At 69.9% G+C, this 51,026-nt stretch carries 78 protein-coding genes, 1 tRNA gene and 1 pseudogene (1 of these 80 running past the window's edge); 30 read left to right on the top strand and 50 right to left on the bottom strand.

The window, feature by feature from the left end; genetic code table 11:
- The 40 genes and pseudogenes from ACX9MN_RS21980 to ACX9MN_RS21785 all read right to left on the bottom strand — a co-directional run.
- A protein-coding gene (locus tag ACX9MN_RS21980; RefSeq protein WP_489725450.1) for a N4-gp56 family major capsid protein crosses the window boundary here: on the bottom strand, positions 1–245 show its beginning. Its footprint begins 853 nt before the window's first position; the window shows 245 of its 1,098 coding nt (coding positions 1–245); it begins with the start codon at positions 243–245; the stop codon falls past the left edge of the window.
- 332 nt (positions 246–577) lie between these two features.
- A complete protein-coding gene (locus ACX9MN_RS21975; RefSeq protein WP_489725449.1) occupies positions 578–1,075 on the bottom strand; it encodes a hypothetical protein in 498 nt (165 codons plus the stop codon).
- A gap of 8 nt (positions 1,076–1,083) precedes the next feature.
- Entirely contained in the window at positions 1,084–1,497 is a 414-nt protein-coding gene (locus tag ACX9MN_RS21970) for a hypothetical protein (RefSeq protein ID WP_489725448.1), read from the bottom strand.
- A 4-nt stretch (positions 1,498–1,501) separates the two neighbouring features.
- Positions 1,502–2,515 (bottom strand): hypothetical protein, encoded by a 1,014-nt coding sequence (locus tag ACX9MN_RS21965; protein WP_489725447.1) that lies wholly within the window; start codon positions 2,513–2,515, stop codon positions 1,502–1,504.
- Positions 2,516–2,575: 60 nt separating this feature from the next.
- On the bottom strand, positions 2,576–2,860 hold the full coding sequence (locus tag ACX9MN_RS21960; protein ID WP_489725446.1) for a hypothetical protein: 285 nt from the start codon (positions 2,858–2,860) through the stop codon (positions 2,576–2,578).
- A gap of 15 nt (positions 2,861–2,875) precedes the next feature.
- Positions 2,876–4,954 carry a portal protein gene (locus ACX9MN_RS21955; protein ID WP_489725445.1) on the bottom strand — a complete coding sequence of 693 codons (2,079 nt, stop codon included), beginning with the start codon at positions 4,952–4,954 and terminating at the stop codon, positions 2,876–2,878.
- Positions 4,951–6,258 carry a PBSX family phage terminase large subunit gene (locus ACX9MN_RS21950; RefSeq protein ID WP_489725444.1) on the bottom strand — a complete coding sequence of 436 codons (1,308 nt, stop codon included), beginning with the start codon at positions 6,256–6,258 and terminating at the stop codon, positions 4,951–4,953. Before ACX9MN_RS21950 ends, ACX9MN_RS21955 begins: the two co-directional genes overlap by 4 nt.
- Complete coding sequence (locus ACX9MN_RS21945; RefSeq protein WP_489725443.1) at positions 6,248–6,712, bottom strand: DUF2280 domain-containing protein; 465 nt, start codon at positions 6,710–6,712, stop codon at positions 6,248–6,250. The genes ACX9MN_RS21950 and ACX9MN_RS21945 overlap by 11 nt, the downstream gene beginning before the upstream one ends.
- 24 nt (positions 6,713–6,736) lie before the next feature.
- Entirely contained in the window at positions 6,737–7,369 is a 633-nt protein-coding gene (locus ACX9MN_RS21940; RefSeq protein ID WP_489725442.1) for a putative metallopeptidase, read from the bottom strand.
- Positions 7,369–7,644 carry a hypothetical protein gene (locus tag ACX9MN_RS21935; protein WP_489725441.1) on the bottom strand — a complete coding sequence of 92 codons (276 nt, stop codon included), beginning with the start codon at positions 7,642–7,644 and terminating at the stop codon, positions 7,369–7,371. The genes ACX9MN_RS21940 and ACX9MN_RS21935 overlap by 1 nt, the downstream gene beginning before the upstream one ends.
- Positions 7,644–7,940, bottom strand: a complete 297-nt coding sequence (locus ACX9MN_RS21930; RefSeq protein WP_489725440.1) for a hypothetical protein — start codon at positions 7,938–7,940, stop codon at positions 7,644–7,646. The genes ACX9MN_RS21935 and ACX9MN_RS21930 overlap by 1 nt, the downstream gene beginning before the upstream one ends.
- Positions 7,940–8,113 carry a hypothetical protein gene (locus ACX9MN_RS21925; RefSeq protein ID WP_489725439.1) on the bottom strand — a complete coding sequence of 58 codons (174 nt, stop codon included), beginning with the start codon at positions 8,111–8,113 and terminating at the stop codon, positions 7,940–7,942. Before ACX9MN_RS21925 ends, ACX9MN_RS21930 begins: the two co-directional genes overlap by 1 nt.
- Positions 8,113–8,238 carry a hypothetical protein gene (locus ACX9MN_RS21920; protein WP_489725438.1) on the bottom strand — a complete coding sequence of 42 codons (126 nt, stop codon included), beginning with the start codon at positions 8,236–8,238 and terminating at the stop codon, positions 8,113–8,115. The genes ACX9MN_RS21925 and ACX9MN_RS21920 overlap by 1 nt, the downstream gene beginning before the upstream one ends.
- Positions 8,238–8,510: a hypothetical protein gene (locus tag ACX9MN_RS21915; RefSeq protein WP_489725437.1), complete on the bottom strand. Its 273-nt coding sequence runs from the start codon at positions 8,508–8,510 to the stop codon at positions 8,238–8,240. Before ACX9MN_RS21915 ends, ACX9MN_RS21920 begins: the two co-directional genes overlap by 1 nt.
- Positions 8,504–8,737, bottom strand: a complete 234-nt coding sequence (locus ACX9MN_RS21910) for a hypothetical protein (RefSeq protein WP_489725436.1) — start codon at positions 8,735–8,737, stop codon at positions 8,504–8,506. The genes ACX9MN_RS21915 and ACX9MN_RS21910 overlap by 7 nt, the downstream gene beginning before the upstream one ends.
- Entirely contained in the window at positions 8,734–8,904 is a 171-nt protein-coding gene (locus ACX9MN_RS21905; RefSeq protein WP_489725435.1) for a hypothetical protein, read from the bottom strand. The genes ACX9MN_RS21910 and ACX9MN_RS21905 overlap by 4 nt, the downstream gene beginning before the upstream one ends.
- Before the next feature lie 14 nt (positions 8,905–8,918).
- Positions 8,919–9,692, bottom strand: a complete 774-nt coding sequence (locus tag ACX9MN_RS21900; protein WP_489725434.1) for a recombinase family protein — start codon at positions 9,690–9,692, stop codon at positions 8,919–8,921.
- Between the two features lie 174 nt (positions 9,693–9,866).
- On the bottom strand, positions 9,867–10,109 hold the full coding sequence (locus ACX9MN_RS21895) for a hypothetical protein (RefSeq protein WP_489725433.1): 243 nt from the start codon (positions 10,107–10,109) through the stop codon (positions 9,867–9,869).
- A gap of 4 nt (positions 10,110–10,113) precedes the next feature.
- On the bottom strand, positions 10,114–10,257 hold the full coding sequence (locus tag ACX9MN_RS21890; protein ID WP_489725432.1) for a hypothetical protein: 144 nt from the start codon (positions 10,255–10,257) through the stop codon (positions 10,114–10,116).
- Positions 10,258–10,364: 107 nt separating this feature from the next.
- Positions 10,365–10,440: transfer RNA gene (locus ACX9MN_RS21885), tRNA-Asn, on the bottom strand.
- Between the two features lie 85 nt (positions 10,441–10,525).
- Complete coding sequence (locus ACX9MN_RS21880) at positions 10,526–10,828, bottom strand: hypothetical protein (protein ID WP_489725431.1); 303 nt, start codon at positions 10,826–10,828, stop codon at positions 10,526–10,528.
- Positions 10,829–11,026: 198 nt separating this feature from the next.
- Entirely contained in the window at positions 11,027–11,266 is a 240-nt protein-coding gene (locus ACX9MN_RS21875) for a hypothetical protein (protein ID WP_489725430.1), read from the bottom strand.
- A gap of 32 nt (positions 11,267–11,298) precedes the next feature.
- Positions 11,299–12,165, bottom strand: a complete 867-nt coding sequence (locus ACX9MN_RS21870; RefSeq protein ID WP_489725429.1) for a hypothetical protein — start codon at positions 12,163–12,165, stop codon at positions 11,299–11,301.
- 95 nt (positions 12,166–12,260) lie between these two features.
- The gene (locus ACX9MN_RS21865) at positions 12,261–12,650 is read right to left on the bottom strand and encodes a hypothetical protein (RefSeq protein ID WP_447715184.1); all 390 of its coding nucleotides are present in this window, start codon (positions 12,648–12,650) and stop codon (positions 12,261–12,263) included.
- 63 nt (positions 12,651–12,713) lie between these two features.
- A complete protein-coding gene (locus ACX9MN_RS21860; RefSeq protein WP_489725428.1) occupies positions 12,714–12,923 on the bottom strand; it encodes a hypothetical protein in 210 nt (69 codons plus the stop codon).
- 5 nt (positions 12,924–12,928) lie between these two features.
- Positions 12,929–13,132: a hypothetical protein gene (locus ACX9MN_RS21855; RefSeq protein ID WP_489725427.1), complete on the bottom strand. Its 204-nt coding sequence runs from the start codon at positions 13,130–13,132 to the stop codon at positions 12,929–12,931.
- A gap of 26 nt (positions 13,133–13,158) precedes the next feature.
- A complete protein-coding gene (locus ACX9MN_RS21850; RefSeq protein WP_489725426.1) occupies positions 13,159–13,452 on the bottom strand; it encodes a hypothetical protein in 294 nt (97 codons plus the stop codon).
- Positions 13,449–13,985, bottom strand: coding sequence for a hypothetical protein (locus ACX9MN_RS21845; RefSeq protein WP_489725425.1), 537 nt, complete (start codon positions 13,983–13,985; stop codon positions 13,449–13,451). Before ACX9MN_RS21845 ends, ACX9MN_RS21850 begins: the two co-directional genes overlap by 4 nt.
- Before the next feature lie 55 nt (positions 13,986–14,040).
- Complete coding sequence (locus ACX9MN_RS21840) at positions 14,041–15,048, bottom strand: helix-turn-helix domain-containing protein (RefSeq protein WP_489725424.1); 1,008 nt, start codon at positions 15,046–15,048, stop codon at positions 14,041–14,043.
- Positions 15,049–15,053: 5 nt separating this feature from the next.
- Entirely contained in the window at positions 15,054–15,671 is a 618-nt protein-coding gene (locus tag ACX9MN_RS21835; RefSeq protein ID WP_489725423.1) for a TRM11 family methyltransferase, read from the bottom strand.
- A gap of 100 nt (positions 15,672–15,771) precedes the next feature.
- Positions 15,772–16,230 (bottom strand): RusA family crossover junction endodeoxyribonuclease, encoded by a 459-nt coding sequence (locus ACX9MN_RS21830; protein ID WP_489725422.1) that lies wholly within the window; start codon positions 16,228–16,230, stop codon positions 15,772–15,774.
- A 227-nt stretch (positions 16,231–16,457) separates the two neighbouring features.
- A pseudogene (locus tag ACX9MN_RS21825) lies at positions 16,458–16,727 on the bottom strand (DUF2312 domain-containing protein); the annotation flags it as partial.
- A gap of 68 nt (positions 16,728–16,795) precedes the next feature.
- Entirely contained in the window at positions 16,796–17,464 is a 669-nt protein-coding gene (locus ACX9MN_RS21820) for a Gp49 family protein (protein WP_489725421.1), read from the bottom strand.
- 48 nt (positions 17,465–17,512) lie between these two features.
- Positions 17,513–18,181 (bottom strand): DUF2829 domain-containing protein, encoded by a 669-nt coding sequence (locus ACX9MN_RS21815; RefSeq protein ID WP_489725420.1) that lies wholly within the window; start codon positions 18,179–18,181, stop codon positions 17,513–17,515.
- A gap of 54 nt (positions 18,182–18,235) precedes the next feature.
- Positions 18,236–18,532 carry a hypothetical protein gene (locus tag ACX9MN_RS21810; protein ID WP_489725419.1) on the bottom strand — a complete coding sequence of 99 codons (297 nt, stop codon included), beginning with the start codon at positions 18,530–18,532 and terminating at the stop codon, positions 18,236–18,238.
- Positions 18,529–18,993: a hypothetical protein gene (locus tag ACX9MN_RS21805; protein WP_489725418.1), complete on the bottom strand. Its 465-nt coding sequence runs from the start codon at positions 18,991–18,993 to the stop codon at positions 18,529–18,531. The genes ACX9MN_RS21810 and ACX9MN_RS21805 overlap by 4 nt, the downstream gene beginning before the upstream one ends.
- A 446-nt stretch (positions 18,994–19,439) precedes the next feature.
- Positions 19,440–19,814 carry a hypothetical protein gene (locus ACX9MN_RS21800; RefSeq protein WP_489725417.1) on the bottom strand — a complete coding sequence of 125 codons (375 nt, stop codon included), beginning with the start codon at positions 19,812–19,814 and terminating at the stop codon, positions 19,440–19,442.
- 89 nt (positions 19,815–19,903) lie between these two features.
- Positions 19,904–20,059: a hypothetical protein gene (locus tag ACX9MN_RS21795; RefSeq protein WP_489725416.1), complete on the bottom strand. Its 156-nt coding sequence runs from the start codon at positions 20,057–20,059 to the stop codon at positions 19,904–19,906.
- On the bottom strand, positions 20,056–20,361 hold the full coding sequence (locus ACX9MN_RS21790; protein ID WP_489725415.1) for a hypothetical protein: 306 nt from the start codon (positions 20,359–20,361) through the stop codon (positions 20,056–20,058). Before ACX9MN_RS21790 ends, ACX9MN_RS21795 begins: the two co-directional genes overlap by 4 nt.
- Positions 20,358–20,600 (bottom strand): hypothetical protein, encoded by a 243-nt coding sequence (locus ACX9MN_RS21785; RefSeq protein ID WP_489725414.1) that lies wholly within the window; start codon positions 20,598–20,600, stop codon positions 20,358–20,360. Before ACX9MN_RS21785 ends, ACX9MN_RS21790 begins: the two co-directional genes overlap by 4 nt.
- Positions 20,601–20,688: 88 nt before the next feature.
- Between ACX9MN_RS21785 and ACX9MN_RS21780 the strand changes: the two genes are divergently transcribed.
- The 21 genes from ACX9MN_RS21780 to ACX9MN_RS21680 all read left to right on the top strand — a co-directional run bounded on the left by ACX9MN_RS21780 (position 20,689) and on the right by ACX9MN_RS21680 (position 34,167).
- Positions 20,689–21,369: a helix-turn-helix domain-containing protein gene (locus ACX9MN_RS21780; protein ID WP_489725413.1), complete on the top strand. Its 681-nt coding sequence runs from the start codon at positions 20,689–20,691 to the stop codon at positions 21,367–21,369.
- A gap of 450 nt (positions 21,370–21,819) precedes the next feature.
- A complete protein-coding gene (locus ACX9MN_RS21775; protein ID WP_489725412.1) occupies positions 21,820–21,969 on the top strand; it encodes a hypothetical protein in 150 nt (49 codons plus the stop codon).
- Positions 21,970–21,971: 2 nt separating this feature from the next.
- Positions 21,972–22,256, top strand: a complete 285-nt coding sequence (locus ACX9MN_RS21770) for a hypothetical protein (RefSeq protein WP_489725411.1) — start codon at positions 21,972–21,974, stop codon at positions 22,254–22,256.
- A complete protein-coding gene (locus tag ACX9MN_RS21765) occupies positions 22,253–22,576 on the top strand; it encodes a hypothetical protein (RefSeq protein ID WP_489725410.1) in 324 nt (107 codons plus the stop codon). The genes ACX9MN_RS21770 and ACX9MN_RS21765 overlap by 4 nt, the downstream gene beginning before the upstream one ends.
- Entirely contained in the window at positions 22,573–22,968 is a 396-nt protein-coding gene (locus ACX9MN_RS21760) for a hypothetical protein (RefSeq protein WP_489725409.1), read from the top strand. The genes ACX9MN_RS21765 and ACX9MN_RS21760 overlap by 4 nt, the downstream gene beginning before the upstream one ends.
- A gap of 107 nt (positions 22,969–23,075) precedes the next feature.
- Positions 23,076–23,393 (top strand): helix-turn-helix domain-containing protein, encoded by a 318-nt coding sequence (locus ACX9MN_RS21755; RefSeq protein WP_489725408.1) that lies wholly within the window; start codon positions 23,076–23,078, stop codon positions 23,391–23,393.
- Positions 23,390–23,758 (top strand): hypothetical protein, encoded by a 369-nt coding sequence (locus tag ACX9MN_RS21750; protein ID WP_489725407.1) that lies wholly within the window; start codon positions 23,390–23,392, stop codon positions 23,756–23,758. The genes ACX9MN_RS21755 and ACX9MN_RS21750 overlap by 4 nt, the downstream gene beginning before the upstream one ends.
- 42 nt (positions 23,759–23,800) lie before the next feature.
- A complete protein-coding gene (locus ACX9MN_RS21745; protein ID WP_489725406.1) occupies positions 23,801–24,598 on the top strand; it encodes an ERF family protein in 798 nt (265 codons plus the stop codon).
- Position 24,599: 1 nt separating this feature from the next.
- Positions 24,600–25,235 carry a lambda exonuclease family protein gene (locus ACX9MN_RS21740; RefSeq protein ID WP_489725405.1) on the top strand — a complete coding sequence of 212 codons (636 nt, stop codon included), beginning with the start codon at positions 24,600–24,602 and terminating at the stop codon, positions 25,233–25,235.
- Entirely contained in the window at positions 25,235–26,293 is a 1,059-nt protein-coding gene (locus ACX9MN_RS21735; protein ID WP_489725404.1) for a hypothetical protein, read from the top strand. The genes ACX9MN_RS21740 and ACX9MN_RS21735 overlap by 1 nt, the downstream gene beginning before the upstream one ends.
- Positions 26,293–26,421 (top strand): hypothetical protein, encoded by a 129-nt coding sequence (locus ACX9MN_RS21730; RefSeq protein WP_489725403.1) that lies wholly within the window; start codon positions 26,293–26,295, stop codon positions 26,419–26,421. The genes ACX9MN_RS21735 and ACX9MN_RS21730 overlap by 1 nt, the downstream gene beginning before the upstream one ends.
- Positions 26,421–26,687 (top strand): hypothetical protein, encoded by a 267-nt coding sequence (locus ACX9MN_RS21725; protein ID WP_489725402.1) that lies wholly within the window; start codon positions 26,421–26,423, stop codon positions 26,685–26,687. Before ACX9MN_RS21730 ends, ACX9MN_RS21725 begins: the two co-directional genes overlap by 1 nt.
- On the top strand, positions 26,680–27,048 hold the full coding sequence (locus ACX9MN_RS21720) for a helix-turn-helix domain-containing protein (RefSeq protein WP_489725401.1): 369 nt from the start codon (positions 26,680–26,682) through the stop codon (positions 27,046–27,048). The genes ACX9MN_RS21725 and ACX9MN_RS21720 overlap by 8 nt, the downstream gene beginning before the upstream one ends.
- The gene (locus tag ACX9MN_RS21715) at positions 27,045–29,630 is read left to right on the top strand and encodes a DNA methyltransferase (protein WP_489725400.1); all 2,586 of its coding nucleotides are present in this window, start codon (positions 27,045–27,047) and stop codon (positions 29,628–29,630) included. The genes ACX9MN_RS21720 and ACX9MN_RS21715 overlap by 4 nt, the downstream gene beginning before the upstream one ends.
- 4 nt (positions 29,631–29,634) lie before the next feature.
- Positions 29,635–30,294 (top strand): hypothetical protein, encoded by a 660-nt coding sequence (locus tag ACX9MN_RS21710; protein WP_489725399.1) that lies wholly within the window; start codon positions 29,635–29,637, stop codon positions 30,292–30,294.
- Positions 30,287–31,255 carry a DUF5131 family protein gene (locus ACX9MN_RS21705; protein WP_489725398.1) on the top strand — a complete coding sequence of 323 codons (969 nt, stop codon included), beginning with the start codon at positions 30,287–30,289 and terminating at the stop codon, positions 31,253–31,255. Before ACX9MN_RS21710 ends, ACX9MN_RS21705 begins: the two co-directional genes overlap by 8 nt.
- Complete coding sequence (locus ACX9MN_RS21700) at positions 31,255–31,686, top strand: ASCH domain-containing protein (RefSeq protein ID WP_489725397.1); 432 nt, start codon at positions 31,255–31,257, stop codon at positions 31,684–31,686. Before ACX9MN_RS21705 ends, ACX9MN_RS21700 begins: the two co-directional genes overlap by 1 nt.
- Positions 31,683–32,066 (top strand): DUF4031 domain-containing protein, encoded by a 384-nt coding sequence (locus ACX9MN_RS21695; RefSeq protein ID WP_489725396.1) that lies wholly within the window; start codon positions 31,683–31,685, stop codon positions 32,064–32,066. The genes ACX9MN_RS21700 and ACX9MN_RS21695 overlap by 4 nt, the downstream gene beginning before the upstream one ends.
- A complete protein-coding gene (locus ACX9MN_RS21690) occupies positions 32,063–32,272 on the top strand; it encodes a hypothetical protein (RefSeq protein ID WP_489725395.1) in 210 nt (69 codons plus the stop codon). Before ACX9MN_RS21695 ends, ACX9MN_RS21690 begins: the two co-directional genes overlap by 4 nt.
- On the top strand, positions 32,269–32,751 hold the full coding sequence (locus ACX9MN_RS21685) for a hypothetical protein (protein WP_489725394.1): 483 nt from the start codon (positions 32,269–32,271) through the stop codon (positions 32,749–32,751). Before ACX9MN_RS21690 ends, ACX9MN_RS21685 begins: the two co-directional genes overlap by 4 nt.
- A gap of 207 nt (positions 32,752–32,958) precedes the next feature.
- Complete coding sequence (locus tag ACX9MN_RS21680) at positions 32,959–34,167, top strand: site-specific integrase (RefSeq protein WP_489725393.1); 1,209 nt, start codon at positions 32,959–32,961, stop codon at positions 34,165–34,167.
- Positions 34,168–34,187: 20 nt separating this feature from the next.
- On the opposite strand, the gene ACX9MN_RS21675 is transcribed toward ACX9MN_RS21680, so the two are convergent.
- Complete coding sequence (locus ACX9MN_RS21675) at positions 34,188–34,721, bottom strand: hypothetical protein (RefSeq protein ID WP_489725392.1); 534 nt, start codon at positions 34,719–34,721, stop codon at positions 34,188–34,190.
- A gap of 137 nt (positions 34,722–34,858) precedes the next feature.
- On the opposite strand from ACX9MN_RS21675, the gene ACX9MN_RS21670 reads away from it, so the two are divergent.
- Together ACX9MN_RS21670 and ACX9MN_RS21665 are read left to right on the top strand one after the other, a co-directional pair.
- On the top strand, positions 34,859–35,089 hold the full coding sequence (locus ACX9MN_RS21670; RefSeq protein WP_489725391.1) for a ribbon-helix-helix domain-containing protein: 231 nt from the start codon (positions 34,859–34,861) through the stop codon (positions 35,087–35,089).
- A gap of 10 nt (positions 35,090–35,099) precedes the next feature.
- Positions 35,100–35,441: a hypothetical protein gene (locus ACX9MN_RS21665; RefSeq protein WP_489725390.1), complete on the top strand. Its 342-nt coding sequence runs from the start codon at positions 35,100–35,102 to the stop codon at positions 35,439–35,441.
- A gap of 256 nt (positions 35,442–35,697) precedes the next feature.
- Here ACX9MN_RS21665 and ACX9MN_RS21660 read toward each other — a convergent pair whose 3' ends face one another.
- On the bottom strand, positions 35,698–35,823 hold the full coding sequence (locus ACX9MN_RS21660) for a hypothetical protein (RefSeq protein WP_489725389.1): 126 nt from the start codon (positions 35,821–35,823) through the stop codon (positions 35,698–35,700).
- Between the two features lie 159 nt (positions 35,824–35,982).
- Here ACX9MN_RS21660 and ACX9MN_RS21655 point away from each other — a divergent pair, with 159 nt between their 5' ends.
- From ACX9MN_RS21655 to ACX9MN_RS21640, 4 genes are all read left to right on the top strand, one after another.
- Positions 35,983–36,204, top strand: coding sequence for a hypothetical protein (locus tag ACX9MN_RS21655; RefSeq protein ID WP_489725388.1), 222 nt, complete (start codon positions 35,983–35,985; stop codon positions 36,202–36,204).
- A gap of 77 nt (positions 36,205–36,281) precedes the next feature.
- Entirely contained in the window at positions 36,282–36,590 is a 309-nt protein-coding gene (locus tag ACX9MN_RS21650) for a hypothetical protein (protein WP_489725387.1), read from the top strand.
- A 92-nt stretch (positions 36,591–36,682) separates the two neighbouring features.
- Positions 36,683–37,626, top strand: a protein-coding gene (locus ACX9MN_RS21645; protein WP_100250497.1) for an IS630 family transposase whose coding sequence is annotated in 2 segments (ribosomal slippage) — positions 36,683–37,019 and positions 37,019–37,626 — 945 coding nt in all. Because the reading frame shifts where the segments join, the coding sequence is not laid out codon by codon here.
- Positions 37,627–37,790: 164 nt separating this feature from the next.
- On the top strand, positions 37,791–38,036 hold the full coding sequence (locus ACX9MN_RS21640) for a hypothetical protein (protein WP_489725386.1): 246 nt from the start codon (positions 37,791–37,793) through the stop codon (positions 38,034–38,036).
- 9 nt (positions 38,037–38,045) lie between these two features.
- Here the strand turns inward: ACX9MN_RS21640 and ACX9MN_RS21635 are convergent, their stop codons facing one another.
- The 3 genes from ACX9MN_RS21635 to ACX9MN_RS21625 form a co-directional block, all read right to left on the bottom strand.
- Positions 38,046–38,279, bottom strand: a complete 234-nt coding sequence (locus ACX9MN_RS21635; RefSeq protein ID WP_489725385.1) for a hypothetical protein — start codon at positions 38,277–38,279, stop codon at positions 38,046–38,048.
- A gap of 63 nt (positions 38,280–38,342) precedes the next feature.
- The gene (locus tag ACX9MN_RS21630; RefSeq protein ID WP_489725384.1) at positions 38,343–39,083 is read right to left on the bottom strand and encodes a class I SAM-dependent methyltransferase; all 741 of its coding nucleotides are present in this window, start codon (positions 39,081–39,083) and stop codon (positions 38,343–38,345) included.
- Positions 39,084–39,752: 669 nt separating this feature from the next.
- Positions 39,753–40,070: a GCG_CRPN prefix-to-repeats domain-containing protein gene (locus tag ACX9MN_RS21625; RefSeq protein WP_170855074.1), complete on the bottom strand. Its 318-nt coding sequence runs from the start codon at positions 40,068–40,070 to the stop codon at positions 39,753–39,755.
- 364 nt (positions 40,071–40,434) lie between these two features.
- Here ACX9MN_RS21625 and ACX9MN_RS21620 point away from each other — a divergent pair, with 364 nt between their 5' ends.
- The gene (locus ACX9MN_RS21620) at positions 40,435–41,397 is read left to right on the top strand and encodes a phytanoyl-CoA dioxygenase family protein (RefSeq protein WP_489725383.1); all 963 of its coding nucleotides are present in this window, start codon (positions 40,435–40,437) and stop codon (positions 41,395–41,397) included.
- Positions 41,398–41,433: 36 nt separating this feature from the next.
- On the opposite strand, the gene ACX9MN_RS21615 is transcribed toward ACX9MN_RS21620, so the two are convergent.
- The 3 genes from ACX9MN_RS21615 to ACX9MN_RS21605 form a co-directional block, all read right to left on the bottom strand.
- On the bottom strand, positions 41,434–42,357 hold the full coding sequence (locus ACX9MN_RS21615) for an alpha/beta fold hydrolase (protein ID WP_489725382.1): 924 nt from the start codon (positions 42,355–42,357) through the stop codon (positions 41,434–41,436).
- Complete coding sequence (locus ACX9MN_RS21610; protein ID WP_056531553.1) at positions 42,358–43,371, bottom strand: SDR family oxidoreductase; 1,014 nt, start codon at positions 43,369–43,371, stop codon at positions 42,358–42,360.
- 125 nt (positions 43,372–43,496) lie between these two features.
- On the bottom strand, positions 43,497–44,927 hold the full coding sequence (locus tag ACX9MN_RS21605) for a mannose-1-phosphate guanylyltransferase/mannose-6-phosphate isomerase (RefSeq protein WP_100250603.1): 1,431 nt from the start codon (positions 44,925–44,927) through the stop codon (positions 43,497–43,499).
- Between the two features lie 190 nt (positions 44,928–45,117).
- Between ACX9MN_RS21605 and selA the strand changes: the two genes are divergently transcribed.
- Both selA and ACX9MN_RS21595 read left to right on the top strand, forming a co-directional pair.
- Complete coding sequence (gene selA, locus ACX9MN_RS21600) at positions 45,118–46,572, top strand: L-seryl-tRNA(Sec) selenium transferase (RefSeq protein ID WP_489725381.1); 1,455 nt, start codon at positions 45,118–45,120, stop codon at positions 46,570–46,572.
- A 123-nt stretch (positions 46,573–46,695) separates the two neighbouring features.
- Complete coding sequence (locus ACX9MN_RS21595; protein WP_020090750.1) at positions 46,696–47,166, top strand: MarR family winged helix-turn-helix transcriptional regulator; 471 nt, start codon at positions 46,696–46,698, stop codon at positions 47,164–47,166.
- Between the two features lie 21 nt (positions 47,167–47,187).
- Here ACX9MN_RS21595 and ACX9MN_RS21590 read toward each other — a convergent pair whose 3' ends face one another.
- Positions 47,188–48,558: a pentapeptide repeat-containing protein gene (locus ACX9MN_RS21590; RefSeq protein WP_489725380.1), complete on the bottom strand. Its 1,371-nt coding sequence runs from the start codon at positions 48,556–48,558 to the stop codon at positions 47,188–47,190.
- Positions 48,559–48,603: 45 nt separating this feature from the next.
- Entirely contained in the window at positions 48,604–50,922 is a 2,319-nt protein-coding gene (locus ACX9MN_RS21585; protein WP_489725379.1) for an FdhF/YdeP family oxidoreductase, read from the bottom strand.
- Between the last annotated feature and the right edge of the window lie 104 nt (positions 50,923–51,026).

Below are 51,026 nucleotides of genomic sequence, written 5' to 3'. Positions count from 1 at the left end.
AGCTGCTCGCCGTTACCCTCGGCGACGTCGTCGGAGGTGAAGCCGTCGCCCTTGAGCTGCATGCGCAGGCCGAAGGTGACCTGGTCACCGTTGCCCTTCTTGGTCTCGGTCTTCTCCTGGATGATGGATCCGTCGGAGGTGCCGACCAGCGGGTCGATGTCGATGGACTTGTTGGCCTCCACTGCGAGCTTCTTGCTCCACAGCTTCTGGGCCATCGGATCGCCGATGCCGAAGTTCGTGAACATGGGGGTGCCTCTGAAGGCTGGATTCCGTGGGGAGGGGTGCGTGCGGGCCGTGTCGTCGCCGCGCGGACGGAAGCCGGGCCCCAGGTGACCGTTGGGGACGGTGATCGGACGGGCGCCGTGACGTGGCGCGGACGAAGGCTGTGACGCGGCCAGGCGAGCCCTGTGACGGGGGCCAATCGGACGACCGGACACGCGAAAGCGCCCCGCTGGGAACAGCAGGGTGCGGCGCGCGGGCCGGTCGGAAACTGATGGGATGCGGGACGGGGCCTCAGGCCCGCACGTCACGCGACCATGGCGATATCCGGTGTTTCGCCCGTCGGGTCAAGCGGATCCTACTGCGTCGGCTCACGGCCGACGATCATCACCGCCGCGCTGGCGGCAGGCGAGCCGAAGGGGTTCACGAGGAGCCCGATCAGCGTGCCACTGAGCGTCGTCGTCGTCGACTGCCAGCACTTCCCGGTCGCGGCCGTGGCGGAGCGCGAGATCACGTTGCAGACCAGCGGCAGCGAGCCGGCATTGATCGGGATCGGCAGCACCACGGGCGCGGCCGAGGTGAAGGGCCGGGCCCATGTGACCGACCAGGATCCGTCGCTGGCGTTCGTGACCACGTTCGCCGCCTGGACCGACGTCGGGCGCGAGGCATCCTTCGGCACGTAGCAGCCGGCCGAGCCGGTCGAGCCCAGCAGCGTGTCGGCGGTCGGGACCGCGCCGCAGGGTGCCGGGACCTGGGCCGTAGTCGCGTAGGCCGACAGATCGGGCGGGCTGGCGCCGGGCCCCGCCGCGAGGGCCGGGGCGGACGCGAGCAGAAGGAACAGCAGGAGCGCGCGCACGGCCGGACTCAGTAGCTCATCACGGCGACGGAGCCGCCCGAGGCAGAGCAGGCCGCGTAGATCGCCGCCGTGGTCCGCCCGGCAGCGTCGAAGGTGAACGAGCCGCCCGGGGCGATCGGGTAGCCGGTCCCGTAAGCCGCGGCGCCCGGCATGATCTCGCACGCCACGGAGCCGGTGTTCGTCACGGTGCGGCGGCTGACCGGGTCGGCGGCCGACACCAGCACGCCGGCCGTGCCGATCCCCGACACCCGGGCGACGCTGAAGGCGCCGGTCGCGGGCGGGTTGGCCGCCAGCGGGTTCGAGCCGACGCCGATCGGCGCGCCCGTGCCGTCCACGAGCTGGTTGGTCTCCATCGGAGGCGCCGCGCGGGCTGCCCCCGTCAGGAGGGCCGCCAGCGCGACGACGAGGCAGGCGCGCCGCATCGGATCAGGCCTCCGCGCCCATCAGACGGGCCAGCTTGTCCGGGTTCTTCGTGGCGAACGCCTCGAAGTCCTTCTCGCTCATCGCGGCCAGCATCTCGAACGTGACCTCGCCGGCCGGCGCGCCGCCGGCGGCCGACAGCGACTTGCCCGGACCGGCCTGGCCGGCGGCGACGCGCTCGACCTTCTGCGCCGGGGTCTCGACCGGCGCGGGGGCGGGCGCGGGCTCCGGGGCCTTCGGGGTGAACCCGCGGGCCTTGGCGATCTGGAAGATGCGCTCCGCCGGCGAGACGCCCGCCTTCCGGGCTTCGAGGGCGATCTGGAACTCGTCCTGCTGGAGCGCCTGCTGGATCTGCGCCTCCGGCACGCCCAGCGCGGCATACTCGGCCGTCCGGCTCTGCATGACGTGGCGGAACGCGTCGGCGAAGGTCGGCTCGGCTGAGGCGAAGCGGTTGAGGTCGGACTGGTAGTCCCGGATGACCTCGCCGACCTCGCGCTCCTGGCGCTGGCGGGTGGTCTCCTGCGTGAAGCCGTTCTTCAGCTCCTCGATCTGCTTCTCCAGGTGCTTGGCGTACCCGAAGATGTCCTCGTCGGGGTTCGGCGGCGCTGGCGGGGTCTCCGGCTGGGCGGCGGCCGCGGGCCGAGCCTGCATCGCCTCGTTCAGCAGCTTCAGGCGCTCGTCGCCGCGCGCGTACTTCTCGCGGAGGTCGTTCAGCTCCTTCTCGACCGCCTTCCGGCGCTCGCGCTCCTGGTGGAACGCGCCGTGGCGGACGAATTTGCCCTTGTTCTCGTCGGCCGTGGCGGCGTCGGTCTCGGGGTCGACGACCTCGCCCGGGGCGGCCTCGGGGACAGCGGCGGCCGAGGCAACATCACCACCGGCCGGGGCGCCCTCGGCGGCCGGCGCCGCGGCAGCGCTCGACGGCGCATCCTCGCCGCGCTCGTAGGCGTCGAAGGCGGCCTGCTCCTCGGGGGTGAAGCCCTCGGCGTTGTCGCTGGTGGTGGCGAGATCGTTGTCGAACATGCTGTCCTCGTGACGTGAAGGGTACGGAAGCCGACCTGCGCCGCCGGCGGGCGGAAGGGGTCAGGCGCGCCAGGAGACGCCGTCGGCGCGGTGGCGCGGGGGCTCGGAAAGCGGGCGGGGCGGCGGCGGCGTGCGGCGGATGCCGTCCTCGGCGATCAGCGCCGCGACGGTCTCAGGCGAGCCCTCGACCAGCAGCATCGGCACGCCGACCTTGAGCCACACCTGGGAGGCGGGCGGATCGGCCATGCCGTTCTCCACCATGCCGACGTTGTCCGGGGCGACGTAGACCGCCTCGCCGGGCGTCTCGGGATCGCCGGAGTAGATCCGGAGCTGGACGAGCTTCATCGGCAGGCCTGCGGGTTAGAAGCCGACCTGGGTCGGGTACTGCTCGGGCCCGGCGGCGGGCGGCGGCAGCATCGCGAAGGGCGCCCGGTCCACGGGGAGCGGCGTCGGGGCCGGTGAGGCGTGCCGGTGCTGCTCGGACGAGGGCGCCGCCCCCTGCGACGTCTGCTGGGTGCCGTGCGCGATCTCCAGGGTGCGCCCGACCGTGTCGACCTTGTCGTACGTGCTGAGCGAGCGCTGGTGCTCGGCCTGGGCGCGCTTCAGATCGGCGCCGGCGGCCTTCTCCTCGATCGCCGTGAGCGCCTGCTGCATGGCGATCTGCTTCTGCTGCTGCGCCTGCGGGTCCTGCTGCTGGGTCGCGAGCAGCTCGCGCATCTTCGAGACGAAGCTGTCCGGGAACGGCGAGTAGGGCAGGACCTCGAGGAGCACCTGCGGGGTGATCATGTCCCGGATGATCGGCAGCACCGACACGAAGGTCTGCCAAACGACCTGCTGCTGGTTCGGCGAGGAGGGGGCCTCGTCGATGATCACGTCGAAGTCGCCCGCGGTCTGGTCGCGCAGGAGCGGGATGACCTTCTGGCCGGCCGGCCCGGTGATCCGCACGAGGCGACCGTCGGAGAGGTAGCGCTGGATGAAGTAGAGCCGCACTCGGCCGATGTGCTTCCGGGCCCGCCGCAGCGCGTTGAACGCGGTGGCGAGGATGTTCATCGCCGCCTGCTTGCGGTGGTACTCCAGGATCCCGGCCTGGTCGTTCTGCTGCTGGCCGAGCAGCTCCAGGTTCACGCCCGAGGAATCGCGGATGGAGCCGATCGCGAACTCCATCATCTGCCAGTGCCCGGCGGGCAGGACCGGCAGGGGCTTCTCCTTGATCGCGCCCGAGCGCAGCGCGCCCGGGTTCACCCAGGTTGTGGCGCCGGGCTTGGCCGCGGAGGTCTCGAACTGCCGGACGTCCTTCACCGCCGAGGTCTCGGCGAAGTGGCCGCCCTTGGACTGCCGGTTGAGCATGTCCATGGTCTGGCTCAGCCACTTGTTGGCGAAGCGCTGCGGGTCGCGCATCGGACGCACGATCCCGAACCACGAGCCCTTGTTCTGGTCCCGGTCACCCGTGAGGAAGGCGTAGGAGAAGCGGTCGCCGGCCGGGGCCGGGCCCTCCTCCAGCACGGTCGCGCCGAGGAACGCGCGCCGGTAGACGCGCTTCATCTGGTGGAACACCTGCACGGGCGGCATGCCCATGGCGGCGGCGCGCTGCATCAGCACCTTCGCCTGGGCCGGGTCCATGTCCATCGGCTCGCCGGTCTGCGGGTCGATGACGATCGCGACCTTCTTCCGCTCCCACCACTGCACCTCGACGATGGTGACACGGTCCGTGCCGGCGTCGGCCGCCTCGCGACGGTCCATGCGGTGCTCGCCCGGCTGGAGTTGGTGGTGCGGCTCGGCGCCGTCGCGATCCTCCGCCCAGGCGGCGTCGAGGTCGGACGGGTCGGCGTCGGGGAACAGGCCCTCGGCCTCGGCCCGATCCATCGTCTTCGCCCGAAACACACGGCGCGCGTCGGAGAGCCCGCGCTTCGTCGCGGTGTGGTCCCAGAACATCTCGAGCGGGTTGACCCGGTCCTCGACGTAGGCGCCGTCCGGGTTGATCTCGTAGTCCAGCCGCTGCTCGATCACGCCGACGCCGCAGATCACGGCATCCACGAAGGCGTCGCTCTCCTCGTCCTCCGCGTCGGCCTCGTCCGCGAGGTAGCGGGAGGCCTCGGTGAGCACCTCGTTCAGCGCCGCGTCGCCGACCTCGCGCGGCAGGTACTGGATGTCCTGGCGGGTCGAGACCTCGGAGCCCGCGACCGCCTTGATGACCGGCAGGACGCGGTTGAACGTGATCGGCGGCCGGCCCTGCTCCTTCAGCACGGCCTCGTCGGCGGCCGACCACTGGTGGCCCGCAACGAAGTCGAAGTCCTCGCGCGCGTCGGCCCGCCACTTCGACGAGGCGTCCCGGTCCGCGCGGAACCACGCTCGCAGCTTGCGGAACAGGGCGTCCCGGTCGAGCTGCTCCTGCTCCTCGGGCGAGACGGCCTCGTCGGCCGGCGCGTCGGTCTCGGTCATGCCGCCCATCCGGTGCCTTGCGTGGTCTCAGCGCGCTCGCGGCGACGGCGCCGGTCGTAGCGATCGTTCGGGGTGTTCACCGGCGGATCGTCCGGGCGGGGCTCGGCGATGGCGACGGCGAAGTAGCGGAAGGCGTCGGCCGCGTGGCTCGCCCAATCGTGCAGCGGGTTCTTCGAGAAGGCCTGCGTGTTTGGGTCGACGTCGTACCGGTAGTTCCGGAGCGCCTGCAGGCCGTCCGCGCACCGCTCCTCATCGAACCAGCACCGCGCGAAGAGCTGGCGGGCCGCGTCGATGCCGGCCGCCACGGTCAGGCGCGGCGTGATCCGCACCTCGTGCCCGGCGGCCCACATCTGCTGCTCGATCGTGCGCTCGGAGGCGAGGAGCTCGTTCTGCGCGTCGTGCGGGAGCCAGTGCTCCCCGTAGACGTAGCCCTGCTCGGCGGTCCGGGCCGCCAGCACGTCGAGGTAGTGCTGAAGCGCGAAGCCGCGGTTCTCGTAGAAGTCGATCAGCCGGAACTCGAAGCCGACCTGCTGGGCGAACCAGATGCTCGTCTTGTCGGCCCGGCCCAGATCCCAGAACGTGTGCACCGGCTTGGTCGGGTCGAACTCGACCTTCCGGAACCGGCCCGCCCGCGTCGCGGCCAGGATCTCGTGGGTGTAGATCGCCCCGTCGAGGACCTGCTTGCAGTTGCCGCCCCAGACCGTCTCATAGGCGACCGGGTCGCGCTCCTTCAGGTCCAACGCCTCCTGCCGGAGCACGTCGGGGAACCACGGGTTGTCCTCCCAGCCGATCTTCACGACCCGCGCGCCGGTCGGCGGCTTCTTCACGAAGCGCTGGTAGGTCTCGTCCTCCTCCAGCTCGGTGTTGAAGCTGATCCAGATCTCCGAGCCTTCCTTGCGGATGGTCGGGATCAGCACGTCCCAGGACGTCTTCGAGACCGTGCGGGCCTCCTCGACCCAGCATACGTCCACGCCCTCGGTCGACTTCACCGAGGCGACGTTGTGCCGGAGGCCCTTGAAGATGAACTCGGTCCCGTTGGTCCCGAGGATCCGCTTCTCCTGCGTGTCGTAGAGGTGCGACAGCCCGAGGAGGTCGATCTGCTGCACGAGGAGCGCGTGCGCCGATTCCGCGATGCTGTTCTGGAACTCGCGGGCGCAGAGCACGCGGAGCTTGCGCTGGGCGCCGAGGATCACGAGCGCCCGGCCGAACCCCCAGGATTTCGCCCCGCCGCGGCCACCGTACGCGACCTTGTAGCGGGCCGGCTCGAACAGGAAGTCGAGCTTCTCCGGGAACTCAACCCGCATCGACGGGCGCCGCCCGGACGAACGCGACGGTGATCCCGCCGTCGACCAGCGGCGCGCCGTCCTTGCCGGTCAGCTCGTTCTCCCGCTTGTTGGTGAAGACGCCCCCGACCTCCTTCGCGGCCTGGGCCAGGAGCTGGGCGGCGAGCGCGATGTTGCCTTGCGTCTCGGCCCGCTCGGCGAGGCGCTGCAGCGCGCGCAGCCGGGTCACACGGTGCGAGATGCCGATCGCCGCCGCGTTGTCCAGGAACTGCTCCCGGGTGACGCGGAACACCTCGCGGTACTGCTCGCTCAGGCCCTGCCCGGCGCGCCGCTCCGGATTGTACGCCTCGACCTGCTGCGGCGAGACCGTCTCGGCGAACTCAGCCTTGACCGCCTTCACCACCACGGAGGGCGGGTCGAAGCACGCAAGCTGCTGAACGATGAAGGTTTTCACCTCGTCGGAGAGCGTCGACACAGTCGCGAATCCGTCAATTCAGGATCAAACCCGGCGCCCGCAGGTGCCGCAGGCGCCGACGATGTCCGCCTCGCACACGATCGGGGGCCGGTTGGCCGCCTCGACCAGCGCCGCGGTCTGGCCCGCCGCCGCACCGACGCCGTAGCGGGCGACGACGCCGACGAACTCCTCGACGTCGTGGCCACGCATCGTGAAGATCGGACGCCCCGTCTGCTTCGAGAACCGCGGGGCGCCATAGGCGTCCTTCGCCTGCGCGCAGTGGTAGAGCTCGTGCTCGACGAGGGAGCAGAACGTGGCGTCGTCGGCCTGGTCCGCGAAGCCGGCGTCGAGCGTGATCATGAAATCCGGAACGAGGCCGAACCACGCTTCGACCTGCTGGAAGAACCGCGCCCGGGCCCACTTCCCGCCCTGGATGGAGGGGATCTCGGCCTGCCCGACGACGCCGTTTCCGCCGCGCGCGTTCGGCACCGACGTCCACATGAAGCCGAGCGTCGCCTCGCGGAGGTGCGCGTGCTCCTCGTTCAGCAGCACCGCGTCCTCGCTGACGAAGGCGGCGCGCGCCCAGGTGTCCAGCTCGGGCGCCGGCTCGAACGGTACCGCCGTGAGGGCGCCTTCCTGGCCGAGGAGGCGCTCCGGCGGGCGAGGGCGGGCGAGCATCAGAGGGCCCGCACGAACGGCAGCATCTCTTCCGGGACGGACCAGACGCCATCGGCGCCGGGCTGAAGGTCGACCACCTCGATGCCGTCGAAGCGCGAGGGCTGCCGGGCCTCGGCGGGCCGCATGGTGCGGAATTCGAAGGCGTCGGATGTCTGCGAGGTGGTGTGGCCGAACAGCGTGCTCGCGAGGTTGTCCTCGCGCAGGCGCCGGAGCCGATCGCCCATCTCGGCCTGAGAGCGGAGCAGCTCCTCGGTCGTGAAGAACGTCTTCGCCATCAGGCCCCCGTCATTCCCTCGACCGCCACGCAGCGCACCGACAACGTGCGGCCGCGCGGGGCCTCGCCGAACTGCTCGATGGTGGAGGCGTGGCCCTCGCAGGCGAACCGGCCGATCCAGCGCCGGCCGGAGACCGGGAGCAGGCGGCAGTCGGAGCCGCGGCAGGCACGGACCTTGATGCGGTAGCCGAGCGTCGCGGCCTGCGCGGGGCGATCGAACACCCACACCCAGCCCCAGCCGAGCGCCAGGACCAGGAGGATGCCGGCGGCGTGCCGGAGACCGACGACGCCGCGCATCAGTGCTTCGCCCGAGACGGCATGTCGCCGAAGAGCAGCGTCAGGCGCTCGGCCATGACGCGCACGTCGGCGGGGGCGGCCGGGCGGACCATCATGAAGGCGGCGGACCGACGCGGGCGGAGGGCCGCCGCGGCGATGCCGGCCAGCAAGATCGCGGCGCAGAGGCGGGGCATCAGCACGCGCTCCACTTCATCATGAACGCCACGAAGACGACCAGGAACACAATCGGGCCGAGGCCGATGTCGATGCCGACGATGCGGCCTTCGCGGTCCCGACAGACGTCGAACAGCTCGAACATCAGGCGCTGGCCCGCATGGCGACGGGCGAACCGCCGAGATCATCGGTCGGCAGCCCGAAGGACGGCGCAACGCCGACCTCGAACTCGGTGTGGCCAAGATGCTTCTGCGCGAAGGCGCGGGCGCTCTCGGCCGAGGAGAACTTCTCGGCCCGGGCCAGATCCTTCGTCCACACGAACGGTCGGTGGCCGTTCTCATGGGCACCGACCGTGTCGGCCTGTGCGAGGTAGCGGCGGAAGCGGCCGGCGCCGAACCGAACGACATGCATCAGCATGGGCGGGCGTTCCTCATCGCCATGGAGCGGCGGACCTCGAACTCGCCGGCCCGGGCCTCGTCGTACGGGGTCTCGACCGGGAGCGGTGTCGCGTCCGGGTGGCCGATGATGCCCTGCCGGCGCAGCTGGTCGCCGTAGGCCTGGGCCGCCGGGTCGCGCTGGAGGCGCTGCGCATGGCGAAGCGCCCGGTCCGCGTCGGCCGGGGTGAAGTCGGGGCGTGCGGTCACGCGATGCCGAGGCGCTTGTGCGAGATCCGGCGCCAGCCCTTGGTCGGGTGCAGCACGTGGATGGCATCGGCGCCGTACCGGATCGCGGCGATGCGCTTGGGCGCGATCGCGTTCCAGGCAGCAGAGATCGACGCCCGGTGGAGGGCGGCCTGGTAGTGCTTGTCCATGTGGGGGTCTCGCGTCAGCCGATGATGGCTTCGTGGGTCCCGGGCTGGAGCACGTGTTGCTCGGCGCCGGTCCAGGTGAAGAGGTACTCGACCGCCCCGCGGTACTTCGGGTTGTCGAGGACGTAGCCGACCGTGTCGTGCCGCCACCGGCGGCCGGTCGGGGAAGGGATGCCGTCGCGGTTCAGCCCCTCGGCGATGGCCTGGAGAGTCGCCCGCGGGCGCCTGCCGCGGCCCCGCTCCCGGAAGATCCGCCGGACGACCGCCGCCTGCTCTGGAACGATGACGAGGCCGCCGGCGCGGTCGGTGGCGTAGCCATAGGGGACCCGGCCCCCGGCGAAGCCGCCGCGGCCGGCCTTGGCCAGCTTCCCGCCCGCGGTCCGGTCCCGGATCGTGAACCGCTCCGATTCCGCCATGCCGGCGAGGATCGCGAACACGGTGCGCCCCATCGGCGTCGCCGTGTCGATCGGCTCGGTGACAGACCGGATGCCGACCTCGTGCGTCTCGGCCAGATCCGCCACGGTGGTGACGGCGTACCGGATCTCGCGGGCGAGCCGGTCGAACCGGTAGACCAGCAGCACCGAGAACTTCCCGTCGGCCGCGAGCTGCAGGACCTCCCCGAAGCCAGCGCGGTCGGCGGGCCGGGTTGCGCCGGACACGCCCGCGTCGGTGATGACCGCGACGAGCTCGTAGGCCTGGCTCTCGGCGAAGGCGCGGAGGGCTCGCTCCTGCGTCTCAAGCCCGAAACCGTGAGCGGCCTGCTCGTCGGTCGAGACCCGGAGGTAGGCCACCGCCCGGGTGGCCAGAACCGCCTTCGCGGCCTCTTGGGTTTTTATTCTGCCCCGGGCGCGAGCGGTTCGCCGCGACCCTGAAATCGCGGGTAAGTCACTCATTTTAGTGCGCTATTTACGCTGACGGGGCGGTTCTTGCGGAAATGTCTTGGTAATTCCGCATCGACCTACAAATCAGGCCGCCCGACGCCGCCTCGCGACGGTGAACGGCTTGCCCTTCTCGCTCCGCCCGGACAGGCCGAAGGTGCGCTTTTCCACGGTCCCGATCAGCGGCCGAAGCTGGCGGATCAGCGACCGGATGCGCCGGCAGTGATGGTCGCGCGCGGCGAGGTCGACGTCCTGCCGCCCGGTCGCGCGCAGGCGGCAGAGCGCGAGGCTCTCCTCCTCGATCGCGGTGACGATAGCGTGGGCGCTCATGGGTCTACCGCCAACTGCCGGTAACGCAGGCCACCGCGTAGCCCTGCCGGATTGCGATCTGCCCGTCCGGGCACTCGGAGGCTTTCCCGGCGATCCAGCACAGCCCAGAGATGACCGCCATGAGCGGCCAGACCATCCAGGGCTTCATCGTGCCCCCGAGGGCGCGGTCGGCAGGATCATGGGAGCCACGATAGTACGGAACACCGCCCGCGTCTGCCGGAGCAACGCCTAAGCTGTTGAGCGGGTTCGAAGAGATGGCTGGAACGGCAGGGTTCGAACCTGCGACCCTCGCCTTAACAGGGCGGTGCTCTACCAGCTGAGCTACATTCCACCGTCGGACACAAGAATGCCCGGCACCTTGCGGCCCGGGCATGTGTCTCGCGACGTTGGCGTTTTGCCGGGTTTCGCCCGACGGGTCAAGGCATCGGCTGGACCAACTCGGCACCGGTTCCCTGGATCAGACGCATCACCTCATCCAAGCTTTCCCGAACCGCGATATACGACGTGCCCTTCTCGTCGGTTGCCGTCGTGTAGATCATCGCGCCGCCCTGACCAGAAGAGCCAACTCTAATGATGTGATCAATATTAACCCAGGTTGGGCCCGGTGCCCGTGTGACCTTAATCCAGCCCATGTCTGCCTCCGTTCCGACGCGCCCATGCTGGCGCATCGGCCGGCCGGTGTCACGCGGCTGGCGGGTACGGTCCACGCCAAGCGGCATAGAAAGCCTCGTCGCGAACCCAAGTCTCCTCGATCGTCACCGTGGAATCGGAGACGTGCTTCCAGAAGCGGTGAGCTGCTGGCGACCGCGCGGCGAGCATCCGGTCGGCCGCGAACCGGTTGAGGCGCTCGTACCGGACACGCGGCCGCTCAACCCGGCGCCAGCCGAGCGGCGAATGGCTGATGAGGCTGCCGCACATCAGGCCGCGACCGGGAACAGGTGAGGGGCGGCGTCGAGGCACCCGAAGACGAACATCTTGAGGGCATTCGTGCGCGCCTCGCCAGGGTGGGCCAGCGAGTGCTCGCTGGAGATGATGAACATCCTCGACCAGTCCCCGACCGTGCAGCGGGCGAACATCTGATAGGGGCGCCCGGCCCCCTGGCCGGCGGCGAAGCAAGGGGCCAACTCGACGTGAGCCGCCCCGAGACGCTCCGCCAAGACTGCCCGCTCCTCGCCGGTGAGCGCCACGCTCACTCGCCACCGACCCGGCAGCGCGCCGCCACAATGTCCCGCACCCGCCCGCGCCCGGCGACGGCGCGCTGGACCTCCGGCTTGGCCTGCGGGGCGTAGCGGGCCTCCTCGCTGCCCCAGTACTGACCCTGGCCGGTCGGGACGGCCCGCCCGCGCGCGTCGGTCTCCTCGCCGGTCTTCTGGCCCTGGAAGAACCGCTCCTGAACATTCGCGACGCCCTCGGCCGCGAAGTCCTCGTCGAGGTTCTCCATCAGGATCCGGAAGTGCTCGGCGATGTAGGCCGTGCCGCGGTCGCCACCCTTGCCGCGGGCCTCGGCGAACTGGGCGAAGGTCTGGCGGCCGGTCAGCACCTCGTGGAGGAATCGGGCCCCGGGCACGCCGACCGCGCGGACGACCTTGTCCTTCAGCTTCGCCACCAGCCGGGCGTCGTCGATCGCGTAGATGACCGACAGCTCGTGCGCGATGGTCATGTCCTTCGAGCCGCGGACGCCGAAGTCCATGGAGCCGAGCCGGGCGCCGGAGGCGCGCTCGAAGATCGCCTGGACCTGGCGCCCGACCTCGTACTGCGAGACCGTGAGCCGCCCGTGCGAGCGCTCCATCTCCAGCACGTCGACGCGGCGGTTGACCGAGGCGAGCGTGCGGCCGCCGGGCGTCCACGGATCGTCGACCGCGACGGCCGCCGTCTGGATCGGGCCGCGCCTGCCCCGGACCGGCTTCGACAGGTCGGTGCGCGGGTCGAAGGCTCCAGCGTGGTCGTACCGGTCGCCGCGCGGATCCCGGCGCCGCTCCGGCTGAGCGAAGCGCACATGGGTGTGGGTTGCCGGCGAGCCGGCAAGGGAGATGGCCTTGGTCCTGGACGCTGCCACGGTTGTGCCCCTTGAGGCGGTCGACCTTCCGTCGATCCGTGACACCTGATCTGCGTCCCGTTTTTGGACACACGCAAGCGTGATCTATGCCTGCGTCACTCCGGCGTGCCCGTGACCTTTGCGTTCCATGCATCAGCGAGGCGGTGGCAGGCGCGCTTCCGGCGCCGGTCGAAGGTGCGCCGCTGAACCCCGACCTCGGCGCAGTAATCGGTCACGGTGCCGCCCGGGACCTCCCGCAGCAACCGCAGCCGCCGGTGCCGCCGGATCCGCCGCCGAGCCTTCGACCGGGCCCAGGTAAGGAGCGCGATCCGCTCCGGGCTTCCGACGCCCAGGACCTCGGCGGAGAACACGATCCAGTCGAAGGTTGCCCGCATCTCCTGCGGGTCGTTCGGCTGGAGCCGGTTCAGCCGGACGCTGAAGATGCCCGAGCTGGTGAAGGCCATGAACGCCGCCACCAGCCACCGCTCCACGTCCGCGCACGTCATGGCCGGCGGGTCCGGACCTTCGATCCTCAGCGGGTTCGCCATCAGCACCGGGTCAGCAATCCCCTACCGACCGTTCGATTCCGTCTCGGCCTCGAAGGAGGCCTGCGCGCGGTCCACGAGGTCGCGGATCACCGCGGCCAGCCGGCCGGCCTCCGTATGCATGGGCTGCTCCCGAACCATCGTTCGAAGATCCTTCCACCGAGACAGCGGCATCGTGATCGCCACGGTGACCTCGACGTCCTCGGGCTTCGTCAGAGCGATGCGAGCCTTCATGGCGATCACCGGGCCTGAGGCGCCGCCGGGCCAGCGTCGCCCTTCGGAGAGCAGGACCAGCGCACCGTCGTGTACCAGCCGCCCAGGCGCTTCTCAGCCTGTTTCCCGGCCTCCTCGCACGCCGAGGTCGTGGCGTACTCTGCGGTCGCCATCGTCATGCCGGTCGAAGCGGACGCGGTCGCGAGGTAGATGATCAGGATCGCCGACATGAGCATGTGTCCTCAGACGATAGGGATCAGGCAGCCGAGCGGCTGAACAGGTCGGGCGTCGGCGGATCGGCCCGAACGGGCTCGGCCGGCATCGGCGGCACCGCCACGCGCGCCTCGACGATCGCGCGGCACTCCGGGTCGCCGCAGGACCACATGCCGTCGCTGCGATTCCGGAAGACACCGAAGCCGAATGAGGCGCCGAAGATGCCGCACTCGGCGCAGACGTGCTCGGCCGGCGGCTCGCGGGCAGCGTCTGCCGCCTTCCGCGCGGCCTCGCGGTCGCGCAGCTCGGCCTTCCAGAGATCAGGGCGCCGGCTCACCGCGCGCCTCCCGCCTGGCCCTGGCGCTGGTCGAGGTGGGCCATCAGCCGGCCGATGTCGGGCCCGTGCCCCGTCGCGCGGAGCCGGGCGAGGTCCTCGTCCAGCTTCGCCCGCTGCGCCCGCGCGATCTCGGCCGGCGTCTCGGCGCGCCGGCGCTCGGGCTCGGTCTGGCGCATGCGCTGGAGATGCGCCTCGGCCACCTTCGCGACCTCCGCGCGCTGCTCCGCCGTCGGCACGTCGTAGACCTCAGCCTCGAGCACGCGCCGGATGTGCAGGAGCTGCGTTCGGAGCGGGATCAGGCCCTCGCGCACCTCCGCGGCGAACTCGGCCGGCGAGGGGCGAAAGCGCTTCGACCAGGGCTGAAGCGTCTCACCCGAGCGGAAGCGCTCGGCCGCCGCGTGAATCGCCGCCAGCGGGAGCCCTTTCACCGCGGAGATGTACTCCGCGATGAGCTTGTCGTTCTCCTCGTCGTCGCGTCCGCGCCCCTGCTCGAATCCGAGCAGCACCCGGGTCACGATCGCGTCGACAGCCACACGGTCCGGCGAGATTGCCTCGCGTCCACGCGCTTCCTCCCGCCAGGGGGCCAGCTCAGCCACCAGCCGCTCGGAGACGTCGCAGAGCGCTCGACGCTCGGCTGTCGTGACCGCCCTGTCCCGCCGCACGCAGTATCGCGTCGGATGGACGGGATGCCCCTCCAGACAGCCATGCCACGCCTCGATCCTGGCCACGGCTTGGCTCGGCAGCGGGGCTGTTAGCGTCGACGGAAGGCGGCTCGACATCGAAAGCTCCCTGCTGGGACTGTTGGTGGAGGCGGATCAGACGGCCGGCGAGGCCGGTCGGACGGTCAGCGGGGCGGCCAAGAGCCGGGAGGCGGTCCTGATCCTCGCGGCGCTTCCGCAGGCGGATCTCGACCCAGCTCGAGAAGTCAGCGAGCTCGCGACCGTCAGCGTCCTCGATGACGCTCAGCACGAAGACCGCTTCGTCCCGGGCGATCGACAGCCAGTGGCCCATGAGCTTGCGGGCGAGGTCGACCGGCCTGGAGGTGTTCGAGCAGATCAGCGCCACGCCGCGCTCGACAGCGGCGAAGCGGTCAGCCTTGCCCTTCGCGATCAGGTCGGCGTTCGAGCCAGCTGGCTCGCCACCACCGTCCAGCGCTCGCGCACCGCGGGCAGCATCACTGACCTGGCGGTTCCCTTGGTGGTTCAGTGACGGTTCAAACGTAGTGAGCCCGGCACCTCGTGCCGCTTGCTTGGAACGACGTGCCGGTTGATCGGAACGACGTGCCGGTTGCTCGCCATCAGCCGGCATCTCGTGCCGGTTGAGCGGTTCGCCCATGCTCAGGACCAGGATGTCCGAGGCCCGGGTGCCATCCTTGCGGCGACGCTCCCGCCGTTCGACCAGACCGGCGTCGACCAGAGCGGCGATGGCGTTCCGTACAGCCCGGACCGAGAACTCGGTGTCCTCGGCAAGCTGCTCCTGCGAGGGCCACGCTTGGCCGTTCGCATCCGCGTAGTCAGCGATTGCCACCAGGACCGCCTTGAGGGTCCCGCTGCCTGTCCGGGCTCGCTTAGCCCATGCGTGTGCCTGCACTGACATGGCCGCTACTCCGCCGCCATCGGCATCGGACCGGGCGCATGGTCGGCCTCGGTGAAGTCCTCCCAGGACATGCGGCTGAGCTGCGTCGGGCCGCGGTGGGAGAGGTCCCAGACGAACCAGGCGAAGGCCATGTTCGAGGACGCCTTCGGGCCCTCCCAGCCATCCCGGTGCATCATCGGCAGGCGCTTGCGGAAGCAATGCACCCGAGCCAGCGTGCCGGTGTCGAGGATGGAGCCGCGGGAGATGCTCTCGTAGAACGAGAACCGGAGCAGCATCATCACGCGCGGGCAGAGCCGCACCGCGTGCTCCACGAAGGCGCGGGCGTCCTTATAGGGCGGGTTCGTGACGATGCAGTCGATGCCCTCGGGCGCCGCGTCGAACTTCAGGAAGTCGCGGCCGGAGAACTGCCCCTCCCAGCCATAGTCGACGAGGTCGGTGGCCAGCACCTCGTGCCCGCCCGCGCACAACTCGCGCACGATGGCGCCAGGACCGCAGGCCGGCTCCCAGATGCGCCGCGGCATCCACTCGATCGCCATCAGCGCGCGCACGGCCACGGCCGGCGTCTCGTAGAGGTCGTTCCCGCGCTCGGAGAGCGCATGCGCCTTGTTCTCGCGGTGGGTCACGGCTCGGACCTCCGGAGGCGCGAGGAATCGGCGCTGGCGCGCACGACGAGGGAGATGCTGCCGGAGAGCGCGCGGCCCGCGAGGATGGGGAGGTGCCATGTCATGCCACCGCCTCCAGCGGAGGGCGCACGGGGGCGATCGGCTCTAGGGCGGCGCCGTCGGACAGGCCGCGCACCGTGGCGGCGACCTCGTCGTGCTCGGCGTGCCACTCCAGCAGCGCGCGGACCGCGTTCCGGTCGTTGTCGACGACGCCGTGCCGCTGGAGCAGGTCGGAGACCGCCTTGACCGAGTTGTCGAGATCCATGCGGGACGAGCGCGGCACGGCCAGCAGCAGGACGTAGGGGCCCGGCACGCGCCCCGGGCGCTGGGCCTGGAGACGCCAGCCGGCGCCGTCGATCCAGGCCCGGTAGACGTCGGACCGGTGCGGCCCCTTGCCGTGGCCGTGCCGGTAGAGGGCGTTCACCGAGGGCGGGACCGGCAGGAGCACGGTCACGGAATCGACCACGCGGCGGCCGGGCGGCGCGAACACGGGGCCATGAGAGGAGGGCGAGCGGCGCATGGCGGTCACCGGCTCGCTGCGATGGCGTCTTCGAGGTCGATCTGACGCGCGGCAGAGCCGCCGCGGCGGTTGCGCTGCGCGTGCGCCTCGACGCCGAGCGAGGCCGATGCGCGGGCGAGGCCGGCGCCGGTGGTCTCGACCGGCTCCATGCCGGGCCCGGAGATCGTTATCCGGCTCTCGGCGAACTCCCGGCTCACAGCGGCCCGGCCGAGCGGCGTGTCTGCCAGCATGCCGAGGGCCTGCATGTAGAGATCGAGGATCGCCTCCTGTTCCTGGCGCTCGGAGTGATCCTGCTTGCGGATGCGGAGGATGGTCCGCATCGCCTTCGTGTCAAAGCCGCGACCCTTGGCTTCGGCGAACACCTCTTTGATGTCGCCGAGGATGCCGGCCTTCTCCTCCTCTAGGCGTTCCAGCCGCTCGATGAACTGTCGAAGTTCATCCGCAGCGACGCCATCAGCGGCCGAGACTTGATCGGGGGAAGATCTTGTGGCCTTCATAGCTCAACCCGTCGCAGGGGATTTCATCGTCCGCCCGGTCTGTTCGCGCAGGCCGGGCGGTTCTCGTTTCAGGGGTGCGGGCGGTTGCCCGGCAGGCGCGGGTCGTGACCGCCGTGACGGGGCACGCGCGGCTCCTCGACGACGGGCGAGCGGTCGCTGATCGGATCAGCCCCGGCCGCCGTCAGACGCTCGCGCAGGAGGTAGCCCTCGAACGCCCAGATCTGCCGAAATGCGTCGTCGTAGGCGTACCGCTCGCCCTTGACCTGGTCGTAGTTCTCGGGCGAGGCGCAGGCCGATTTGCCGACGATCGCGAAGCCGTTGGCCAGCGTCAGTATGCAGATCGTGAGCGTCTTCGAGCGGAAGTACTCTGCGCTCGCGACCTTGGCCTCCATGTCCTCGACGGTGACGCGCGGAGCCGGGGCGTTCGACAGTCCGGCATCGGCCTCCGCGCGGGTGATCGCCGGCTTGCCGGTGGCGTCGGGCTCGCGGGACGCCGGCATGTAGGACGCCGCGAAGATGTCCGGCTTGCAGGGGTACAGCTCGCCCTTCACACCGCGGATGATCCAGTCGCCGGGCGAGGCGATCATGGAGCCTTCCAGCGTGTCGATGAGCGCGGTGCCGTCCTCGACGTAGCGCACCCGGCCGGATGCCACGTCGGCGGCCAGCTCGGACCGCTGCTCACCAGCCAGGAACTGCACCGCTTCGATCGTGACCGGCTTCTTCGTGTACTGGGGCATGACGGCTCCTCAGGGTGAGCCGAGCGGCCGCGCCGCCCGGAGAAGGGATCAGGCGGAGACGACCATCCAGTCGTCGGCGAGCATGTCGGACTGGGAAGCCAGCCAGCCCATGAGGATCTCGCCGGTGGCGGTCTTCATGTTGATGCAGGGCAGGACGGTCGCGGAGCCGCCGTTGAGGCGAGCGAACTCGCTGCACGGCTTCGACCAGAAGTTCTCGAAGGAGATCTCGCGGCCCGCCAGCGGTCCGGACAGCGCGAGCCACATGCCCTTGCCGTTCCAGCCTTCGCGGGCGATCCGGTCGCCTGCCTTGAGCTGCTCCAGGGCTTGCCCGAACGTCAGCCCACGGCCGCCGCCCTCGTAGGACTTGCGGTGCTCGGCCGGCCCGATCGCCGAGTAGCCGTCCTCGAACACCGCGCGCGGCGAGTGCGAGAGGTAGCCGTCGCTCTGCCCGGGGACCGGGCCGTACCGGACGAGCATGTCGCCCTCGGTCGGGGCGCCACGCGAGGCGAAGCCGGCCGGGACGTCGACGACGGTGCCGCCGACCAAGGCAATGCGGCCCGACCCGTCAGCGCGGAACTCGGCCGCCGCGATCGGGTAGGCCTCGACCTGCTTGTGCGAGACGTGCGTCGGCGAGAACGGCGGGAGCGGGCTGCCGATGACGACGCCCTGGTCCGACGGCACCACGTCGCCGCTCTGGTCTTTCGGTCCGCAACCCATGCTCAGCTCCTGAAGGTGGCCGAGCGGCGCCGATCGCCGCCCGAAGGTGGCGGGTCAGCCGATGGCGGACTGGATGCGCGAGACAGCCAGCTCGATGCGCATGGCGGGGGTTGCGAGGCCGCCGACGAGCGCAGCGAGCACCGACACCGCCCCGGCCGGCTGGGCGGAGGCGTTGAGGCTGCTGGTATCGGCGCCCGCTGGGACCGCACCGCTCAGCTTGTCAGCCAGCGCCTCAAGGCTCGTGGCGGCGTCATCCATCCGGGAGCGCGTGTCCCCCAGGTCCTTCGTCACGCTCGCGAGCGTGCTCGGCGCCGCCTTCGCGTAGATCTGCGACCCGTCCGACATGTTCACTCCTCCTCGTTCGCGGCCCGCCACAGCGGCAGGTCGATCAGGTCCGCCGAACCCAGCGGGCCCGGCACACGCGGCGCAGCATCCGCACGGACCAGTGCGGGTGCGGGCGACCGTCCTGGACGGCGCGGAGCAGGGCCTGCCGCCGCGCGAAGAACAGCTTGAGCCTCAGCCACAGCAGGGTGCGCAGACCCGGCGATCGCGGCGGTGACCTCGACGTCATGGGCGAGCCTCCTGAGTTGCCGCTCGCATTCGGCGGCGTGGGCGGCCTCGATCCGGGCGAGGATGTGCGAGGCGATTTCCTTGGGGGGCCGGTACCGGAGCGCCCACAGCTTCCCGAAGGGGATGGCGGCGCGCGTCGCGATCCGGCGCATGGCGTTGGCCGTGTCGCCTGGGCCGCGCGTCTCGAAGCGCAGCAGCTCGTCGAAGGCGCTCCGCGCCCGCATCACGTCAGCGTCCGGCATTTGAGCTTTCCGCAAAAACCTTTTGCACATCCACAAATCCACCCGTGGTTACTTGCGACCACGGACGGAGGGAGCCGACATGCAGAGGGAGTTCTTGAGGGTACGCACGACACACAGCGCGACCGCCGGCTTGGCGGCAGGGACGGGCGCGCAGGAGAAGGGACGACCCGGCCGAGGGTCCGAGATTGCGATGGTCTCGGCCGGGTCGCTCGCTGGCGGGAGGCGTGAGCCTGCGACCGCTGCGATGGGGAATGAGGGACGCCTGCCCGCCGTTGTCGAAACGGAGGGGAAGGTGCGGGCAGGCGATCGGCCGGTGAAGCCCGGCGCAATGGGGGGAAGCTGTGCACAGGCGCGCAACAGCAAGTAGAGACGCTGTCACGATCCGCGAGTTACTATCATCGCGGACGAGAACGGCAGAGCCGACGATGTGCACGGGCACCGACATTTCAGGCCGCCTTTCGGAAGAGGCGGCCAACCGCGCGGATGACGCGCTTCAGCGTGCCGGCATCGTTCGCCGCGGGCCGAGGCTGCTCCGGCTGGCGAACGACAACTGCAAGGGGGAGCAGCAGCACGTCGCCGCCCGCGGCGCGGTGCGCGAGATAGGCCTGCAGGTCCGCATCCGCCGCCTGGCGGTCCAGCTCCTGCGCCGCCTCGTGCATCCCGAGCGCCAGCAGCGCGATGTCCGCGCTCCGGCCCGTCGCCGCTTCCGCGGGACGGCGGCGCTGGATCTGCTCGACCTCAAGAAATAGCCCCGAGGCGCCGAAGCGGAGGATCCGCGCGAGCTGCATCAGGCGGTCGGCGGCGGTGAGGGCTTGCGGCATGGCGGTCGTCCGGAGGGAGACCGCCACCGAGGCCGCGGCCTCGACGCTGGCGACGGCAGGGGCACGCGGCGAAAGGCGAGGGGCGGCCATCACAGGACCGCCAGGGCGCGACAGCCGATCAGCAGGGCCGGCAGCACGGTGATCGCCGCGATGATCGGCCGAAAGCCGAGCAAGCTACCGGCGGCGACGCCGGCAGAGACCACGACCATCAGCTTGAGGAGGAAGAGCAGTGCCGCGAGCATCATTGCCCCCGCGACTGCGGTGCGGATGGTCCGCGGAGAGGGCAGGCGTTCGACGGGCCGGTCACCCGCAGCGTCGCGCCCTTGAAGGCGCCGGAGCAGACGACGCCATGGACACACGCGCCGTTGACGCCGCGCGCCGTGAAGCTGGTGTGGAAGCTGTCGCTGTCAGCGCAGCCGAACGGCGTGTAGCCGCCGATCGCGATATCGGTGAACCCGTAGAGCTCAACCGTCTGGCGCGCGACATCGCTGTCGGAGCAGCTGGCCAGGGCGAGCGTCGCGGCAAGGAGGAGGGCGCGGCGCATCATGCCGCAGCTCCCTCGACGGGAATGCCGTTCTCACCGGGGATCCGGAAGAACTCGGGGCAGAGAAGGCGCCGGCTGATGCCACACGCCTTCTCGATCCGCACGGCGAGGTTCGGCGAGCACCGCCCAACCTGCTTGGCCTTGTTGATGGCCGCCTGAGAGACCCCGCAGGCTTTGGCCAGCTTGGCTTCCGATCCACGGTCGCGGATCGCGGCTTCGATGAGAGGGCGAACGTCCGACATGGCCGGGAATATGATCGGTTCGGTTGTTGGTTGTCAACAACCAGAATTCCCGAGCAGTTCCACAACCAAGGTTGTAGGATTCTCGACGATGAGCTGGCACGAAGAGATCCGCGAGGCGCGCATCCGAAAGGGCTTGGGCCAGAAGGCCTTGGCCAAGCTCATCGACGTGTCTCAGGCCACCATCGCGAAGATCGAGGTAGGCCAGGTCCGCAGCACCGAGCACCTAGCGAAGCTCTGTGAGGCGCTGGACATCGACCCGTCCACGATGCCGGAGGAGGCTTTCGGTCGATCGCGGCCGCCACAGCGCCAAGCGCAGGCGAGCGCCGCGCCTGTTCCTGAATATGCGCGTGATCCGGCCTACTGGGCGGCGGCCGCCGGCCTTGTCGGCGACGTGCCGCTATACGCGGCGGCGGAAGGCGGAGCCGGCGCGCTCATCATCGAACGCGAGCCGATCGGTAGCGCCAAGCGCCCGCCGATCCTGCAAGGCGTGAAAGACGGCTACGCCATCTATCTGGTTGGCGAGTCGATGGTTCCAGAGTTCGAGCCCGGCGATACGCTCTTCGTCAATCCGAGGCTGCCGGTTCTGGCGAACACGTCTTGTGTCTTCTACAGCTCCAAAGCCGATGAGCCTCGCGCTACCGTGAAGCGCTATCTCGGAGCCTCAGAAACCGAGTGGCGGGTGCGACAGTACTCGCCGAGCAAGGACTTCGGTCTTGACCGTGAGGAATGGTCGACCCGTCACCGGATCGTGTCCAAGAACTTCCGGTAGCCCTCAGAACGGCAGATCCTCTTCGCTGGCCTCGCCGAGGCTGCGCACCACGCGCGGCTCGTCGAACTCGCCCGTCTCGGGATTGCCTGTCCGAGCGAAGACCATCACCGAAGCTTTCCGCGGTGCGATGCGCTCAGCCAGTCTAACCGCCGCGGCCTCGGTCCGCGCCTCCTGAGGAGGGTCCATTCGGACACCCTGTCGGTCCCGAGTGAAGCTCTGCACCACGTAAAACGTTCTCTCGACGCTACTTTGCGACTTCATCGGGTTCTCCCGGGACGCATTGCCCGGCCCCGATGTTCCTCGTTCGTTCTACCGTAAGTCAACTGCGGTTGTAGCGTGCGACCTGTGGACAACCACCGACCACAGCGGATGGTAATCCGGTAGTTGACAACCAACAACCACGGTTATACCGTCTCTCCATCGCCGCTCACCGAGCCGATGGAGCCCCAGATGCTCACCGCCTACCTCGACAATCTTCAGCACGCCTCGGCCACCACTGCGGTCGCGCACTGCCTGCTGGCATCGCTGACCATCGGCTTCGGCCCCTTCGTGCCGGGCTTCATCATCCAGCACGTGGCCGCCGTCCGGGGCGCCCGCTGACCATGGCGACCCACTCCGCCAAGGCGCGCGCCGCCAGCCTCGCCCGCTTCGCCGCCCGCTGTGATGCCGGCCGGGCGAGCCTCCGGGATCCCCGCTTCCGCCCGAGCCAGAGCCCGGCCCTCAACGCGGCGATCGCCGAGATGGAGGACCACCGCCGCCGGTGGGACGCCGGGCGCGCCGAAGCTCTCGCCGCCACCGGCTGCACCGACGCGCCGGTCCGCGACGTCCGCATCGACCTCAACCACGCGCCGGCCGGCCGCCGGTCGCCGACCGGAGCCCTGCTGTGAACGCGCCGCACCCGATCCGCGCCCTGCACGGGCATCTTCTCGCCACGGCGCCGAGCCTCGATGCGATGGTCCCGGCCGAGCCGCTTCCCAGCGCGTCCGAGGCTCTCGGGCGCCTCGAATCCTCCCTCGCGATCCTCGACGCGATCAGCGAGTCCACGCTCTCGGCGGTCCACCACCTGGAGCGGGCAACGATCGCCGGCGCCGGACAGCGCGCCGACATGGGCCGCCTGGAGGACGTCGCCGCGAAGCTGGCCGCCGCGGCGCGCCGGGCCGAGGCCGCCCGCGCCCGCGTCGCCGACAAGCTGGCGGGTGCGCGATGAGCTGCGCCGTCCGCTCCGCCCCGGACCATCAGGCGTTCATCGCCCTGGTTGACCGCTACGCCGCTGAGTTCGGCCTCCCGACCTACAGCGACATGGTCCGCGCGCATCATCTGCGCGATCGGCAGGCCTCCGACCTCTATGGCGCGCTCCGCGCCGTCGAGAGCCATGTCGGTGACCTGCAGCTCCTCCTCGCCCAGACGGGCCTCGACCAGCCACAGGCCGTCGTCGAGCACGTTCTGGAGGAGGCGCTGGAGAAGGCGACCGCCGCGACCCAAGCTGCCGGCATCGCCCTCTTCACCGCCGAGACACGCGTCGACCTCGACGGCCGCACCGACGTGATCGTCATGGCCGAGGCGCGCACGCGGCTCCGGGCTGCCGGGAGGCGTCTGTGAGGGCCGCCCGTACCTCCGACGCTGCGTTCCTTCGGATCGACCGGCGCCCGCCGTCCCGCCCGCGCTTCGCCGCCACTGGGCCGCGACCGCGCGGGATCCCGAGCACCGTGGAGCTGTCCGAGCGGCAGACGGTCGCCGGCATCATCCGCGAGGCCCGTCTGCGGGCCGGCCTACCGCAGGCCGAGATCGCCCATCTGCTCGGCGCATCGCAGACCGCGCTTAGCAGCTGGGAGCGCGGCGACGAGCCCGTGCCCTTCGCTCGCCGCGCCCAGCTCGCCGGCCTCTACGGCTTCGATCTCAGCCTCATCGCCGGCCTCGACGCCGAGAGCGTCGCGCTGACCGACGACGAGCGCTCCCTCCTCACCGCCTTCCGCCACATGCCCGCGGAAGGCCGCCGGGCCCTCCTGGAGCTTGCCCGCCCGTGAGCATCGTCAGCTATCTCGACCTCGCCCTGGCGCTGCCGGCGGCCCTCGCGCTGGCCGCCCCCGAGCCGCGCCAGGCCGCGCCGGCGCCCGAGGATATGCGCCTGACGCCCGCCGAGGCGGCCGAGCTGCTGCCGCGCGCCGGCATGGTCCACGTCCAGGTCGGGCAGATCCGCGCCCGCTGGGAGCGCGGCGACCTCATCGCGGCGCTCCGGGCCGGCCGAGAGCGTCGCCTCACGCTCGCCTCCCGATCCGCCGGGTTCGGCCTCTCCTTCGTCCGCGACAGTGGGGAATCCGTCCTCGTCCAGACCGACGACGCGAAGGTCCGCGGCTGGCTGGAGCGCCAGGCCAAGCGGGCAGGGGAGTGAGCCTGCCACCCGCCCCGTAGCCCGCCCCTCAGGAGATCCGCCGTGAACCAAGCCAAGCAGCAGCTCGCCACCGTCGAAGACCACCCGCCAGCATCGGTCGCCGTCCAGCCGGCCGAGGGCGCCGCTGTCCTGTCCATCATCGAGCGGATGGCCCGGGACCCGAACATCGACCCGGACCGCGTCGAGCGGTTCCTCGTCATGGCGCGCGAGGACCGGGCCGAGCGCGCGCGCATCGCCTTCAACGCCGCGATGTCCGCCTGTCAGGCCGAGTTGCCGCGCGTCCTGCGCGATGCCCGCAACTCGCATTCCGGGGCCTCCTATGCGCGCCTGGAGAGCATCGCCAAGGCAACGGCGCCGATCATCGCCCGGCACGGCTTCTCGCTGTCGTTCGACACCGAGCCGTCGCCGATCCAGGGCAACCTCCGCGTCACCTGCACCTGTGCCCACGAGGCCGGGCACGAGCGCGCCTATCACCTCGACCTCCCGCCCGACACCGCCGGCGCCCAGGGCAAGGCCAACAAGACGCCCATCCAGGGGATCGGCTCCACGATCACCTATGCCCGGCGCTACCTCGTCCTGCAGGTGTTCAACATCGCGCTGACGAACGACCCGCACGACACGGACGGGGCGCCGGCCGGCGGCAACGACGACGTCATCAGCGACGAGCAGGCGGAGCAGATCCGCAAGCAGCTCACCGAGCACAAGATCCCGCCGGACCGGCTGCTGCGCTTCTTCGGCGTCGAGAGCGTGCCGGACCTGCCGGCCGCCCGGTTCGACGAGGTCCTCGCCTCCATCAAGACCACAGTGGCCAACCGCGCTCGCCAGCAGGAGGGCCGCTGACATGGCCGACATGGTCCAGGGGAGCCCAGAGTGGCTCGACGCGCGCTGCGGCAAGGCGACCGCCTCCCGCATCGCCGACATCCTCGCCGTGAAGAAGGACGGCAAGCCGACCGCCGAGCGCGAGCGCTACCTGATGGAGCTCGTCGGTGAACGGCTGACGGGGCTCACGACCCAGCACTACCTCACGGGCCCGATGCTGGAGGGCTCCGAGCGTGAGCCGCAGGCGGCCGACGCCTACGCCTTCCTACACGGCGTCGACGTCGACCAGATCGGTTTCGTCGAGCACCCGAGCATCGCCATGGCCGGCGCCAGCCCGGACCGGCTCGTCGGCGATCTCGGCCTCGTCGAGATCAAGTGCCCGACCCTGCGAACGCACCTCGACACGCTGCTCTCCGGCACGATCCCGGAGCAGTACCTGCCGCAGATGCGCTGGCAGATGGCCTGCACGGGCCGGAAGTGGTGCGACTTCGCCTCCTGGCACCCGAGCGTGCCCCCGTCCCTGCGCCTCTGGGTCAAGCGCCTCCACCGCAACGACGAGCAGATCGCCAAGGACGAGGCCGCCGTGCGCGCCTTCCTCGGCGAAGTCGAGGCCCGCGTGGCGACCCTGTTGGCCATCGGAACGGCGGAGGCCGCCTGATGCGCAAGGTCGAGGTCAACCTCCACGACACGCATATCGGCCTCTGGCAGGCCGATGCGAACGATCCGACACTCAAGTCGGAGATCTTCGACGAGCTGCTGCGCCACCTCACGCGACGCGGGTTCAAGGTCACTGCGGACCCGCGCATCGTAAAGCAGTTCCGCTGCCTCAGCCCCAGGCATCGGATCGCCGCCCGTGGCGATCTGCGCGCCGAGATCCAGGTTAACGGGCGCGTCGTCGAGCTTCGGTGGTGGTCGGAACGATCACCGTCCGAAAACCGCAACGGCCCGCGCTACGGCTTCGACCACCGGAAGCGTATGCCCTACCTCGACGGCCTCCGGTTCGAGCTGGAGCTGCGCCACCTCCTGAAGTGGCTGGCCGAGCGGGCCGACGTCGCGATGCGAGCGCCGCACCGGCAGGATTTCCGCTGCGGCCGCGGCCGCGGCGAGCTGCCGGCAGCCGAGTACATCCAGGCCCGCTACGCTACCGACTGGCACACCGACAAGGATCTCGGCCGCCCCGGGTCCCAGGACTACGACCGCAAGTCGGGCGACGGTGACGGCAGCCTCGTGGAACACGGCGCCCGCGTCTGGTTCCGCGATCGCAAGGGCCGGATCGGTACGGGCATCGCGCACTCCGACGGCGGCAGCCGCTGGATGATCGTGACCGGCCCCTACAGCATCACGTGGGCCAGCAGCTTCGAGATCTACACGCGCCGCCCTGCCGACCTCCGGCGGAAGCGCAACGAGCGTGAGCGCCGCAAGCGCCTCGAGGGCGAACTGGCCAAGGCGATCACGCGCATGGATTTCCTGCGCGCTGAGACCCTGCGCAAGATCCTGTTCGGTGCCGAGCTGACCTACGGCATCTGGGCGGTCGACAAGGAAGCGTTCTACCGCTCGGACTATGCCGGCTACACCACGGACCGGATTTCTGCGGGCCGGTACACCTGGGACGAGGCCGCGGCCGAGGTCGAGCGCGTTCCGCACGAACTGCGCCTGGTCCTGCCGGATGGCCGGCATCTGAAAGCCGGAGAGCTCTCCATGGCGAGGGCCGCCTGATGTGCTGGCCGAGCTTCTCCATAGGCTTCGGCGCCGCGAGCACCCTGGCTGCCTTCGCCTGGATGATCGTGTCCGCCGCCCGCGACCTGCGGGCCGAGGACGCCGCGCGCGGGGAGGGCGACCGCTGATGGCCGCCCTTCGCTGCCCCCAGTGCACCCGCACGCTCGCCAGCACCGAGGCGATGTTCTCGCACGTGAAGGCGAAGCACGGGCTCAAGGCCGCCCGCGCCTGCGTGCCGGAGCATCCGGTCTTCGTCCGCGAGGCCGAGCGGCGCGCGCGCCGCCAGGGCCACAACCCCGAGCCCAGCATGGCCGACCTCGTCGTCGAGGCCACGCTCCATCGGGCCATGGGCCTGCCTGTCGACCCCGATATCGCGGAGATGTTCGATGTCTGACGCCACCACCGTGCCCGGCCCGAAGCGCTGCACCGAGGTCGACGCCCGGATCGGCGGGCGGATCCGCATCGCTCGAGAGCAGGCGCGGATGAGCCAGACCAGTCTCGGCGACGCCCTCGGGATCTCGTTCCAGCAGGTCCAGAAGTACGAGCAGGGCAAGAACCGGATCTGCGCCGCCAACCTTCAGCGCGTCGCGGACCTGCTCAAGGTCCCGGTCGAGGCCTTCTACGACGGGCCGGCCGCTATCCAGGCGTCCCCGCCGCTCACGGTCGAGCAGGCCTGGGCCGAGCATCGCGCCGCCACCAAGGCCCTCGAGGACGCGCTCCAGCGCGAGGCCGCTGCTCTGCAGGTGGCGGCGTGAACGCGGTCCCGGACTATCGCGCCTTCCTCGAGGCGAAGGCCTGCGCCGCGCCGGTCACCGGCTACACGGTCACGGACGCGGAGATCCACTCGCGCCTCCTGCCGCACCAGCGCGCGATCGTCGCGTGGGCCGTCGCCGGCGGCTGCAGGGCGATCTTCGCCCTGTTCGGCCTCGGCAAGACCGGCATGCAGCTCGAGGTCCTGCGCCTCGTGCTGGAGCGGACCGGCGGCCGCGCGCTGATCGTGGCCCCGCTCGGCGTGCGACAGGAGTTCATCCGCGAGGCCGCCGCGCTCGGGCAGACCATCGCCTTCGTGCGGCGGTCCGAGGAGGTCGACGCACCCGGCCTGTACCTCACGAACTACGAGAGCGTCCGCGACGGCCGCCTCGACCCCGCCCTCTTCGAGGCCGCCTCGCTGGACGAGGCGAGCGTGCTGCGCTCGTTCGGCTCGAAGACGTACCAGACGTTCCTCGGGCTGTTCCGCGGGGTGCAGCACCGCTTCGTCGCGACCGCCACGCCCTCGCCGAACCGGTACAAGGAGCTGATCCACTACGCCGGCTTCCTCGGCGTCATGGACACCGGCCAGGCCCTGACCCGGTTCTTCCAGCGCAACTCTGAGAAGGCGGGGGACCTCACCCTCTACCCGCACAAGGAGCGCGAGTTCTGGCTCTGGTGCGCGAGCTGGGGCGTGTTCCTGCAGCGCCCGTCCGACCTCGGGTTCTCGGATGAGGGCTACGACCTGCCGCCGCTCATCGTGCGCTGGCACGAGGTGCAGACGAACCTCGCCGACGCGGGCGCGGACCGGGACGGCCAGGGCATCCTGTTCCGTGCCTCGGCCGTCGGGCTGGCCAGCGAGGCGCGCGAGCGCCGCGACAGCCTGCCGGCGCGGGTGGCGAAGCTCTCCGAGTTGCTAGCCGCCGACCCGGACAGCCACCGCATCCTCTGGCACGACCTGGAGACGGAGCGCCACGCGATCTGCGCGGCCGTGCCGGATGCGGTTGCCGTCTACGGCAGCCAGGACCTCGACGAACGCGAGGCCGCGATCCTCGCCTTCGCCGACGGCGAGATCCGCAACCTCGCCGCCAAGCCGATCATCGCCGGGTCCGGCTGCAACCTGCAGCGCCACTGCCACAAGGCCGTGTTCCTCGGCGTGTCGCACAAGTTCAACGACTTCATCCAGGCGATCCACCGCATCCAGCGGTTCCAGCAGGCGCACCCCGTCGAGATCGACATCATCCACTCCGAGGCCGACCGGGAGACCGTGCGGGACCTGCAGGCGAAGTGGGCGCGCCACGACGAGATGGCAGCACAGATGGCAGAGATTATCCGTACCTACGGCCTGTCTCAGGCCGCGTTCGCGCAGGCGCTTGCCCGGTCCATTGGAACGGAGCGCATCGAGGCGTCCGGCCACGACTGGCGCATGGTCAACAACGATTGTGTCGATGAATGCCGGCGCCTGCCAGAGAACAGCCTCGACCTGATCGTCACGTCGATCCCGTTCTCGAACCACTACGAGTATACGCCGAGCTACAACGATTTCGGCCATACCGACTGCGACGAACACTTCTTCGCGCAGATGGATTTCCTCACGCCGGAGCTGCTGCGGGCGCTCAAGCCCGGCCGGCTCGCCTGCATCCACGTGAAGGACCGGATCCTGTTCGGCTCGGCTACGGGCTTCGGCACGCCGACGGTCAACCCGTTCCACGCCAAGACGCTGTTCCACTACCAGCGCCACGGCTTCGCCTACATGGGCCTGATCTTCATCGACACCGACGTGGTGCGGGAGAACAATCAGACCTACCGCCTCGGCTGGACGGAGAACGGCAAGGATTCGACCAAGATGGGGGTCGGGTGCCCCGAGTTCGTTCTGATCTTCCGGAAGCTGCCGTCGGACCTGTCGAAGGCTTATGCCGACGATCCGGTGACGAAGACGAAGCCGCACTGCCTCACGGCCGAGGGCGGCCTCGTACCGTTCGACCAGCGCCTGCCGTCCGTGCCCGGTACCGGCTACTCGCGCGCCCGCTGGCAGGTCGACGCGCACGCCCGCTGGCGGTCCTCCGGCGACCGGCTGATGCCCGCCGACGAGATGGCGAAGCTCGGGCCCGACGTCCTGGCGCGCGTGTTCCGCGAGTTCAGCCTGCAGCAGGTCTACGATTACGAGACGCACGTCCGGATCGGCGAGGAGTTGGAGGCGCGGTTCGCCCTGCCGTCGCAGTTCTTGAGCTTGTGGCCGGGATCGTCCCGGGACGACGTGTGGACCGACATCGCCCGGATGCTGACCCTGAACACGGGGCAGGCCGCGAAGGGCCGCGAGAAGCACGTCTGCCCGCTCCAGTTCGACATCGTGGACCGGCTGATCGAGCGCTACTCGGCCCGTGGCGAGCTGGTGTTCGACCCTTTTGCCGGCATCGGCACGGTACCGCTGCGGGCGGTGAAGGCCGGGCGCCGCGGCGCCGGCGTCGAGCTGAACCCCGGCTACTTCTCAGACGCCACGGCCTACCTGCGGGCGCAGGAGCGCGCCCACGCAACGCCGACCCTCTTCGACCTTCTCGCGGCCGAAGCCGCGCCCATCGCAGCGGAGTAGCAGTATGGCCGAGTCCAGCACCATCACGCGCGAGATGATCGAGGCCGGCGCGCGGGCCCTCTACCTCAAGGATCGGGGCGTCCCGGATGACGCGTGGGGCCGCGACCTTCCCGAGAGCACCATGGAGCTGTGGCGCGGCTACGCCCGGGCGGCGCTGATGGCTTCTGCCGCGGCGATGTTCGGCTCGAAGCGCCGCCCGCATTACGGCGGCGCCTGCCTTGGCGTGGACGGCATGGGCGCGACCCTGCACCTCCGCAACGGCTCGCTGGAGCTCGTCTTCAAGGACGAGGTGCTGGACCTCATCAACGAAGAGGGGCGAGACCTCTACGTGGCGCGCCTCGCGGGCTCGGAGGTCCTCGCGCTCCGGCAGTGGCTGATCGACTTCCTGCCGGCGTCCGAGGCCGAGATCAGCGCGGGCCATGGCGTGGCGCCGCCCGTGAGCGTCACCGTTCCCGCCCCCGGCACCGAGGAGCGTCTCTTCTGGCTGGAGGCGGCCGAGCAGCACGGCTTCGAGAGCACCAGCGGCGAGGAGGAACTGCCCGCCTTCGACCCGCCGGCCTACCTCGCCACCGAGGACGAGGTGCTGAAGCTCATGGCCGCGGCCCGCGAGCAGGGGCGGAAGGACGTGCTCGACGCCCTCTCGACGGGAGGCGCCCGTGGCTGAGAACAGCAAGATCGAGTGGACCCACCACACGATGAACTTCTGGCTCGGCTGCACCGCGCTGAGCCCGGCGTGCGACCACTGCTATGCCGAGGGTTGGGCGAAGCGGACCGGCAACGCCGCGCTGTGGCAGGGTGAGCGCCGCCGCACCAGCGTCGCGCTATGGCGCCAGCCGGCGAAGTGGGACGCCGCCTGCGCCGCGACGGGCACCCGCCAGCGCGTCTTCACCAACTCGCTCGCCGACTTCTTCGACAACCAGGTCCCGGCCGAGTGGCGGCATGACGCCTGGGCCGTGATCGCCGACGCCCGGCATCTCGACTGGATGGTGCTGACGAAGCGTCCCGAGAACATCGGGAAGATGCTCCCGCTGATGGACAGCTCGGCGCCCGGCTACCGGCCATGGAACGAGCGCTGGCCGTGGCAGCATGTCTGGCTCGGCACGACGATCGAGGATCGGGCGCGGCTGCACCGCCTCGACAAGCTGCGCGCCGTCCCCGCAGCGGTCCGCTTCCTGTCGATTGAGCCCCTGCTCGAGGATCTCGGCGAGCTCGACCTGTCCGGCATCCACCTCGTGATCGTCGGCGGCGAGAGCGGGCCGCGCGCCCGCCCGCTGAACCCCGCGTGGGTCCGGTCTCTGCGCGACCAGTGCGCGGCCCAGGGCGTGCCGTTCTTCTTCAAGCAATGGGGTGAGTGGCTGCCGGGTCAGAACGAGCGCGCGAGCTGGGACGACGAGGGGCAATCCTCGGCGCATTGGCAGGACGGCAAATGGGGGCCGTTCACCCCACCGAGCCCGGCCAAAAACTACGTCATGTGGTCACCCGACGGGATCGCGCATCCGGGCGGTTCCCGCACAGCTGAGAACTGCTTCCCGGTCGCAGCGTGGGCAGCCCGCGTCGGCAAGAAGGCCGCTGGCCGGCTCCTCGACGGCGTGACGCACGATGGCATGCCGGAGGTGCGCTCCTGATGGTCGCCTACAGCTTCAAGAAGCAATTCGGTCCGCCGATCCTGGCCGGCACGAAGGCGCAGACGATCCGCGCCGACCGGAAGCGCCACGCCCGGCCGGGCGAGATGGTGCAGCTCTTCACCGGCATGCGGACGCGGCAGTGCCGGCGGCTTGGTGAGAGCCGGTGCGTCGAGGTCCTGCCGGTGCGAATGGCCTTCTCCAAGCGCGGCGCCGCCGAGCTGATGCAGGTCGGCGAGCGCTACCTCGTCACCGGCGGCCAGATGGACGCTTTCGCCCGGGCAGACGGGTTCGCGGACCTTGAGGCCATGGCCCGCTTCTGGTGGGCCGAGCACCCGCCCGAGGGCGGCAACGTCCTCACCTTCGAGGGCATCCTCATCCGCTGGCAACCGCTCGTCCCGGCCGACGCGCTCGACATCGCGGGGGCCGCATGACCTGCTATGTCGACCAGCCCATCTTCCCGTTCGGGCGCATGATGATGTGCCACCTCTGGGCCGACAGCCTCGACGAGTTGCTGGCGATGGTGGACCGCATCGGCGTCGACCGGAAGTGGATCCAGGGCCACCCTGATCTCTCGTTCGGCAAGCACCGCAACGCCTCGTGGGTCCACTTCGACATCGCGAAGGGCAAGCGCGCCCTGGCGATCCAGGCCGGCGCGCTGGAGACCGACCGCTACGGGGCCAGCTACTTCGACGCGCAGCAGCGCGGGCGAACCAAGATGGTCGCGGACATCGAGGCAATCCGGGCCAAGGCCGGGAAGCCGGTCGATGGCATCACCCGGCCGACCGAGGACACGAGCGGGAGGGCAGCGTGAGGGAGCCGACCCAAGCCGAGATCCTCGCCGGCAAGGCGCATCCAGGCTGCATGTGCGGCCGGCGCTTCCCCGACACGCCCTGGGACGCGCGGAAGCACTGCGGCTTCTGCGCACCGCCGCCCGAACCCTGCGAGTGCGGCGAGAGCTCAACCTATGACCTGGAGGCGGGTGTCTGGCGCGAGCCGGCGTGCCCGAACTGCGCATGACCCGCCGCTACGCCGCCGACACGTCGGTCCCGATGGACCGCAGCATCTCCGAGATCCGGACGACCGTCCGACGCTACGGCGCCAGCGAGTTCGCCCACATGGAGAGCGATACGCAGGCCGCGATCCACTTCACCATGCGCGGCCGGCGGATCCTGTTTCGGCTCGCGATGCCGGATCCGAAGAGTGCCGAGTTCGCCCTCACCGAGACGGGCAAGGTGCGTTCAGCCGGCGTCGCCGAGGCGGCCTGGGAGCAGGCCTGCCGGTCGCGCTGGCGGGCGCTCGCCCTGGTCATCAAGGCGAAGCTGGAGGCCGTCGAGGTCGGTATCGTGGTGTTCGAGGATGAGTTCCTCGCCAACACGGTGCCGCCGGGCGCGAGCGTCACCTTCGGCGAGGCCGTGCGCGAGGACATGCGGCTCGCCCACGAGAAGAAGGCCCTCACCCCGCTGTTGCCGTACCTCGGAGGGGGCAGTGCCGCGTAGCGCTAGGATTCCCGCCCCGAACGAGGTCACGGACGAGACCATGATGCCGCTCAGCGTGGCCGCCGAGGTCGCGGTCGCGCATGGCGTCGTCACGAGCGCGTCGGCGAAGGCCTTGCGGCGCGAGGCCGAGCATGATCGGCTAACGACCTACGAGGTATTCGGGCGCCTGCACACGACCCTCGGCGACATCAAGAAGATGGTGAAGCGATGCCGCGTCCAGCCAAGGGTGCCCGCCTCTACTTCAAGGCCGCCGACGACCGCTGGGTCATCCGAGACACCGGTGGCATCGAACGCGGCACGGGCTGCAGCTATGGAGAGCGTGAGGCGGCTGAAAGAGCGCTGCAAGCCTACCTCTCCGAGAAGCACACCCCCGATTTCGGCCGCGGTGATCCCGCTACAGTCGAGATCGCGGACGTCCTGAAGCTCTACGCCGACGAGCACGCGGCCGGCACGAAGCGGCCCGACGTGGCATGGTCGGCGCTCCCGCACCTGATCACCTTCTTCGACGGGAAGAAGGTCGCGCACGCCACGCCGAACCTGTGCCGGGCCTACGCGAAGTGGCGGACCTCGCAGCCGCAGGCGAGGTTCAAGTTCGGGCCGGGCTACCGGTACGCGACCGAGGCCGAGGTGCCCCGGGTTGGCGATCAGACCGCCCGCCGCGAGCTGGGCGTGCTCTCGGCCGCCTTCGGCTACGCGCACAGCGAGCACAAGCTGCTCTACCCGGTCCCCGTGACGATGCCGGACCGGGCGCCGGCGCGTGATCGGTGGCTCGGCCGCTCGCAGGCGGCCGCGCTGCTGCTCGCCGCACTGGGCTTCCGGCCGACCGGGCGGCACGATGCGAAGGGGAAGGAGATCTGGCGGCGACCGCGCGAGAAGGCGCGGCCGGGCGAAGAACGGGGCCGCGCGCTGTTCGTTCAGCGCCACGTCGCCCGGTTCATCCTGGCGGGCCTCTACACCGGCACCCGGCACGAGGCGATCCTGCGCCTGAAGTGGATCGAGAGCACCGACGGCGGCTTCGTCGACCTGCGCTCCGGCATCATCTACCGGCGCGGTACCGCCGAGGGTGAGTCCTCGAAGCGGCGGACCCCGATCCCGATGTCGAAGCGGCTCGCCGCGCACATGCGGCGCTGGCGGAAGAACGGCGCCTACGTGATCGAGTTCGAGGGCAAGCCGATCCTGCGCCTACGTCGCGCCTGGACGACGGCGCGGAAGGGGGCCGACCTCGGCGAGGAGATCACGCCGCACGTCCTGCGCCACACCTTCGCGACGTGGGCCGTGATGGCGGGCGTGCCGTTCGGTAAGGTCGCTCGGGCGCTCGGCACCACCGAGCAGGTCGTGGAGCAGGTCTACGGCCACCACCTGCCGGAGCATCTGCGCGGCGTCGTCGAGACCGTGTCGCGCGGCGGCAGGTCCTAGAACTGGCGATCCAGCCGGATCTAAGCCTCTGACACCTTCCGGCTGACCATGGCCTCGTCGATACGACAGGCAAGAGCACCATCGCAGTCCGTAAGGCGCTGGTTCTCATTGTCCTGAATGAGCGACGCTTTCTGTCCGCTCTTCGCGACGACCATCTTCTGTACCCGGAGGGTCCGGCAGCGTTTTTTGATCAGGCTGGTGACGGTCAGAGGAGCCGTCTTGCTGTCGTTGATGAAGTAAGCGTTTTCGTCCTCGTTCATGCATTCGAGGATCAGATCGGCGTGCACTTCAAGGACGCCGATATGCTCATCGACCACTTCCAGGCGGTCTGCCACTTTATCAAGCAGTTTTACTGCCTCTCTCCGGACTTCCGAAGACGGGTGCTTCTTCGAGATTACGGCTGCTGTCAAAGCGACTTCTGATAATTGCGCGACCATGCGGTTTGCCTCCCCATCGTATTCAACGGAGGCGGGTCTCTGGAATGGCACTATCTGCCCTGAGGCAGCCGGGCGGCAGCTACACTGGTCCTCGGACGATGCGGCGCTGTCGCTCATGTGGCGGCCCTTCCATTCCCTTGCGGTTACACATACCTCATTGTTACGCGGAAACCAAGCGCAAACCACGCGGTTTTTGATTGACTTTAACCGCCATTGTCGCATGTTCTCCGTGTCCGCCAGAAGGGAAACGTCGCATGTCTGGGAAATCCAAGCAGCTGTCATTCGTGGCAGACGAGGAGACCCTTGCTCTGATCGATAAGCTCAAAAAAGAGCTGAAGGCGCCGACCACGACGGCCGTCTTCAGGAAGGCGCTGGCGATCGCCAGAGTGGCCGCAGAGCAGGCTCGCGAGGCCGACGGCGTGGTAACGGTGACTGGCAAAGGTCAGCCAGCGGCCGAAGGCGTGAGCATCGCGCTCCAGGCCTGAGGCTAGCATCGTGCCGAACGGGACCACGCTGTCGCTTGACACCCTATCAGCGGGCATCTCGCTCAAGGACACGATCAAACTTCGCCAGCAGGAACACGCTGAGCAGATATCCAGCCGCCTGATCACCCTGTTTGGGTGGTCGGTCGGCTGCACCTGGGCGTTGGCGCTGGTCCTTGCCGCAGCCGACTATGCCTTCATCGGCTTCCATCTGATGCAGGCAGCGGACCGTCTCGTGACCGAGAAGGTGCTGCTCGCCATCATTGCCGCGACGATCGCCCAACTGGGAGCGGTTGTGGCCGGTATTGTCTATGCCGTCTTCAAGGTGCCGCCGCCCGAGCCCGAGGAGGCCTAGGCGGCTGCAACCGGAACACGGGCGGAACAGGTCTCCGGTTATTCTCCGGAAACGAGGGCCCGAAAGGGCCTCGGAAGACCCTCTAAGGCTCTTTCCTCCTCTGCCGGCGCTCTAAGGCTTGGGAACGCCAATCCTTTACACGGAGAGGGTCGGGGGTTCGAGTCCCTCACCGCCCACCAAGATTGTTTCTCGTTTTCCGTTGTTTGCTGATGTGAGGCCGGCGAATTCCGGCCTCAACAGCCGTTCTGACGGCACCTTACGGCACCGTGGTTCCGGCTAGGCCGCGGCCCAAAGGAGAGGACGTGAAGACGCCGCCGGCGGTCGACGGCTCGAGCGCCTCGGTCATCTTCTGGCCGTCGCGCTTGCGCTGCTGCGCCTCCACGGCCCGGTCCTAGGACACGCCGAGCCGAACCGAGCTGGTGCGCCTCAAGGGCGAGATGAAGGCGCTGGAAAAGGTCTCCGTCCAGAGGAAATGCGGGATCCAGTTCGAGCGGCAGGCTGCCCGCTGACCGGCTTGGCGGGGCGTGCTAACCTAAGCCGCATGCCCCGCTGGCTTCAATTCGCCCTCGGCCTCGTCACGCTGATCGCGCTCGCCGCGGGCATCGTGCGTACGCTCGTGCGTCACATGCCGGACGCGGTCGCATCGTGGCTCGGGCCGTGGGCTTACGAGGCGTTGATCCTGCTGCTGGCCGTCAGCGTCGTGGCGATCATCGTGCGGGCCGCCCAGGGTTATCGCTCTCCTCGATCTGATATGGTGCGGTAATGCTCCGCCGGCTCGCGATCCTCCTCCCTTTGCTCGTCTCCACGGTCGCGCACGCTGCGGGCCCCGGAGCCAGGGCGGTGGGCACCTTCGAGCACCAGGAGGACGGCTACGAGCAGGGCGTCGAGGTGAAGGCCGCGGGCGCAGCCGGCTTCACGGCCCAGTTCTCAACGGGAACCAAGGGCTGCGGCGGTGAGGTGACGATGAAAGGGCGGCCGACCGGACCCGACACGGTCGTCTTCAGCAAAACCGACGGTGGGCAAACCTGCCGGATCACCGTCCGCTACGCTTCGGATTTCCGGTCCGTCGTCCTGGAAGAACAGGGCTGCACGATGTGGCACGGCGCCTCGTGTGAGTTCCAAGGGACGTTGAAGCGAACGGGACGCTAGAGCGTTTTCGGTTTGGGCTGAGTCGGCTTGGTGGGGTTCACGCGGCGCTGGGAGGCTGATTCACTCAGGCCGGTCGACAGCCGGAGTGATGCATGGGCCGCCCCTACAGCTTGGACCTGCGCGAGCGGGTGGTGACCGCGGCTGCGGCGACCTCGCGCCGTCAGGCGGCCGCCCGCTTCGGGGTCGGCCAAGCAACCGCGATCCGCTGGATGGCGGCGCTCGCCGCGACTGGGACGGTGGCCGCCCGGCCGCAGGGGCGTGCCCGCCGCTCCAAGCTCGACCCGTACGAGACGTTCCTGCGTACGCTGATCGACGAGACGGTCGACATCACCCTGGAGGAGATGCGCGCCCGGTTGCAGGACGAGCATGGCCTCACCGTCGGGCTCGGCACGTTGTGGGCCTTCCTCGACGCGCGCGACCTGACGTACAAAAAAAGACGGCCCACGCCGCAGAGCAGGATCGGCCGGACGTGAAGGCCGCCCGGGAAGCGTGGTTCGAGAGCCAGCCCGATCTCGACCCGGACCGGCTGGTGTTCCTCGACGAGACGTGGACCGCCACCAACATGGCCCGCACCCGCGGGCGCTGTCCCCGCGGCCAGCGGCTGCGCTCCCCCGTCCCGCACGGTCATTGGAAGACCACGACCCTGGTGGCGGGCCTGCGCCTGTCCGGGATCGCCGCGCCGTTCGTGCTCGACGGGCCGATCAACCGCGACGCCTTCCAAGTCTACGTCGATCAGGTCCTGGTGCCCGAACTCGCACCCGGGGACATCGTGATCATGGACAATCTCGGCAGCCACAAAGGCCCGGCCGTGCGCGCGGCGATCGAGGCGGCGGGCGCGCGGCTCCTGTTCCTCCCGCCCTACTCGCCGGACTTCAATCCGATCGAGATGGCGTTCTCGAAGTTGAAGGCGGGGCTGCGCAAGGCCGCGGCGCGCACGCGCGAAGGGCTCTGGACCACAATCGGGCGGCTCGTCGATGCCGTTACGCCCGACGAGGCCGCAAACTTCTTCGTCGCGGCAGGATACGACCCCGATTAAACCGAAACCGCTCTAGCTGCCCCGCCACGATGCGGCGCGCCTGTGGAGGCACCGATAAATCTGGCGAAGGCGAATATCAGTACTAGGACACAATTAGAGAGTGGGCCTGTTGCAAAAACAGGAGGATCTTCGGATGCTTCGCCCTGATTCGAGGGCGGGCTCGCGTGTCGATGGCGTTCAATCAGATTTTATTTTCGATTTTTGTGTATCTAGGTGCCGCTATTTGCGGGGCAGTGGTGGGTGGAATACTGGGTTTTCTCGTCGGTGCTTGGTATGTTGACATCATGAAGGTAACTCAGCGCGAAGGCACGGCCGGCTATATGGTCGTTTTGCTTTTCACGCCAATCGGGGCGTCCTTGGGAGCCGTTGCTGCCCTCGTCGCGCTGATCATTCGTCGTCACTATTATTGATGAGTTCAATCAGGCATTGTCGGGCGCCGACTCGACCTGGCTGAACTGCCGCGCGCACTGCGCCACACCTTCGCGACGGGGGGCATGAGGGCGGGCGTGCCGTTCGGCAAGGTTGCTCGAGCGCTCGGCACCAACGAGCAGGTCGTGGAGCAGGTTTATGGCCACCACCTCCCGGAGCATCTGCGCGGCGTTGTGGAGACCGTGTCTCGGGGTGGTCGGGCGGAAGGCAGACAGGAACTCCATCGAAAAGCGACACAGGATCATGCACATAAGTGCAGAATAACAACCTTGATTACGGCTTAAATATTACTTTGGCCGCGCTTTTATCACATGTTGAACTGAAAAAAGGGCGGGCGCGATCCTGCAGAGCTGGCCGAGCACAAAACTTTTCTGATCTTGAGGGAGAAAGCGAAAGGGCGTGTAGCGGTATACGCCCATCCAGCCACCCGCGGCGCCGCGAATATCTTCAACTTCATATCCCGCCGCCTCGAACAAACGACGTACACTCCTGCGCGTGAACCATCGGAGATGTGTGGCATCCATTATCCCGGTCGGCTTGTAGTTAAAATTTCCAAATAATAATTGCGCTCTTACGGTCCAATGCGCAACATTTGGAATAGAGGCCAGCACGCGACCATCTGGCGCCAGCGAATTTTTTACTTCTCTCAACATTTCTGCTGGGTCTACAAGATGCTCTAAAACATCTGCAAATAAGATGTAGTCAAATTTCTCGTTTCTCTGTGCGAAAGCTTGATCATAAACACCAGTGATGACATTTAATCCTTCTGTGCGCGCTTGCTCGGCTCTCTCGGGATGAGGCTCAACGCCAACTACATCAAGCGAGAGAGCGTCTCTCAGTGTGGATGTGATCGTCCCTGTTCCGCATCCGACATCTAATAGCTTTTTGTTTTTTTTCATAAACGAAATCAATAATCCCGTGCTTTCGTATCGATTATTGTTTCTGCTGTTATACCTCAGAGAAGAAACATTTTGTTTGCTGAGTCCGGCGACGGCCTCTCGAGTATGTGTCATGTTCGGAAGCTCCATTCTGTCGCCTGCGTTGTTATAGGCATTTTCGGAATCGGCTTAGAGCCGATCCGTCAGCAGATTTTGATGCTCAAAATATGGAAAAATCAGCATTGATGAGTGACAAATAAACAAACAACAGTCAAGAAGTCAGAGGTCCGCCAATAGGGTTTTTCCAATCGTCCATAGGTCTATGCGAGAGCTTGCCGACAAGCTGGCCGAGATCCGCGCCGGGGTCGCGCAGTTGGAACGGACTGCGGCGATCGCGACGTGCCGGGAGGTCGGGTGCGATATACGGCGCGCCGGCGGGCGCAATGCGGCCGGCGGCGTCAGGTGCTGTTCCGCGCTCGACAGCGTCTGTACCCGGTGCGGCGATAGAGACGATGGCGACAAGGCCGAAGCCGTCGAGCGACAAGCCGGGTGCGACGACCGCGTGACCCGTTACGGGCCGACATGGGTGCGCTGTAGAACACAGGGGGGATCCGACGAACCGGCCCGGAACAGGTCTCCGGATATTTTCCGGAAACGAAGGCCCGACGGGGCTCCGGATGGCCCGCTACGTTTTTTTCCTGTGCCGTCGCTCTACGGCCTGGGAACGCCAATCCTTCCACGGAGAGGGTCAGGAGTTCGAGTCCCTCACCGCCCGCCGGCGCTCCGGCGCCGGCCTCCGTCGACGGTGAGGGCGGGCGGCTACCGGTAGCCGCCGTTCGGCAGCCGTCCGTGATACGGCGTGTTGCGGCAATGGCCCCACGGTCCGCGCCAGTAGCCGGGCGGGCAGCCGTTCCCCGCTCGCACCTGATACCAGCCGCCGGGCAGCGGACCGACATAGGGCGTGCTGCGGCAGTGGCCCCAGGGGCCGCGCCAGGCGCCCGGCCCACATCCCCCCGCCACGAGCGTGATCGGCGCCGCGAGGCCCGGATCGGCCACGACCGGCATCGCCTGCGCGGCCGAGACCGGCAGCGCCGCCAGGGCTACGGCCGCGGCAGCTTTCGTTAAGATATTCATCATCACTCTCCGGGAAATCGGTCCGTATTGATCGCCCCGATCTTTCACAGAACTCATCAATACCCCCCGCGGATGCATTAAATATCGGCCATGAAATAAAATGGTTCCGGAAATGCGATCAATCCGATGCATTGGCGCGGCGCTTCCGCGCCGGCATCGCCCGTCAGCGGGAGCGCCGCTGGCGACCGGCAGCCGCGTCCGGCCCCGGAAAGAGCTGCAACCGGAAATCTCAACCGGAGGTGGTTCATGATGAAGCTGAAGGCAAATGCCTGAGGCCGTGACGCTCAGTCATACCTAAGAATCGGTACTGTAAGCCTCGGAATAGACGTGAGCATCTTCGCGGAATCACTTCGAAGCGGAGGGTGCGATGCCAGTCACGATTCCGGATCGCCTGGGGCTCGGCGTCGCCGATGCCGGGAACGGCCTCTCCGCCCGCGCGGCCGAGGCACGGTCGCGGCTCGTCCGCTGGATCGTGGGTAATCGCGCGGCGGCGCGCGTCCCGACGCGGATCCTGACCGACGACGAGATCGCCTCGTTCCGGCGCGACGGGTTCGTCACCGTCCCGGCGATCACCACCGCCGAGGAGCTCGACACCCTGCGCGGCGCCTATGACCGTCTGTTCGAGGAGGCGCGGGGCTGGAAGGACGGGAGCCTGTTCGACCTCGTCGACGTCGACCGCGGCGCCAGCGAGGCGCGCTCGCCCCAACTCCTCAACCCGTCCCGCTTCGAGCCGCTGCTCCGGGACATCCTGTTCCGGGCCAACGCCCTGGCCATGTCGCGCCAGCTCCTGGGGAACCGCGCGGCCCTCGTCTTCGAGCACGCGATCCGCAAGCCGCCGAAGATCGGCGCCGCCACCGCGTGGCACCAGGACGAGGCGTTCTACGCCGCCTACACGAATTACCGGGCGATCACGGTCTGGATGCCCCTGCAGGACGTCTCGCCGGAGAACGGCTGCATGCTCTACGTCCCGGGCAGCCACCGGGAGCCGCTCCTCCCCCATCGCAGCATCGGCGGCGACCCGCGGATCCACGGGCTCGAGGCCCTCGGCGTTCCGGTGGAGCGCGCGGTCCCGTGTCCGCTCCCGGCGGGCGGCGCCACCTTCCACGATTGCCGGACCCTGCACTGCGCCGGGCCGAATCTCAGCGCCGGACCGCGGCGCGCCTATGCCCTCGGCTTCGGGGTCCGCGCGCCGGAGCACACGCTCCGCCACGAGCATCCCTGGAACGCCGAGAAGCGCACGCTGCGGCAGGAGCGCGAGCGGCAGGCTCGCGGCGGGCTGGCCCGATTGAAGGCGGGCGCCAAGCAGCAGATCAAGGCGCTCATCCGCTGAGGGAGGCCCCGCCCGCGGGGCTCGTGACCGGGTCCGTCAGGCCTCCGACCGCACCGCCAGGGCCGCGCGCACGACCGCGTCGGTCTGCAGGTGGTGCAGCATGTGGCCGGCCCCCGGAAGGGACTCGAACCGCGCCCCCGGGATCAGGCCGGCCGCGCGCCGGGCGTGCAACTCGGTGTTCACCACCAGGTCGGCGCTGCCGCCCAGGATACGGGTGGGCCGGCGCAGGGACGGGTAGCCGAGGACGCTGCGCGCGAGCCCCGGCCAGAGCCAGCCCGCATCCTCGCCCTCGGCGGTGATCTGCGCCGGGCGACCCGCGAGGGCGAAGGGGAAGTCCCGCGCGAAGCGCGCCGGCATCGCCTCGGGGAAGAACATCGCGTTCCACAGGAGCGGGAGCAGCGCCCGGTCGCTGCTGGCGCCCAGGAACGCCGACAGCGCGTCGCCGCCGAAGGGCAGCGCCCGCGGCCCGAACAGCACCTGCTCCAGCCGCGGCTCGGGGAAGCAGATCGGCGCGAGGGCGACGATGCCGGCCACCTCGTCCGGATGGAGCATGCCGTAGGCGAGGGCGACGGCGCCCCCGAACGAGTGGCCCAGGATGACCGGGCGCTCCAGGCCGAGGCGCCGCACCGCCTCCCGGATGGACGCCGCCTGGTCCCAGATGTCGGCGCCCCCGCCGCGCGGTCGGCGGCTGAAGCCGTGGCCCGGGCGGTCGACGGCGACCACGCGGAAATGCTCGGCCAGAGCCGGCACGGGCCCGAGCCAGACGTCCTCCAGGCACATCAGCGTGCCGTGGATCGCCACGAGGTCCGGCCCGGCGCCGGTCTCCGCGTAGGCGATCGTCCGGTCGTCGGCCAGGGACACGATCCGGCGCGGCACGATCCGGGGATCGGCCTCGGTGCCGGTCCCGGCCTCCCGCGTCGGTCGGGCAGGGCCGGGCAGGGTCTCCGTCGCGACAGCCACTTACAGGCGCCGCCGGCGCCCGGACGAGGTGCCGAGCACCGCGAAGGCCGTGGCCGCGCCGACGCCGAGGAGGCCGGCCGCCGCCGCGAGGGGGTGCAGGGTCGCGCGGGTATAGGCGCTGGTCCGCATGACCGGGACGGGCGGGTCGCCCCGCGTCTCGCCCGCCGAGACCGGCGCGTGCAGCGCGCCGTCCGGGTTGCGGGGCGCGCTCCGGCGCTTCTGGAGCGCGATGATGGCCGGGCCGAGATAGTCGTAGGCGCCGGGCGCGAATTCTTTGCCGGCCACGAAGGCCTTGCCGGCCCCGCCCACGAAGATGTCGCGCTGCGGGTGGACGGCCGCGTGCAGGATGGCGTTCGCCACCTCCTCCGGCGGGTAGATCGGCGGCGGCAGGCTCGGCTCGCGGTCCATGTAGTTGCGCGCCCGCTGGGGCAGGGGGGTGTCGATCGAGGCTGGCTTGATCAGCGTCACCGAGATCGGCGCGTTCTCGTCCATCAGTTCCATGCGCAGGGCGTCGGTGAAGCCCTTCACGGCGTGTTTCGAGGCCGCGTACATGCCCTGGAACGGGAAGGCGAGGTCGGAGGCGATGCTGCCGACGTTGATGAGGGCGCCGCCGTGTTGGCGCAGGTGCTCGGTCGCCACGAGGGAGCCGTAGACGGTCCCCCAGAAATTCGTCTGGATCAGGCGCTCGTGGTCGGCGTCGCTGATCTCGCGCAGCCGGCCGTAGATCGAGCCGCCGGCCACGTTCACCCAGGTGTCGAAGCCGCCGAAGGTCGCCTCGGCCCGGTCGGCGACCGCCTGCACGTCGGCCCGCCGGCCGACATCGGCGACGACGTCGATCGCCTTGCCGCCGACGCCCTCGATCTCGGCGCGGATGCGCGCCAGGGCGTCGCCGCTGCGCGCCGCCAGCACCACCCGGGCGCCGCGCTCGGCCGCCATCCGGGCCGTTGCGAGACCGATGCCCGACGAGGCGCCGGTGATCACGATGACCTGCTCGCGGAGCGGCTTGTGCTTCATGCGTTATCCCCGACGCTGCGGCGCGGCCGCACGGGAACGGCCACACGCTAGGCTATCGATCGGGGTGGCCGCATGTTCCGGGCGCGCCTGCGGGTGATCGGGTCGCAGGCTGCCCGGCCGGGCGCTCAGCGCCCGTAAATATCCTCGACGCGAATGATGTCGTCCTCGCCGGTGTAGGAGCCGACCTGGACCTCGATCAACTCCAGCGGGATCTTGCCGGGGTTGGCCAGCCGGTGCATCGAGCCGATCGGCAGGTAGACCGCCTCGTTCTCGTGGACAAGCACCACCCGCTCGTCGATCGTGACCTCGGCGGTGCCGCGCACCACCACCCAGTGCTCCGCCCGGTGGTAGTGCTTCTGCAGCGACAGCCGCCCGCCCGGCACCACCTGGATCCGCTTCACCTGGAAGCGCTCGCCGAGGTCGATGCGCTGGTACCAGCCCCAGGGCCGATACATCCGCAGGTGCGCGTCCGCCTCCGGGGCGCCCTGCGCCCGCAGGGCGCCGACCAGCTCCTTCACCTTGCCCGAATGCGCCTTGGAGGCCACCAGCACCGCGTCGGGGGTCGAGACCACCACGACGTCCTCCAGGCCCACCACCGCGGTCAGGCCCTCGCCCTGGCTGTGCACGAGGCTGTTCTTCGTGCCGATCAGCGACACCCGGCCGCGCACGGCGTTGCCGGCCTCGTCGTGGTCCAGCACCTGCCAGACCGCGTCCCAGGTGCCGACATCCGACCACGCGAACGACACCGGCAGCACGCCGGCCCGGGCGGTCCGCTCCATCACCGCGTAGTCGATCGAGATCTTGGGCGCCTGGGCGAAGGCCGCCGCGTCGAGGCGCACGAAGTCGAGGTCGGTCACCGCCGCCTCCAGGGCCGCGCGCGCGGCCGCCAGCACCTCGGGGACGAACGCCTCCAGCTCGGCCAGCATCAGGTCGGCGCGGAACAGGAAGTAGCCCGAGTTCCACAGGGCGCCGTCGGTGATCAGCGCCTCGGCGCCGGCTTGGGTAGGCTTCTCGACGAAGCGGGCGACGCGGGCCGCGCCCGGGGCCTCGGCGATCGGCTCGCCGCGGCGGATGTAGCCGTAATCGGTGGCCGGCCGGTCGGGCTCGATGCCGAGCGTCATCGTGTAGCCGGCCTGGGCGCCGGCGGCCGCGCGCCGCACGGCGTCGACGAAGGCCGCCGTGTCGGGCACGACGTGGTCGGCGGCCATGATCAGCACCACGGCCTGCGGGTCGCTGGCGGCGGCGTGCAGCGCCGCGACCGCCACGGCGGCGGCGGAGTCGCGGCCCTGCGGCTCGAGCAGGATGTCGGCGGAGAGACCGAGCTGGTCGCGCTGCTCGGCGACGATGAAGCGGGCCTCGGCCGAGGCGATGACGGTGGGCGTGGCGAAGACCGTGGCGTCCGACACCCGCGCCAGCGTCGCCTGGAAGGTCGAGCGCTCGGCGTCGACCAGCCGGGCGAACTGCTTGGGCATGCTCTCCCGCGAGGCCGGCCACAGCCGCGTCCCCGTCCCCCCGCACAGGATCATCGGGTGGATCTGGATCGAAGGTCGGGACATGGTGACGTCTCCCGAGAGGGCTCGGCGGGGTCGGCGCGGCCGAGCCCGCCCCGCGCGGGTGCGATGGACTCTCGGGCGCCGATTTCAGGATCTGCCCTTACCGTCGGGCCGGGACCGGAACAACCTGCGCGCATTATCCGCGCGTCGACGGGCTGGCTCCGTGCACCGGGATGGTTATCTCTGGCCTGCCATGAACGCGCCCGTCCCCACCCAGCAGGCCGACGACCCGGCGCCGTCCCCGCGCCGGATTCCCGCGGTGGAGCGCCTCGTCGGCGGCGCGCCGCCGGCGGACCTCGACGCCTACGGGCGGACGGCCTTCACGGACGCGATCCGGGCGGTGCTGGCCGAGATCCGGGCCGGGGGCGGCCCCGTCCCGGACGCGGAGTCGATCCGGGCCGCGGCGTCGGCGCGGCTCGCTGCCGAGCGGCGCCCGTCGCTGCGGCCGGTCTTCAACCTGACCGGGACGGTGCTGCACACCAATCTCGGCCGCGCCCTGCTGCCCCGCTCGGCCGCGGAGGCGGTGGCCGCCGTGATGGTGCAGGCGAGCAACCTCGAGTTCGATCTCGAGACCGGCGCCCGCGGCGAGCGGGACGACCATGTCGAGGCCCTGATCTGCCGCCTGACCGGCGCCGAGGCCGCGGTCGTCGTCAACAACAACGCGGCCGCGGTGCTGCTGGTGCTGAACGCGCTCGCCATGCGCAAGGAGGTGGTGGTCTCTCGCGGCGAGCTCGTGGAGATCGGCGGCTCGTTCCGGGTGCCCGACGTGATGGTGCGGGCCGGCTGCCGCCTGCGCGAGGTCGGCACCACCAACCGCACCCACCTGCGCGACTACGCGGAGGCCCTCGGACCCCGCACCGGCCTCGTGATGAAGGTGCATCCGAGCAACTACGCCATCGCGGGCTTCACCGCGGCGGCCGATCCCGTGGCCCTCCACGCCCTCTGCCGGGAGCGCGGCGTGCCGCTGGCGGACGATCTCGGCAGCGGCAGCCTCGTCGACCTCGCGGCCTACGGGCTGCCCCCCGAGCCCACCATCCGCGCGGCCCTGGAGCGGGCCGACGTCGTCACCTTCAGCGGCGACAAGCTGCTCGGCGCGGTCCAGTGCGGCATCGTGGCCGGCCGGAAGGACCTGATCGCCCGCGTGCGAAAGAATCCGCTGAAGCGGGCCCTGCGCGTCGACAAGATGACCTACGCGGCCCTCGAGGCCGTGCTGCGGCTCTACCTGCACCCGGAGCGGCTGCGCGCGGAGCTCCCGACCCTGCGGCTCCTCACCCGCGACCGCGACAGCATCGCCGCCCAGGCCGAGCGCCTCGCCCCCGCAGTGGCGGAGCGGCTCGCCGGCCGCGCCGCGGTCACGGTCGCCGAGTGCATCAGCCAGATCGGATCCGGAGCATTGCCGGTGGAGACGCTGCCCAGCGCCGCCCTGGTCCTGACGCCGGCCTCGGCGGGCAGCCGCGGGGCGGGCGGGCGGTGCCGGCGGCTCGCCGAGGAGTTGCGCCGGCTCCCCGTGCCGATGATCGGCCGGATCAGCGACGAGGCCGTCCGCCTCGATCTCCGGACGCTCGAGGACGAGGCCGGCTTCCTCGACAGCCTGGCGGCGCTCCCGCCCGTCGCGGGCGGGGGACGAACACCGAGACGAACCCCATAGGGTTGTTAAGAGAACGGGCCGGACGACCGGAGCTTGCGCGCCGGTATCCCGTGTTATGGTATGGTGACGAACCCGCGGTCGCGGTCGAGAATGGCGGTGCGTGGACCGCGATGGGCAAACGATATGGCGTATATTGCCGATACGGCTGAGGCGCAGCCGGAGACGGATCCGCTGCTTCTCGATAATCAGCTCTGCTACGCGCTCTATGCTGCCGCGCATCGGATGACCAAGTCGTACCGGCCGCTGCTCGAGCGGCTCGGACTGACCTATCCGCAATATCTGGTCCTGCTGGTGCTCTGGGAACAGGACGGCGTCACGGTCTCGGAGATCGGCCGGCGCCTGCGCCTCGATTCCGGCACGCTGACACCGGTGCTCAAGCGCCTGGAGAGCGCGGGCTTCCTGCTCCGGACCCGGCGCCAGTCGGACGAGCGCGAGGTCGAGATCGCCCTGACGCCAGAAGGCGCCGCCCTGCGCGCCGACGCGGTCTCGGTCCGCGAGAGCGTGATGTGCCAGCTCGAACTCAGCGAGCCGGAGATCCGCGCCCTGCGCAAGGATCTGAGCCTCGTCATCGAGCGGCTCAGCGTGAACGACTGAGCGGCCCGGACGCGATCGGGGTCACCGCCGCAGGCGGTTGCCGAGGACGAAGCCGTACAGCCCCATCAGGATGATGCCGACGCCGCCCTCGATGCCGACCAGCAGGTTGGTGACGCGGCCGGTGGGCTTCAGGCCGATCTCCGGCGGGTTCGCGGTCATCATGTTGAGCGCGCTGTAGCTCAGGAGATCGAGGGGATTGTAGGTCGGCCCGGCCTCCGGTCCCTCCACGATGAACAGGCCGCCCGTCAGGCCGAAGAGCCCGCCGAACAGCACGATCAGCAGCGCGAAGGCGCGGGCGATGCGCGACAGGCTCTCGCCGTAATCGCACAGCCACTCGACGAAGCGGTCGGCGGTCCAGCGATAGCCGTGCCGCAGTAATCCGGACCAGTCCCGATCGGACCAGGCGGCGCGGGCCTGCTGACCGGCGTGGAACCGGCCCATCCGGCGGCCGCGCTTGTAGGCCCAGCTCGCCGCGTCGTGGCTGCCGATGCTCTTCCAGTTCTGCTCCAGGGCGAGGTAGCTGGCCTGGGCGGCGTCGTAGGCGCCGGCCACCTCCTCGCCGACCGCGCCGCCGAGCTGCTCCACGCTCATCCGCGTGCCGTTCAGCCACGCGCCGGCGAAGCGCGCGTGCCGCAGCCGGCAGGTCGCGAGGTTGAGCCGCACGAGGTCGGTGTCGGAGAGATCCGCCCCCGAGAGATCGGCGCCGTCGAGCTTCGCGCCGGTGAAGTGCGCGCCCCGCAGCCGCGAGCCGGCGAGGCTCGCCTTGGTCAGGCTGGCCTCGGCGAAATCCGCGTGGGTCAGGTTGGCGTCGGCGAGCTTGGCCTCGTCGAGCCGCGCCCCGCGGAAGACCGTGTCGTCCGCGTCCGCCCCGGAGAAATCCGCGCCCCACAGATCGGCGCCGGCGAAGTCGGTCCCGTCGAGCAGGGCGCCGGACAGGTCGGCGAAGCGCATCGCGGCCTGGCCGAACCGGGCATCCTCCAGCATCGCCCCGGCGAACTTCACCTGCCCGGCGACGATGCCGGTGAAGTCCGCCCCCGAGAGATCGGCCTCCGACAGGTCGGCCGCCTCCAGGATCGCCCCGGTGAAGCGGGTCGAGCGCCCCACCGTGCCGGACAGGCTCGCCCCGCGCAGGTTCGCGCCGGAGAGATCGGCCTCCTCCATGCGGGCGCGGGACAGGTCCGCGCCGGCGAGCGCCAGGCCGCCGGATTCGGCGTCGGTGACGAGGCCGGCCTCCGGCACATCCGCGAGGGCGCCCGGCCCGGCGCTCAGCTGCGACAGGTCCGCGCCCGGCTCGCGCAGGGGCGCCCCGGCGGCGATCCGGCCGACGAGCGCGCGCAGCCGCGATTCCACCGGAGCGTCCGGTCGCGCGTCGGGAGGAGTCGCCTGGTCCATGGTCGTTCCTTGCCGGAAGGCGCGACCGGACGCCAGACGCTCCGCTCAGGGTGCGGCGGTCGCGGCCGTCACCCGCACGGTGATCGCCTTGGCGGCGGGAGTCTTGGACTGCTCGTCGTAGTGCCAGAGCGGCAGCAGGACGTTCAACTCCGGGTAGTATCCGGCGCAGTTGCCCTCGGGGATGTCGTAGGCGATCACCCGCAGCCCGCCGACGCGCCGCGTCACCTGGTCGTCCGCCTCGGTCGCCACGTCGACGCTGATCCCGTCCCTCAACCCCAGCCGCGCGATGTCCCGGCGGTTCATGAACAACACGTCCCGGGTGCCCTTCACCCCGCGGAAGCGGTCGTCGTAGCCGTAGACCGTGGTGTTGAACTGGTCGTTCGACCGCAGCGTGATCAGGTCGAGCACCTCCGGCCCGCGGTCAGGAAGGTCTGGATCGGCCTCAAGGCCCTCGGGGACCGCGAAATTCGCTTTGCCAGTCTCGGTCTCCCACTTGCGGTCGCGGGCGCCCAGCGGCTTCAGCAGGCCGCCCGGGTGGAACATGCGGCCGTTCAGGTCGTGGAACACGCTCGGATAGGTCGCCTCGATCGCGTCGCGCACACGGGCGTAGTCGGCGACCCAGGCATCCCAGTTGATGCGGGGATTGGTCGGCAGGGTCGCCTTGGCGATCTCCGCCACGATCCAGGGCTCGGAGCGCAGGTGCGGTCCGACCGGGTCGGCCACGCCCCGCGAGCCGTGGAACTGCGCGGTGGAGCTCTCCATCGATACGGCCTGCGGGCCGCTCGCCTGCCGGTCGATCTCGATCCGGCCGAGGCAGGGCAGGATGTAGGCGACGGCGCCGGACACGAGGTGCGAGCGGTTGAGCTTGGTCGAGATCTGCACGGTGAGCCGCTGCCGCCGCCAGGCCGGTTCCATCCGGGCGGTGTCGGGCACGGCCCGCAGGAAGTTGCCGCCGAGCCCGATGAACGCCTTCACACGCCCGTCGAGGACGCCCTCGCAGGTCTCGACGGTGTTGAGGCCCTTCTCCCGCGGCGGCTCGAAGCCGTAGAGTTCCCGCAGCTTGTCCAGCGGCGCCAGCTCCGGCTTCTCGGTGATGCCGACGGTGCGCTGGCCCTGCACGTTCGAGTGGCCCCGCACCGGGCAGATCCCGGCGCCGGGCTTCCCGATATTGCCGCGCAGCAGCAGCAGGTTCACGAGCATCCGGACGGTCTCGGTGCCCTTGCGGTGCTGGGTCAGTCCCATCCCGTAGATGCCGATCACCGCCTTCGCGCGGGCGTAGACCCCTGCGGCGGCCTCCAGGGCAGTCCGGGAGAGGCCGGAGCGCCGCTCCAGCGCGGCCCAGTCCTGACCGTCACAGAAGGCGACTAAGGTCTCGAAGCCGTGGGTGTGCTCGGCGATGAAGGCGTGGTCGAGCACCCGCGGCCGGCCAGCGGCTTCCGCGGCCCGGTCGAGGGCGATCAGCGCCTTGCACAGGCCGGTGAGCGCCGCGAGGTCGCCGCCGGCCTTCACCTGATGGTACTGCGTCGAGATCTTCGTGGACGAGCGGGTGAGCATCTCGACCGGCGATTGCGGGTCGGTGAAGCGCTCCAGCCCGCGCTCGCGCAGCGGGTTGAAGGTGATGATCTGCGCGCCCCGGCGCCGCGCCTCCTGGAGCGGGTGCAGCATCCGCGGCGAGTTCGACCCGACGTTCTGGCCGAAGAAGAAGATCAGGTCGGTGGTCTCGAAATCCTCCAGCAGCACCGTGCCGACCGGCGCGCCGATCGACTGCGGCAGCGCCACCGAGGTCGGCTCGTGGCACATGTTGGAGGAGTCGGGCAGGTTGTTGTTGCCGTAGAGCCGGGCGAGCAGGGCCCACATGTAGCTCGTCTCCAGCGACGCCCGACCGGAGGCGTAGAACACCACCGACCGCGGGTCCTGCGCGCGCAGCTCCTTCAGCTCACGGCCGATCTCGGCCAGGGCCTCCGCCCAGGCGACGGGCCGGTAGCGGTCTGTCGCCGGATCGTAGCGCATCGGGTGGGTCAGGCGGCCCTGCTCCTCCAGGGCGTAGTCGCTCCAACCGAGAAGCTCCGTCACCGTGTGCGCGGCGAAGAAGTCCGGCGTCGCGCGGCGGCGCGTCTGCTCCCAGGCCGTCGCCTTGGCGCCGTTCTCGCAATACTCGAACGCCAGCGGCTTGGCGGGCTTCGCCCAGGCGCAGGAGGTGCACATGTAGCCGTCCGGCTTGTTCTGCTTGAGCAGCATCGCCGACCCGGTGACCGGTACGCCCTCGCGGGTCAGGATCTCGACGAGGGAGCGGGCCGAGCCCCAGCCGCCCGCAGGCCCGTCATAGGGCTCGATCCGGACGTCGTCGGTGTTCTGATCGGCCATGGCGCCCTCCACCCGGCGCAGCGAGCACCGGACCTGGGGAACGCGCGAGCGGGCGAATGGGATCACGGGCGCGTCACCGCGCCCGGAGAAGGGTTTCCTCGCCG

This window comes from Methylobacterium sp. 1A (genome assembly GCF_058072805.1).
Note: the sequence above shows the minus strand (reverse complement) of the source record. Positions and strands in the feature narration are given on the sequence as shown.

Coding starts and splice junctions, on each gene's coding strand:
- ACX9MN_RS21970 (WP_489725448.1), bottom strand. CDS start 1,497: ATGCGGCGCGCCTGCCTCGTCGTCGCGCTGGCGGCCCTCCTGACGGGG.
- ACX9MN_RS21965 (WP_489725447.1), bottom strand. CDS start 2,515: ATGTTCGACAACGATCTCGCCACCACCAGCGACAACGCCGAGGGCTTC.
- ACX9MN_RS21960 (WP_489725446.1), bottom strand. CDS start 2,860: ATGAAGCTCGTCCAGCTCCGGATCTACTCCGGCGATCCCGAGACGCCC.
- ACX9MN_RS21955 (WP_489725445.1), bottom strand. CDS start 4,954: ATGACCGAGACCGACGCGCCGGCCGACGAGGCCGTCTCGCCCGAGGAG.
- ACX9MN_RS21950 (WP_489725444.1), bottom strand. CDS start 6,258: ATGCGGGTTGAGTTCCCGGAGAAGCTCGACTTCCTGTTCGAGCCGGCC.
- ACX9MN_RS21940 (WP_489725442.1), bottom strand. CDS start 7,369: ATGCTCGCCCGCCCTCGCCCGCCGGAGCGCCTCCTCGGCCAGGAAGGC.
- ACX9MN_RS21935 (WP_489725441.1), bottom strand. CDS start 7,644: ATGGCGAAGACGTTCTTCACGACCGAGGAGCTGCTCCGCTCTCAGGCC.
- ACX9MN_RS21930 (WP_489725440.1), bottom strand. CDS start 7,940: ATGCGCGGCGTCGTCGGTCTCCGGCACGCCGCCGGCATCCTCCTGGTC.
- ACX9MN_RS21925 (WP_489725439.1), bottom strand. CDS start 8,113: ATGCCCCGCCTCTGCGCCGCGATCTTGCTGGCCGGCATCGCCGCGGCG.
- ACX9MN_RS21920 (WP_489725438.1), bottom strand. CDS start 8,238: ATGTTCGAGCTGTTCGACGTCTGTCGGGACCGCGAAGGCCGCATCGTC.
- ACX9MN_RS21915 (WP_489725437.1), bottom strand. CDS start 8,510: ATGCTGATGCATGTCGTTCGGTTCGGCGCCGGCCGCTTCCGCCGCTAC.
- ACX9MN_RS21905 (WP_489725435.1), bottom strand. CDS start 8,904: ATGGACAAGCACTACCAGGCCGCCCTCCACCGGGCGTCGATCTCTGCT.
- ACX9MN_RS21895 (WP_489725433.1), bottom strand. CDS start 10,109: ATGAGCGCCCACGCTATCGTCACCGCGATCGAGGAGGAGAGCCTCGCG.
- ACX9MN_RS21890 (WP_489725432.1), bottom strand. CDS start 10,257: ATGAAGCCCTGGATGGTCTGGCCGCTCATGGCGGTCATCTCTGGGCTG.
- ACX9MN_RS21880 (WP_489725431.1), bottom strand. CDS start 10,828: ATGCCGCTTGGCGTGGACCGTACCCGCCAGCCGCGTGACACCGGCCGG.
- ACX9MN_RS21865 (WP_447715184.1), bottom strand. CDS start 12,650: ATGACGTGCGCGGACGTGGAGCGGTGGCTGGTGGCGGCGTTCATGGCC.
- ACX9MN_RS21860 (WP_489725428.1), bottom strand. CDS start 12,923: ATGAAGGCTCGCATCGCTCTGACGAAGCCCGAGGACGTCGAGGTCACC.
- ACX9MN_RS21855 (WP_489725427.1), bottom strand. CDS start 13,132: ATGTCGGCGATCCTGATCATCTACCTCGCGACCGCGTCCGCTTCGACC.
- ACX9MN_RS21840 (WP_489725424.1), bottom strand. CDS start 15,048: ATGTCAGTGCAGGCACACGCATGGGCTAAGCGAGCCCGGACAGGCAGC.
- ACX9MN_RS21830 (WP_489725422.1), bottom strand. CDS start 16,230: ATGCGCCGCTCGCCCTCCTCTCATGGCCCCGTGTTCGCGCCGCCCGGC.
- ACX9MN_RS21820 (WP_489725421.1), bottom strand. CDS start 17,464: ATGCCCCAGTACACGAAGAAGCCGGTCACGATCGAAGCGGTGCAGTTC.
- ACX9MN_RS21815 (WP_489725420.1), bottom strand. CDS start 18,181: ATGGGTTGCGGACCGAAAGACCAGAGCGGCGACGTGGTGCCGTCGGAC.
- ACX9MN_RS21805 (WP_489725418.1), bottom strand. CDS start 18,993: ATGCCGGACGCTGACGTGATGCGGGCGCGGAGCGCCTTCGACGAGCTG.
- ACX9MN_RS21800 (WP_489725417.1), bottom strand. CDS start 19,814: ATGCCGCAAGCCCTCACCGCCGCCGACCGCCTGATGCAGCTCGCGCGG.
- ACX9MN_RS21795 (WP_489725416.1), bottom strand. CDS start 20,059: ATGATGCTCGCGGCACTGCTCTTCCTCCTCAAGCTGATGGTCGTGGTC.
- ACX9MN_RS21790 (WP_489725415.1), bottom strand. CDS start 20,361: ATGATGCGCCGCGCCCTCCTCCTTGCCGCGACGCTCGCCCTGGCCAGC.
- ACX9MN_RS21785 (WP_489725414.1), bottom strand. CDS start 20,600: ATGTCGGACGTTCGCCCTCTCATCGAAGCCGCGATCCGCGACCGTGGA.
- ACX9MN_RS21780 (WP_489725413.1), top strand. CDS start 20,689: ATGAGCTGGCACGAAGAGATCCGCGAGGCGCGCATCCGAAAGGGCTTG.
- ACX9MN_RS21775 (WP_489725412.1), top strand. CDS start 21,820: ATGCTCACCGCCTACCTCGACAATCTTCAGCACGCCTCGGCCACCACT.
- ACX9MN_RS21770 (WP_489725411.1), top strand. CDS start 21,972: ATGGCGACCCACTCCGCCAAGGCGCGCGCCGCCAGCCTCGCCCGCTTC.
- ACX9MN_RS21760 (WP_489725409.1), top strand. CDS start 22,573: ATGAGCTGCGCCGTCCGCTCCGCCCCGGACCATCAGGCGTTCATCGCC.
- ACX9MN_RS21740 (WP_489725405.1), top strand. CDS start 24,600: ATGGCCGACATGGTCCAGGGGAGCCCAGAGTGGCTCGACGCGCGCTGC.
- ACX9MN_RS21735 (WP_489725404.1), top strand. CDS start 25,235: ATGCGCAAGGTCGAGGTCAACCTCCACGACACGCATATCGGCCTCTGG.
- ACX9MN_RS21730 (WP_489725403.1), top strand. CDS start 26,293: ATGTGCTGGCCGAGCTTCTCCATAGGCTTCGGCGCCGCGAGCACCCTG.
- ACX9MN_RS21725 (WP_489725402.1), top strand. CDS start 26,421: ATGGCCGCCCTTCGCTGCCCCCAGTGCACCCGCACGCTCGCCAGCACC.
- ACX9MN_RS21720 (WP_489725401.1), top strand. CDS start 26,680: ATGTCTGACGCCACCACCGTGCCCGGCCCGAAGCGCTGCACCGAGGTC.
- ACX9MN_RS21710 (WP_489725399.1), top strand. CDS start 29,635: ATGGCCGAGTCCAGCACCATCACGCGCGAGATGATCGAGGCCGGCGCG.
- ACX9MN_RS21700 (WP_489725397.1), top strand. CDS start 31,255: ATGGTCGCCTACAGCTTCAAGAAGCAATTCGGTCCGCCGATCCTGGCC.
- ACX9MN_RS21695 (WP_489725396.1), top strand. CDS start 31,683: ATGACCTGCTATGTCGACCAGCCCATCTTCCCGTTCGGGCGCATGATG.
- ACX9MN_RS21685 (WP_489725394.1), top strand. CDS start 32,269: ATGACCCGCCGCTACGCCGCCGACACGTCGGTCCCGATGGACCGCAGC.
- ACX9MN_RS21680 (WP_489725393.1), top strand. CDS start 32,959: ATGCCGCGTCCAGCCAAGGGTGCCCGCCTCTACTTCAAGGCCGCCGAC.
- ACX9MN_RS21675 (WP_489725392.1), bottom strand. CDS start 34,721: ATGAGCGACAGCGCCGCATCGTCCGAGGACCAGTGTAGCTGCCGCCCG.
- ACX9MN_RS21670 (WP_489725391.1), top strand. CDS start 34,859: ATGTCTGGGAAATCCAAGCAGCTGTCATTCGTGGCAGACGAGGAGACC.
- ACX9MN_RS21655 (WP_489725388.1), top strand. CDS start 35,983: ATGCCCCGCTGGCTTCAATTCGCCCTCGGCCTCGTCACGCTGATCGCG.
- ACX9MN_RS21635 (WP_489725385.1), bottom strand. CDS start 38,279: ATGGAGTTCCTGTCTGCCTTCCGCCCGACCACCCCGAGACACGGTCTC.
- ACX9MN_RS21630 (WP_489725384.1), bottom strand. CDS start 39,083: ATGGAGCTTCCGAACATGACACATACTCGAGAGGCCGTCGCCGGACTC.
- ACX9MN_RS21625 (WP_170855074.1), bottom strand. CDS start 40,070: ATGATGAATATCTTAACGAAAGCTGCCGCGGCCGTAGCCCTGGCGGCG.
- ACX9MN_RS21620 (WP_489725383.1), top strand. CDS start 40,435: ATGCCAGTCACGATTCCGGATCGCCTGGGGCTCGGCGTCGCCGATGCC.
- ACX9MN_RS21610 (WP_056531553.1), bottom strand. CDS start 43,371: ATGAAGCACAAGCCGCTCCGCGAGCAGGTCATCGTGATCACCGGCGCC.
- ACX9MN_RS21605 (WP_100250603.1), bottom strand. CDS start 44,927: ATGTCCCGACCTTCGATCCAGATCCACCCGATGATCCTGTGCGGGGGG.
- selA (WP_489725381.1), top strand. CDS start 45,118: ATGAACGCGCCCGTCCCCACCCAGCAGGCCGACGACCCGGCGCCGTCC.
- ACX9MN_RS21595 (WP_020090750.1), top strand. CDS start 46,696: ATGGCGTATATTGCCGATACGGCTGAGGCGCAGCCGGAGACGGATCCG.
- ACX9MN_RS21590 (WP_489725380.1), bottom strand. CDS start 48,558: ATGGACCAGGCGACTCCTCCCGACGCGCGACCGGACGCTCCGGTGGAA.
- ACX9MN_RS21585 (WP_489725379.1), bottom strand. CDS start 50,922: ATGGCCGATCAGAACACCGACGACGTCCGGATCGAGCCCTATGACGGG.